Source organism: Vibrio fortis (genome assembly GCF_024347475.1).
GTDB classification, from domain to species: domain Bacteria; phylum Pseudomonadota; class Gammaproteobacteria; order Enterobacterales; family Vibrionaceae; genus Vibrio; species Vibrio fortis.
In genome coordinates, this window is sequence record NZ_AP025487.1 from 3,054,128 (window position 1) to 3,111,798 (window position 57,671).

General features: G+C 46.2%; 35 protein-coding genes, 10 tRNA genes, 9 rRNA genes and 1 riboswitch (2 of these 55 running past the window's edge). Of the genes, 10 read left to right on the plus strand and 44 right to left on the minus strand.

All coding sequences use genetic code 11. The features are described 5' to 3' along the window. Positions 1-211 carry the final stretch of a D-2-hydroxyacid dehydrogenase gene (locus tag OCV50_RS13585; protein WP_261903280.1) on the plus strand. 716 nt of this gene lie to the left of the window's left edge, so 211 of the gene's 927 nt are visible here — the last part of the coding sequence; its start codon lies off the left edge, out of view; the stop codon is at positions 209-211. Here the strand turns inward: OCV50_RS13585 and OCV50_RS13590 are convergent, their stop codons facing one another. From OCV50_RS13590 to nudC, 3 genes are all read right to left on the minus strand, one after another. Beyond that, positions 212-757, minus strand: a complete 546-nt coding sequence (locus OCV50_RS13590; RefSeq protein WP_261903281.1) for a DUF4136 domain-containing protein — start codon at positions 755-757, stop codon at positions 212-214. It abuts the gene before it with no gap. 134 nt (positions 758-891) lie between these two features. Continuing rightward, positions 892-1,959 (minus strand): uroporphyrinogen decarboxylase, encoded by a 1,068-nt coding sequence (hemE, locus tag OCV50_RS13595; RefSeq protein WP_032549917.1) that lies wholly within the window; start codon positions 1,957-1,959, stop codon positions 892-894. A 317-nt stretch (positions 1,960-2,276) separates the two neighbouring features. Then, positions 2,277-3,059, minus strand: a complete 783-nt coding sequence (gene nudC, locus OCV50_RS13600; RefSeq protein WP_261903282.1) for an NAD(+) diphosphatase — start codon at positions 3,057-3,059, stop codon at positions 2,277-2,279. 166 nt (positions 3,060-3,225) lie between these two features. On the opposite strand from nudC, the gene rsd reads away from it, so the two are divergent. Next, a complete protein-coding gene (gene rsd / locus OCV50_RS13605) occupies positions 3,226-3,720 on the plus strand; it encodes a sigma D regulator (protein WP_239841981.1) in 495 nt (164 codons plus the stop codon). A 235-nt stretch (positions 3,721-3,955) separates the two neighbouring features. On the opposite strand, the gene rpoC is transcribed toward rsd, so the two are convergent. The 13 genes from rpoC to OCV50_RS13670 form a co-directional block, all read right to left on the minus strand. Further along, positions 3,956-8,158, minus strand: coding sequence for a DNA-directed RNA polymerase subunit beta' (gene rpoC, locus OCV50_RS13610; protein ID WP_239841982.1), 4,203 nt, complete (start codon positions 8,156-8,158; stop codon positions 3,956-3,958). Positions 8,159-8,232: 74 nt separating this feature from the next. Then, the gene (gene rpoB / locus OCV50_RS13615) at positions 8,233-12,261 is read right to left on the minus strand and encodes a DNA-directed RNA polymerase subunit beta (RefSeq protein WP_239841983.1); all 4,029 of its coding nucleotides are present in this window, start codon (positions 12,259-12,261) and stop codon (positions 8,233-8,235) included. A gap of 235 nt (positions 12,262-12,496) precedes the next feature. Next, positions 12,497-12,865: a 50S ribosomal protein L7/L12 gene (rplL, locus tag OCV50_RS13620; RefSeq protein WP_063524626.1), complete on the minus strand. Its 369-nt coding sequence runs from the start codon at positions 12,863-12,865 to the stop codon at positions 12,497-12,499. A gap of 57 nt (positions 12,866-12,922) precedes the next feature. Then, entirely contained in the window at positions 12,923-13,417 is a 495-nt protein-coding gene (rplJ, locus tag OCV50_RS13625) for a 50S ribosomal protein L10 (RefSeq protein WP_004737075.1), read from the minus strand. Between the two features lie 240 nt (positions 13,418-13,657). Then, entirely contained in the window at positions 13,658-14,362 is a 705-nt protein-coding gene (gene rplA, locus OCV50_RS13630; RefSeq protein ID WP_032549910.1) for a 50S ribosomal protein L1, read from the minus strand. A gap of 4 nt (positions 14,363-14,366) precedes the next feature. Continuing rightward, a complete protein-coding gene (gene rplK / locus OCV50_RS13635; RefSeq protein WP_026084318.1) occupies positions 14,367-14,795 on the minus strand; it encodes a 50S ribosomal protein L11 in 429 nt (142 codons plus the stop codon). Positions 14,796-15,006: 211 nt separating this feature from the next. Continuing rightward, positions 15,007-15,555 (minus strand): transcription termination/antitermination protein NusG, encoded by a 549-nt coding sequence (gene nusG / locus OCV50_RS13640; RefSeq protein WP_032549909.1) that lies wholly within the window; start codon positions 15,553-15,555, stop codon positions 15,007-15,009. 13 nt (positions 15,556-15,568) lie between these two features. Beyond that, entirely contained in the window at positions 15,569-15,946 is a 378-nt protein-coding gene (secE, locus tag OCV50_RS13645) for a preprotein translocase subunit SecE (protein ID WP_032549907.1), read from the minus strand. A gap of 224 nt (positions 15,947-16,170) precedes the next feature. After that, positions 16,171-17,355 carry an elongation factor Tu gene (tuf, locus tag OCV50_RS13650; protein WP_261903221.1) on the minus strand — a complete coding sequence of 395 codons (1,185 nt, stop codon included), beginning with the start codon at positions 17,353-17,355 and terminating at the stop codon, positions 16,171-16,173. 95 nt (positions 17,356-17,450) lie between these two features. Continuing rightward, a tRNA-Thr gene (locus OCV50_RS13655) sits at positions 17,451-17,526 on the minus strand. 14 nt (positions 17,527-17,540) lie between these two features. After that, a tRNA-Gly gene (locus OCV50_RS13660) sits at positions 17,541-17,615 on the minus strand. 39 nt (positions 17,616-17,654) lie between these two features. Next, positions 17,655-17,739, minus strand: a tRNA-Tyr gene (locus OCV50_RS13665). A gap of 43 nt (positions 17,740-17,782) precedes the next feature. Beyond that, positions 17,783-17,858, minus strand: a tRNA-Thr gene (locus tag OCV50_RS13670). A gap of 209 nt (positions 17,859-18,067) precedes the next feature. Between OCV50_RS13670 and coaA the strand changes: the two genes are divergently transcribed. Next, positions 18,068-18,991, plus strand: a complete 924-nt coding sequence (gene coaA / locus OCV50_RS13675) for a type I pantothenate kinase (RefSeq protein WP_239843161.1) — start codon at positions 18,068-18,070, stop codon at positions 18,989-18,991. Between the two features lie 29 nt (positions 18,992-19,020). Here coaA and birA read toward each other — a convergent pair whose 3' ends face one another. Together birA and murB are read right to left on the minus strand one after the other, a co-directional pair. Beyond that, positions 19,021-19,986 carry a bifunctional biotin--[acetyl-CoA-carboxylase] ligase/biotin operon repressor BirA gene (gene birA, locus OCV50_RS13680; RefSeq protein WP_261903283.1) on the minus strand — a complete coding sequence of 322 codons (966 nt, stop codon included), beginning with the start codon at positions 19,984-19,986 and terminating at the stop codon, positions 19,021-19,023. Beyond that, positions 19,983-21,029 (minus strand): UDP-N-acetylmuramate dehydrogenase, encoded by a 1,047-nt coding sequence (gene murB, locus OCV50_RS13685; protein ID WP_261903284.1) that lies wholly within the window; start codon positions 21,027-21,029, stop codon positions 19,983-19,985. The genes birA and murB overlap by 4 nt, the downstream gene beginning before the upstream one ends. 66 nt (positions 21,030-21,095) lie before the next feature. Here murB and OCV50_RS13690 point away from each other — a divergent pair, with 66 nt between their 5' ends. Then, positions 21,096-21,527: a GNAT family N-acetyltransferase gene (locus OCV50_RS13690; RefSeq protein ID WP_261903285.1), complete on the plus strand. Its 432-nt coding sequence runs from the start codon at positions 21,096-21,098 to the stop codon at positions 21,525-21,527. Between the two features lie 91 nt (positions 21,528-21,618). Then, positions 21,619-22,959, plus strand: coding sequence for a CDP-diacylglycerol--serine O-phosphatidyltransferase (gene pssA / locus OCV50_RS13695; RefSeq protein ID WP_261903286.1), 1,341 nt, complete (start codon positions 21,619-21,621; stop codon positions 22,957-22,959). Between the two features lie 621 nt (positions 22,960-23,580). On the opposite strand, the gene OCV50_RS13700 is transcribed toward pssA, so the two are convergent. The 15 genes from OCV50_RS13700 to OCV50_RS13770 all read right to left on the minus strand — a co-directional run bounded on the left by OCV50_RS13700 (position 23,581) and on the right by OCV50_RS13770 (position 39,973). Then, positions 23,581-23,657 (minus strand) — tRNA-Asp (locus tag OCV50_RS13700). A 41-nt stretch (positions 23,658-23,698) separates the two neighbouring features. Next, a 5S ribosomal RNA gene (rrf, locus tag OCV50_RS13705) occupies positions 23,699-23,814 on the minus strand. 144 nt (positions 23,815-23,958) lie between these two features. Further along, positions 23,959-26,850 (minus strand): 23S ribosomal RNA (locus OCV50_RS13710). 331 nt (positions 26,851-27,181) lie between these two features. Then, positions 27,182-27,257 (minus strand) — tRNA-Val (locus tag OCV50_RS13715). A gap of 32 nt (positions 27,258-27,289) precedes the next feature. Further along, positions 27,290-27,365, minus strand: a tRNA-Lys gene (locus tag OCV50_RS13720). Positions 27,366-27,367: 2 nt separating this feature from the next. Beyond that, positions 27,368-27,443: transfer RNA gene (locus OCV50_RS13725), tRNA-Glu, on the minus strand. Positions 27,444-27,531: 88 nt separating this feature from the next. Then, positions 27,532-29,084: ribosomal RNA gene (locus OCV50_RS13730) — 16S ribosomal RNA — on the minus strand. 346 nt (positions 29,085-29,430) lie between these two features. Further along, positions 29,431-29,546: ribosomal RNA gene (gene rrf / locus OCV50_RS13735) — 5S ribosomal RNA — on the minus strand. A 119-nt stretch (positions 29,547-29,665) separates the two neighbouring features. Beyond that, positions 29,666-32,557, minus strand: a 23S ribosomal RNA gene (locus OCV50_RS13740). A gap of 293 nt (positions 32,558-32,850) precedes the next feature. Continuing rightward, a tRNA-Ala gene (locus tag OCV50_RS13745) sits at positions 32,851-32,926 on the minus strand. A 40-nt stretch (positions 32,927-32,966) separates the two neighbouring features. After that, positions 32,967-33,043, minus strand: a tRNA-Ile gene (locus tag OCV50_RS13750). Between the two features lie 66 nt (positions 33,044-33,109). Beyond that, positions 33,110-34,662: ribosomal RNA gene (locus tag OCV50_RS13755) — 16S ribosomal RNA — on the minus strand. 349 nt (positions 34,663-35,011) lie between these two features. Beyond that, positions 35,012-35,127: ribosomal RNA gene (gene rrf / locus OCV50_RS13760) — 5S ribosomal RNA — on the minus strand. Between the two features lie 90 nt (positions 35,128-35,217). Then, positions 35,218-38,109 (minus strand): 23S ribosomal RNA (locus OCV50_RS13765). Positions 38,110-38,420: 311 nt separating this feature from the next. Further along, a 16S ribosomal RNA gene (locus OCV50_RS13770) occupies positions 38,421-39,973 on the minus strand. Together the 16S, 23S and 5S rRNA genes with 6 tRNA genes alongside form the textbook arrangement of a ribosomal RNA operon. A gap of 591 nt (positions 39,974-40,564) precedes the next feature. Between OCV50_RS13770 and OCV50_RS13775 the strand changes: the two genes are divergently transcribed. Then, the gene (locus OCV50_RS13775) at positions 40,565-41,017 is read left to right on the plus strand and encodes an RNA recognition motif domain-containing protein (RefSeq protein WP_261903287.1); all 453 of its coding nucleotides are present in this window, start codon (positions 40,565-40,567) and stop codon (positions 41,015-41,017) included. Here the strand turns inward: OCV50_RS13775 and murI are convergent. Genes murI through OCV50_RS13790 form a run of 3 tightly spaced genes read right to left on the minus strand, consistent with a single transcriptional unit; the run spans position 40,980 to position 44,485 of the window. Then, positions 40,980-41,780 carry a glutamate racemase gene (gene murI, locus OCV50_RS13780; protein ID WP_261903288.1) on the minus strand — a complete coding sequence of 267 codons (801 nt, stop codon included), beginning with the start codon at positions 41,778-41,780 and terminating at the stop codon, positions 40,980-40,982. The genes OCV50_RS13775 and murI overlap by 38 nt on opposite strands. Positions 41,781-41,839: 59 nt before the next feature. Beyond that, positions 41,840-42,511, minus strand: coding sequence for an adenine nucleotide alpha hydrolase (locus OCV50_RS13785; RefSeq protein WP_261903289.1), 672 nt, complete (start codon positions 42,509-42,511; stop codon positions 41,840-41,842). 48 nt (positions 42,512-42,559) lie between these two features. Further along, positions 42,560-44,485 (minus strand): TonB-dependent receptor family protein, encoded by a 1,926-nt coding sequence (locus OCV50_RS13790; RefSeq protein WP_261903290.1) that lies wholly within the window; start codon positions 44,483-44,485, stop codon positions 42,560-42,562. A 40-nt stretch (positions 44,486-44,525) separates the two neighbouring features. After that, positions 44,526-44,730: riboswitch (cobalamin riboswitch) on the minus strand. Positions 44,731-44,884: 154 nt separating this feature from the next. Here OCV50_RS13790 and trmA point away from each other — a divergent pair. Beyond that, positions 44,885-45,997, plus strand: a complete 1,113-nt coding sequence (trmA, locus tag OCV50_RS13795; RefSeq protein ID WP_261903291.1) for a tRNA (uridine(54)-C5)-methyltransferase TrmA — start codon at positions 44,885-44,887, stop codon at positions 45,995-45,997. A 97-nt stretch (positions 45,998-46,094) separates the two neighbouring features. Here trmA and OCV50_RS13800 read toward each other — a convergent pair whose 3' ends face one another. Both OCV50_RS13800 and fabR read right to left on the minus strand, forming a co-directional pair. Then, positions 46,095-46,466: a YijD family membrane protein gene (locus tag OCV50_RS13800; RefSeq protein ID WP_032553398.1), complete on the minus strand. Its 372-nt coding sequence runs from the start codon at positions 46,464-46,466 to the stop codon at positions 46,095-46,097. Then, entirely contained in the window at positions 46,466-47,107 is a 642-nt protein-coding gene (gene fabR / locus OCV50_RS13805; RefSeq protein WP_032553397.1) for an HTH-type transcriptional repressor FabR, read from the minus strand. The genes OCV50_RS13800 and fabR overlap by 1 nt, the downstream gene beginning before the upstream one ends. Positions 47,108-47,434: 327 nt before the next feature. Between fabR and sthA the strand changes: the two genes are divergently transcribed. Then, positions 47,435-48,835, plus strand: coding sequence for a Si-specific NAD(P)(+) transhydrogenase (gene sthA / locus OCV50_RS13810; protein ID WP_239843073.1), 1,401 nt, complete (start codon positions 47,435-47,437; stop codon positions 48,833-48,835). A 152-nt stretch (positions 48,836-48,987) separates the two neighbouring features. Here the strand turns inward: sthA and dinF are convergent, their stop codons facing one another. The 3 genes from dinF to lexA form a co-directional block, all read right to left on the minus strand. Continuing rightward, positions 48,988-50,343 (minus strand): MATE family efflux transporter DinF, encoded by a 1,356-nt coding sequence (dinF, locus tag OCV50_RS13815; protein WP_261903292.1) that lies wholly within the window; start codon positions 50,341-50,343, stop codon positions 48,988-48,990. A 102-nt stretch (positions 50,344-50,445) separates the two neighbouring features. Then, the gene (locus OCV50_RS13820) at positions 50,446-51,321 is read right to left on the minus strand and encodes a class I SAM-dependent methyltransferase (protein WP_261903293.1); all 876 of its coding nucleotides are present in this window, start codon (positions 51,319-51,321) and stop codon (positions 50,446-50,448) included. A gap of 97 nt (positions 51,322-51,418) precedes the next feature. Then, positions 51,419-52,039 carry a transcriptional repressor LexA gene (lexA, locus tag OCV50_RS13825; RefSeq protein ID WP_032553391.1) on the minus strand — a complete coding sequence of 207 codons (621 nt, stop codon included), beginning with the start codon at positions 52,037-52,039 and terminating at the stop codon, positions 51,419-51,421. 383 nt (positions 52,040-52,422) lie between these two features. Here lexA and plsB point away from each other — a divergent pair, with 383 nt between their 5' ends. Further along, positions 52,423-54,846 carry a glycerol-3-phosphate 1-O-acyltransferase PlsB gene (plsB, locus tag OCV50_RS13830; RefSeq protein WP_261903294.1) on the plus strand — a complete coding sequence of 808 codons (2,424 nt, stop codon included), beginning with the start codon at positions 52,423-52,425 and terminating at the stop codon, positions 54,844-54,846. A 69-nt stretch (positions 54,847-54,915) separates the two neighbouring features. Here the strand turns inward: plsB and ubiA are convergent, their stop codons facing one another. Continuing rightward, entirely contained in the window at positions 54,916-55,770 is an 855-nt protein-coding gene (gene ubiA, locus OCV50_RS13835) for a 4-hydroxybenzoate octaprenyltransferase (protein ID WP_261903295.1), read from the minus strand. Further along, on the minus strand, positions 55,771-56,310 hold the full coding sequence (locus OCV50_RS13840) for a chorismate lyase (protein ID WP_261903296.1): 540 nt from the start codon (positions 56,308-56,310) through the stop codon (positions 55,771-55,773). Positions 56,311-56,471: 161 nt separating this feature from the next. Between OCV50_RS13840 and OCV50_RS13845 the strand changes: the two genes are divergently transcribed. Further along, positions 56,472-56,879: a flagellar basal body-associated protein FliL gene (locus OCV50_RS13845; protein ID WP_261882238.1), complete on the plus strand. Its 408-nt coding sequence runs from the start codon at positions 56,472-56,474 to the stop codon at positions 56,877-56,879. 82 nt (positions 56,880-56,961) lie between these two features. Here the strand turns inward: OCV50_RS13845 and glpG are convergent, their stop codons facing one another. Further along, positions 56,962-57,671 carry the 3' portion of a rhomboid family intramembrane serine protease GlpG gene (gene glpG, locus OCV50_RS13850; RefSeq protein ID WP_261903297.1) on the minus strand. The gene runs 127 nt beyond the window's last position, so the window shows 710 of its 837 coding nt (coding positions 128-837); its start codon lies beyond the right edge, outside the window — the gene reads right to left on this strand; it ends in the stop codon at positions 56,962-56,964.

Below are 57,671 nucleotides of genomic sequence, written 5' to 3' on the forward strand. Positions count from 1 at the left end.
TTGGATAGAGCACGCTTTCCTCGACGTGTTTGAAAGCGAACCATTAGCACAAGAACATCCTTTCTGGGGACTGCCTCAAATTACCATCACCCCTCATATTGCAGCCCTTAGCGAGCCGCGTCAGGTCGTCGAGATTTTTGCCAACAATTACCACTCTTGGCGCGATGGCTTCCAGCTCAAATACCAGATCGATTTCGACAAAGGCTACTAACTACTTCGCTTGTGGCGCTGCAATTGGGTACTCTTCGAACATCTGCTGAACCTGATCTTGAACGAACTCATTCCGTTCTTCAGAATCCATGGTTTCAGTCAGCTGTCTTTGAGAGACGGAGCGCCACACCACATCATTGGTTTGGGTATCGATCAAGTTTACGCTTAGCTTGCCGTATTTTTTCTCTTTGACTCGAGTTGGTGTACTAACCCCAGCGCCATATCGACTATTGATGCTGCCCGTACCAAAACCAAAACTAAAGGTGGGTCCATCCGCCAGCAATTCAGAGGCTTCTAAAATCTCATAGTAGACCGTCAATTGACCATCCGACTCCGACAAGCGCATCCCTCTCAGTGCCATCTCTTTGTCGACCGCTTTTTTAATTCTAGCGCCATCTAAGGTCACCGGAGTATTGGGGTCTTCATGATATTGATAGGTAGAAAAGCCACTAAAATCGACCGAGGAGTCGTAATCGGTCGCCACGTCCGAAGCGCAACCAGAAACCAGCATTGCACTTAATAACCAAGCAAAACCCACTCTCAACATACTCAACTCCTTCGAATTTCCACGTTATGTAGATCATAGTCGAAAATTATCGAGACACTCGTTGAAACGCCCAGAAACGAAAAAGCCCCTCACTGCAATAGCGAGGGGCTTTCGTATAAATCGAACTCTAAGTGTTACTTATGATAAGGCTTAGATAGTTCATGTACCGCTTCTACAAACACGCCTGCATTTTCTGGCGGCACGTCTAGGTGGATACCGTGACCAAGGTTAAATACGTGGCCAGTACCTGCGTCACCGAAGCCTTCAAGGATTGTAGAAACTTCTTCACGGATGCGCTCTGGAGAAGCGTAAAGCATAGAAGGATCCATGTTACCTTGCAGAGCAACCTTATCACCCACACGCTTCACAGCGTCTTGGATGTTGATTGTCCAATCTAGGCCAACTGCGTCACAGCCAGTCGCTGCGATCTGCTCTAGCCACATACCACCGTTCTTCGTGAATAGCGTTACTGGTACGCGACGACCGTCGTTTTCACGGATAAGACCGTCAACAATCTTGTGCATGTATTGCAGTGAGAATAGGTTGTAATCACGAGGAGTCAGTACACCGCCCCATGTATCAAATACCATTACTGACTGAGCGCCCGCTTTGATTTGTGCGTTCAGGTACTCGATTACGCTGTCTGCTAGCTTGTCTAGAAGTAGGTGCAGAGTTTGAGGTTCTGCATACATCATCTTCTTGATCTTAGTGAAGGCTTTAGAGCTACCACCCTCAACCATGTAAGTTGCTAGTGTCCATGGGCTACCAGAGAAACCGATCAGTGGCACGTCACCGTTTAGGTCTTTGCGGATCTGACGTACTGCATTCATTACGTACTGAAGTTCACCTTCTGGATCTGGCAGGCCAATTTTTTCTACGTCTGCTTTGCAAGTAATTGGCTTATCAAATACTGGACCTTCACCCGCGGCAAAGCGTAACTCAAGACCCATTGCATCAGGAATCGTCAAAATATCTGAGAACAAGATTGCTGCATCAAGAGGGAAGCGACGCAGAGGTTGAAGCGTTACTTCAGATGCTAGTTCAGCGTTCTTACAAAGCGACATAAAGTCACCCGCTTCAGCACGAGTTGCTTTGTACTCTGGAAGATAACGACCTGCTTGGCGCATCATCCATACTGGCGTGTAATCAACAGGCTGTTTTAAGAGTGCGCGTAGATAGCGATCATTTTTTAATTCGGTCATTCCGTAAATTCCAATTCAATCTTGTCTAGTTGTTTGCGGGTATTCTAACACTGATTGCAGGGTAAAAGCTGTGTGCTTTGCAACCTAGATCAAGTTATTAACTTTTAAATCAATGCTTAATTTGCACCCAATCGTAGGCACATGTTAAAAATTTGTTCGCTAGCGAAAATTACAATTATAACACTGAGTTCCTACAACTCAGCATCTCATAACGACATCTTACTTACCCCCTCCACTTGTGGAGGGTTTTTTTTAGGTATTTGACCACCCATAGGCCAAATACTCCTATAGGCCAATCCACCCCTTTTCAGACAAGCTTAATCCGCACCAATGTCTTCAAGCGTCTGCTCTATCAGTGCTCTTGCTATTGTCCCTTTCGGCGCGACTTCTGGCATAGAATCTTTCGTAAACCATTGAGCATCGGACAGTTCGCTGTAGTCTGGTTTCAACACGCCACCAGCATAATCAGCAAGAAAGCCCATCATCATACTGGAAGGGAAAGCCCAAGGTTGGCTGCCAAAGTAGCGAATGTTCGTGACATCAATACCCGTTTCTTCTTTCACTTCACGAGCAACACACTGTTCAAGTGTCTCTCCGACCTCTAGGAAGCCCGCTATCACCGTATACATCCCGGTTTTGTGCCTTGGGTGCTGAGCAAGCAAAATCTTATTGTCGTGTCTTACAGCAACAATGATGCATGGAAAGATTCTTGGATAATGCAACGTACGGCAATCACCGCATTGCATCGCAACTTGATTGTGATTGAGGTGGTTACGTCCGCCACATTGTGGGCAAAAACGCATGCTTTGGCTCATGTGGCCGTACTGAATCGCCTTACTCGCTAACAGGAATAGCGCTTCGGGCCAGTGCAGCAGTTCACGCAGGCTTTGCATTTCAAATTGAAGTTCGCTGTCAGAATCATTTAGCCAATAAACATTGTGATTTTGATACTGGCCAATACATATCGCGTGTTCAGTATTGAGTTCGAATTCCACAGCAGTACCAAGAGGTAGACGACCTTCTAAGGTCCAAATATCGCTTCCCGAGACCACACACCAGTAAGCTTTGTCAGTCATCTTACCGTCACTTTTTTTTAACATCCCTATGCCTCATTGCTTGCAGTTCGTTCATTTTACTGGCAATCTAATTTCATACTAGAGTTGTAGCCGATATTAATTCAGGCTATTACTTTTAGTAGCGTATAACAAATGGACCCCTACTTAAGCACTTATCATGATCACAAGGTTGTGATCAGATCATGAGGACATGGTCATGCTAAATAAATTTAAACAAGTACAAGAACAATGGGGTGGCTCGAATGAGGTCATCGATCATTGGCTCGAAACTCGACAGTCTCTAATCGTCGAATATTGCAAGCTTGGTACCCTTCAGCCAGCTAACGGGCAATCAAACGTTGTTGAACTCCCTTCTCCTAAAGAAATCAGCTCATTCTGCGATCACGTTGTTGATTATATCTCGGAAGGTCATTTTAAGATCTACGACATGGTCATGGAAAAATGGCAAGCGACTGGTTTTAAAACCAACGACGAAATCGACACAACTTACGCGAAGATCGTACTCACCACCGAGCCACTGCTAGAGTTCAATGATAAATACGTTAAAGTAAGTGCAGACGATGAGTTGCCAAATTTCGAAACAGACATGTCGAAAGTTGGTGAACTGCTCGAAGTGCGTTTTGAAGTGGAAGATCACCTTATCCAGCTTATTGCCGATAGTTTAGCGATTCCGCCTGGCGCTTAAGCAAGAAGTGATAAGAAGATGAAACAGTGAGGGTTGGCGTTTATTCGTCAGCCCTTTTGCGTTTTTAGAACGGCATTTCTCAATAGTAAAAACTCATAATTCGAGTTCTCTTTACGTAGTGAAAGTTAGAGGTGACTCCCTATTCGCTTCTTCTTACGATACGGAATGATACTTTCCCTTCACCCAAAAACAAAAAAGGCACCCGAGGGTGCCTTTTCTTTTAAGCTCTTAACGATTACTCGTCAGAAGAGAAGCCTGCATTTAGAAGTGCAGCTAGGTTGTCAGTAGCTTGTTCAGCTGAAGGACCTTCTTGCTCTTCTTCGCGCTTAGCTTGACGCTCTTGGTGGTATGCGAAACCAGTACCAGCTGGGATCAGACGACCAACAATAACGTTCTCTTTCAGACCACGTAGGTCATCACGCTTACCAGAAACCGCAGCTTCTGTTAGTACGCGAGTTGTCTCCTGGAACGATGCCGCAGAGATGAACGACTCAGTTGCTAGAGATGCTTTAGTAATACCTAGTAGTTCGCGCTCGAAGCGTACTAGTTCTTTACCTTCCGCTTCTAGAGCGCGGTTAGCAATCTTAACTTGTGAGTATTCAACTTGCTCGCCAGGTAGGAACTCAGAGTCACCTGCGTGCGTGATTGTACACTTACGTAGCATTTGACGAACGATAGTCTCGATGTGCTTATCGTTAATCTTTACGCCTTGTAGACGGTAAACTTCTTGAACTTCGTTCGCGATGTACTGAGTCACAGCGTGAATACCACGTAGACGTAGGATGTCATGTGGAGTTTCTGGACCGTCAGCGATTACATCACCACGTTCAATCTTCTCACCTTCAAACACGTTCAGTTGACGATGCTTAGGAATCATCTCTTCGTAAGTTTCGCCACCCTCGCGAGTGATAACTAGACGACGCTTACCTTTCGTTTCTTTACCGAAAGACACAGTACCTGTGTGCTCAGCAAGGATCGCAGGCTCTTTAGGCTTACGAGCTTCGAATAGGTCTGCTACGCGTGGTAGACCACCGGTGATATCTTTGTTACCGCCAGATTTCTGAGGGATACGTGCAAGAGTGTCACCAATGCCAACTTCTGCGCCATCTTCGATGTTTACAATCGCTTTACCAGGTAGGAAGTAGTGAGCTGGCATATCAGTACCAGGGATCATTACGTCGTTGCCTGCTGCATCAACAAGTTTGATAGCTGGACGCATATCTTTACCTGCTGCTGGACGCGCTGCTGCATCAGTTACCTCAGAAGAAGATAGACCTGTTAGGTCATCTGTCTGACGAGAAACTGTTACGCCATCGATCATGTCTACGAACTGGATGCGACCTGCCACTTCAGTGATGATTGGCATAGTGTGCGCTTCCCAGTTAGCTACTACTTCACCCGCATCAACTGAATCTTCGTGACCTTTAGTCAGCGTAGAACCGTAAGGAAGTTTGTGCTTCTCTTTCGTACGACCGAACTCATCAACGATGGTTAGTTCAGATGCACGAGAAGTGATTACAAGCTTATTGTCTTTGTTGATAACGAATTTAGCGTTGTGTAGCTTAACCGTACCTGTAGTCTTAGCTTGGATGCTGTTCTCTGCTGCTGCAGTAGATGCCGCACCACCGATGTGGAACGTACGCATCGTTAGCTGTGTACCCGGTTCACCGATAGATTGTGCAGCGATAACACCAACTGCTTCACCTTGGTTCACTAGGTGACCACGTGCTAGGTCACGACCGTAACACTGTGCACAACAACCGAAGTCAGCGTCACACGTTACAACTGAACGCACTTTGATGCTGTCTACAGAGTTGTCTTCCATGATCTGACACCACTTCTCATCAATCAGAGTATTACGTGGAATTAGAACATCTTCAGAACCAGGCTTAAGAACGTCTTCAGCTACTACACGACCTAGAGCAAGCTCAGAAAGTGCAACTTTAACGTCACCACCTTCGATGTGAGGCATCATGTCGATACCTTCGTGCGTGCCACAGTCATGTTCGTGTACTACAACGTCTTGAGCAACGTCTACTAGACGACGAGTTAGGTAACCCGAGTTCGCTGTTTTCAGTGCAGTATCCGCAAGACCCTTACGAGCACCGTGCGTTGAGATAAAGTACTGAAGTACGTTTAGACCTTCTTTAAAGTTCGCAGTGATCGGTGTCTCGATGATTGAGCCATCTGGACGTGCCATCAGACCACGCATACCTGCTAGCTGACGAATCTGAGCTGCAGAACCACGAGCGCCCGAGTCGGCCATCATGTAGATGCTGTTGAACGATTCTTGCTGCTCTTCTTCACCGTCACGGTTAATAACAGTTTCAGAAGATAGGTTATCCATCATCGCTTTCGCAACGCGGTCGTTCGTAGAAGCCCAGATATCGATAACTTTGTTGTAACGCTCACCCGCAGTAACAAGACCAGATTGGAATTGCTCTTGGATTTCGCGAACTTCTTCTTCAGCAGATTCGATCTCATCGTATTTCGCTTGAGGTACAACCATGTCGTTGATACCTACAGAAACACCAGAAAGTGCTGCGTATGCAAAACCTGCGTACATGATTTGGTCAGCAAAGACTACAGTGTCTTTCAGGCCAAGCTTACGATATGCCTCGTTAAGCAGGTTAGAAATCTGTTTCTTACCAAGCTTTTGGTTAACTAGGCTGAACGGTAGGCCCGCTGGAACGATTTGCCATAGCATTGCACGGCCGACAGTTGTATCAACCATCTTCGTTTCAGTTGTGCTGTTACCATCTTCGTCTTTAACAGTCTCAGTGATACGAACTTTAACGCGAGCGTGTAGCTCAGCAGTCTTAGTACGGTATGCCTTCTCAGCCTCTGCAGGGCCAGCAAGGTACATACCTTCGCCTTTCACGTTGATCTTGTCACGAGTCATGTAGTAAAGACCCAATACAACGTCCTGAGAAGGTACGATGATCGGATCACCTGACGCTGGCGACAGAATGTTGTTTGTCGACATCATCAGTGTACGTGCTTCAAGCTGTGCTTCTAGAGTTAGAGGCACGTGTACCGCCATTTGGTCACCATCGAAGTCGGCGTTGTATGCCGCACACACTAGTGGGTGAAGCTGGATCGCTTTACCTTCGATTAGTACTGGTTCAAACGCTTGGATACCTAGACGGTGAAGTGTAGGTGCACGGTTAAGCAGTACTGGGTGTTCGCGGATTACTTCGTCTAGGATATCCCAAACGATAGCTTCTTCGCGCTCTACCATCTTCTTAGCAGCTTTGATTGTCGTAGCCATGCCACGAGTCTCTAGCTTGCTGTAGATGAACGGCTTAAATAGCTCAAGTGCCATCTTCTTAGGAAGACCACACTGATGTAGACGAAGGTATGGACCTACTGTGATTACAGAACGGCCAGAGTAGTCTACACGTTTACCTAGAAGGTTCTGACGGAAACGACCTTGTTTACCCTTGATCATATCAGCAAGAGATTTCAGAGGACGCTTGTTAGAACCAGTGATCGCACGACCGCGACGACCGTTATCTAGAAGGGCATCAACAGACTCTTGCAGCATACGCTTTTCGTTACGTACGATGATGTCTGGAGCCGCTAGCTCTAGAAGACGCTTCAAACGGTTGTTACGGTTGATCACACGACGGTAAAGGTCGTTCAGATCTGAAGTCGCAAAACGACCGCCATCTAGAGGTACTAGAGGACGTAGATCTGGCGGAAGAACCGGAAGTACAGTCAGAATCATCCATTGCGGATCGTTACCCGATGCAATGAACGCTTCAACTAGCTTCAGGCGCTTAGTGATCTTCTTACGCTTAGTTTCAGAGTTAGTTGTTTCCAACTCTTCGCGCATTTCTTCCACTTCTTGATGAAGGTCCATTGTTGCAAGCAGATCTTTGATCGCTTCTGCACCCATCTTAGCAGTGAATTCATCACCCCACTCTTCTAGACGATCCAGATACTCTTCTTCAGTAAGCATCTGAGATTTTTCTAGATCAGTCATACCTGGTTCAGTTACTACGTACATTTCGAAGTAAAGAACACGTTCGATATCACGTAGAGGGATATCCATTAGTAGACCGATACGAGACGGTAGCGATTTTAGGAACCAGATGTGAGCAACTGGTGAAGCAAGCTCGATGTGGCCCATACGGTCACGACGAACTTTAGTTTGTGTAACTTCTACGCCACACTTCTCACAGATAACACCACGGTGTTTCAGACGCTTGTATTTGCCACAAAGACATTCGTAGTCTTTAACTGGACCAAAGATACGCGCACAGAACAGACCATCGCGCTCAGGTTTGAACGTACGATAGTTGATCGTCTCAGGTTTTTTAACTTCACCGAAAGACCATGAACGGATCATGTCTGGTGAAGATAGACCGATTTTGATTGCATCAAATTCTTCGGTCTTATGCTGCGCTTTTAGAAAGTTTAATAAGTCTTTCACAATCAGCTCCTGTAAGGAGTTAAAAGGAGCTCACCCGCAAAAGTGAGCACCTTCTACCAATAATCCCGTGGGGATTACTCTTCGTCTTCTAGCTCGATGTTAATACCTAGCGAGCGGATCTCTTTCAACAATACGTTGAACGATTCTGGCATGCCAGGTTCCATGCTATGGTTGCCATCTACGATGTTCTTATACATCTTAGTACGGCCGTTAACGTCATCCGACTTAACTGTTAGCATTTCTTGAAGCGTGTAAGCAGCACCGTATGCTTCTAGTGCCCATACTTCCATCTCACCGAAACGCTGACCACCGAACTGAGCTTTACCACCAAGTGGTTGCTGAGTTACTAGGCTGTAAGAACCAGTTGAACGAGCGTGCATCTTGTCATCAACAAGGTGGTTTAGTTTCAGCATGTACATGTAACCAACAGTTACAGGACGCTCAAACGCATCACCAGTACGACCATCAAACAGAGTTAGCTGACCAGATTCTGGTAGGTCACCCAGTTTAAGTAGTTCTTTGATTAACGCTTCAGAAGCACCGTCGAACACAGGAGTAGCAATCGGTAGACCGCCACGTAGGTTCTTGATCAGAGTACGAACTTGATCATCAGACAGTTCAGCAATGTCGACTTTCTGACGAGTATCACCAAGATCGTAAACCTTCTGTAGGAACTCACGGAACTTGTGCAGTTCTTGTTGTTCCTTAACCATTTGGTTGATCTTGTCACCGATACCTTTCGCAGCCAGACCTAAGTGTACTTCTAGGATCTGACCGATGTTCATACGCGATGGTACACCCAGTGGGTTTAGTACGATGTCGACAGGTTGACCTTTCTCATCGTATGGCATGTCTTCAACAGGGTTAATCTTAGAGATTACACCTTTGTTACCGTGACGACCCGCCATCTTATCACCAGGCTGGATGCGACGTTTAACTGCTAGGTAAACCTTAACAATCTTCAGTACGCCAGGCGCTAGATCATCACCTTGAGTGATCTTACGACGCTTAGTTTCAAACTTCTTATCGAAGTCAGCTTTTAGCTCATCCCACTGCTCAGCAAGTTGCTCAAGCTGTGATTGTAGCGCGTCGTCTTCTAGTGCTTGCTCTAGCCACTTCTTGCGGCCGATTGCATCAAGCTTAGCTTCAGAGTAACCACCAGACAGAAGAACAGCTTTAACACGGTTAAGAAGGCCACCCTCAAGAATTTGGAACTCTTCAGTTAGGTCTTTCTTAGCTTCTTTCAGCTGCATCTGTTCGATTTCAAGTGCACGCTTGTCTTTCTCTACGCCATCGCGAGTGAAGACTTGTACATCGATGATCGTACCTGAAACAGAGTTTGGTACACGTAGAGAAGTATCTTTAACATCAGATGCTTTCTCACCGAAGATCGCACGTAGTAGCTTCTCTTCAGGAGTCAGTTGAGTTTCACCTTTAGGTGTTACTTTACCAACTAGGATGTCGCCACCCTTAACTTCAGCACCAATGTAAACGATACCTGACTCGTCTAGTTTAGACAGAGCAGACTCACCTACGTTTGGAATATCAGCTGTGATCTCTTCAGAGCCCAGCTTAGTATCACGAGCCACACAAGATAGTTCTTGGATGTGGATAGTCGTGAAACGGTCTTCTTGAACTACGCGCTCAGATACTAAGATCGAGTCTTCGAAGTTGTAGCCGTTCCAAGGCATGAATGCGATACGCATGTTTTGACCAAGAGCTAGCTCACCAAGGTCTGTTGAAGGACCGTCAGCTAGTACGTCGCCACGTGATACAGGTTCACCTGGAAGCACAGTAGGACGTTGGTTAATACATGTGTTTTGGTTAGAACGCGTGTACTTAGTTAGGTTGTAGATGTCGATACCAGCTTCGCCAGGTACTAGCTCATCTTCGTTAACCTTAACTACGATACGAGAAGCGTCTACAGACTGAATCATACCACCACGTTTAGCTACGGCTGTTACACCAGAGTCTACTGCGATGTTACGTTCGATACCTGTACCAACTAGAGGCTTATCAGCTTTTAGAGTTGGAACTGCTTGACGTTGCATGTTCGCACCCATCAATGCACGGTTCGCATCATCGTGTTCTAGGAACGGGATAAGCGATGCAGCGATAGATACTACTTGGTTTGTCGCAACGTCCATGTAGTCAACGTGGTCGCGTGGGTGAAGACCAGATTCACCTTTTTGACGAGCAGTGATTAGCTCATCAGCGAACGTACCTTCTTCAGTAAGAACGGTGTTCGCCTGCGCGATTACAAATTGACCTTCCTGGATTGCAGATAGGTAATCTACTTCGTCTGTTACAACACCATCTACTACGCGACGGTACGGAGTCTCTAGGAAACCGTAGTCGTTACAACGCGCGAATGCAGATAGCGAGTTAATTAGACCGATGTTTGGACCTTCAGGCGTTTCGATCGGACATAGACGACCGTAGTGAGTTACGTGTACGTCACGTACTTCGAAGCCTGCGCGTTCACGAGTTAGACCACCTGGACCTAAAGCAGAAATACGACGCTTGTGCGTTACTTCTGACAATGGGTTGTTTTGGTCCATGAACTGCGAAAGCTGTGAAGAGCCAAAGAATTCTTTAACAGCAGCAGAAATAGGCTTAGCGTTGATTAGGTCTTGAGGCATGATTGCATCAAGATCACCAAGGCTTAGGCGCTCTTTAACAGCACGTTCTACACGAACTAGACCAACACGGAATTGGTTCTCTGCCATTTCACCTACTGAACGGATACGACGGTTACCTAGGTGGTCGATATCATCAACTTCACCTTTACCGTTACGGATAGCGATCAGTTTCTTCATCACTTCGATGATGTCTGATTCGTCTAGCGTACCGCGCTCTTCTTCTTCTTCACGCTCGATAGAGCTGTTGAACTTCATACGGCCTACAGTTGATAGGTCGTAGCGTTCTTCAGAGAAGAATAGGCTTTCGAATAGAGCTTCTGCAGCTTCTTTTGTTGGTGGCTCGCCAGGGCGCATCATGCGGTAGATTTCTACAAGCGCAGAGATGCGATCTACAGTGCTGTCTGCACGTAGAGTGTCTGACATGAATGGACCATGGTCTAGGTCATTCGTGAACAGTACTTCTAGAGCTTTGTGACCTGCTTGAGATAGGTTAGCAAGTGCCTCTAGGCTGATCTCTTGGTTAGCACCAACAATGATCTCGCCAGTTGCTTCGTTGATGTAATCTTTCGATGCAACTTTACCAACGATGTACTCTACTGGTACTTCGATGTGTTCAACGCCATCTTTCTCAAGTTGACGGATGTGACGAGCAGTAACACGACGACCAGTTTCAACGTAAACTTTACCGTCTGCTTCGATATCGAATGACGCAGTTTCACCACGTAGACGATCTGGAACCAACTCCATTAGTAGAGTTTGGTCTTTCACTTCGAAGTTCACTTTCTCGAAGAATAGATCTAGGATCTCTTCTGTCGATTTACCTAGTGCACGAAGGATGATCGAAGCTGGTAGCTTACGACGACGGTCGATACGTACGAATAAGTTGTCCTTAGGATCGAACTCAAAGTCTAACCATGAGCCACGGTAAGGAATTACACGTGCGTTATAAAGAACTTTACCTGATGAGTGGGTTTTACCCTTATCACTGTCGAAGAACACGCCTGGGCTTCGGTGCAGCTGGGATACGATAACCCTCTCGGTACCATTGATTACGAAAGTACCATTGTCTGTCATAAGCGGAATTTCGCCCATGTAGACTTCTTGTTCTTTAATGTCTTTTACAGTACCTGCTGGCGCATCTTTATCAAAGATAACTAGACGTAGTTTAACGCGTAGTGGCTTTGAGTAAGTTACACCGCGGATTTGACATTCTTTAACGTCAAAAACTGGCTCACCAAGACGGTAGCTAACGTATTGCAGCTCAGAATTGCCGTTGTAGCTCTGAATTGGGAATACAGAACGAAAAGCAGCCTCAAGACCGTATTGACCTTCAGGATCCTGTTCGATGAATTTGTCGAAAGAATCAAGCTGGATCGATAACAGGTATGGAATGTCCAAAACTTGTGGACGAGTACCAAAGTCCTTACGGATGCGCTTTTTCTCGGTATAAGAGTAAACCATGGGGTTCCTCAGCTCGCTGATAAGTGACCCAAACTACCCGAAACACTCCTCGGAGGGGGTAGTGACTAACAGCTGTTTACTGTAGTGAACGACTATCTTGGAAAGGTAATCGTTTTTTTGCTCAGGTTATGACGTTTAAACAGCGGGAAAATTCGTCATAGCCCTACAGCGCAAAAAGGCCGGTGGTTATTTAACCACCAGCCAATAGCCGTTAGGCTAAGAAATTAAGTAATAATTACTTAACTTCAACAGAAGCGCCTGCTTCTTCTAGCTGTGCTTTAAGAGCTTCAGCTTCAGCTTTGTCAACGCCTTCTTTTAGAGGTGCTGGAGCTGAGTCTACAAGACCTTTAGCTTCTTTAAGACCTAGGCCAGTTGCGCCACGTACAGCTTTGATAACTTGTACTTTGTTAGAACCAGCAGAAGTTAGGATAACGTCGAATTCAGTTTGCTCAGCAGCAGCTTCGCCACCAGCAGCGCCGCCAGCTACAACAGCAGCTGCAGCAGATACGCCGAATTTCTCTTCCATAGCTTCGATAAGCTCAACAACTTGCATTACAGACATTTCTGCAACTGCATCTAGGATTTGCTCGTTAGTAATAGACATAACAATTCTCTTTTAAGTCAACAATAAGTTTAATTAGCAACCAGTGAAAAGCAAGGCTTATGCCGCAGCTTCTTCTTTTTGGTCACGTAGTGCAGCGATAGTACGAACCAGCTTGCCAGCAGAAGCTTCTTTCATGCACATCATTAGGCGTGCGATTGCTTCGTCGTAAGTTGGTAGTGTCGCTAGTACTTCAGCATCAGTAACTGCGCCTTCAAATGCAGCAGCTTTGATCTCGAAATCTTTGTTCTCTTTAGCGAAGTCTTTGAAAAGACGCGCTGCAGCACCTGGGTGCTCGTTAGAGAACGCGATCAGAGTTGGACCAGTGAAAGTGTCAGTTAGACACTCGTAGTCTGTACCCTGAACCGCACGGCGTGCTAGTGTGTTACGAACAACTTTCATGTAAACACCCGCTTCGCGAGCTTGTTTACGTAGAGAAGTCATTGCGCCAACTTCAACGCCACGAGAATCAGCTACAACTGCAGAAAGTGCACCATTAGCTGCTTCGTTGACTTCAGCAACAATTGCTTTTTTGTCTTGAAGATTTAAAGCCATTTGGATTAACCTCTGGTTGTGATTACAGCACTCATCACAGTGTGTCATGAGCGTTTACGATGCTAATAAACATGAATCACTTCATTTAAATTAGGCACCGCCTACGTAGGTTTTATTAAGCTATAACTCCGAAGAGTACAGCGCCTACGGTCTTGGGATAGATGATTTGAATTGCTTCAGAAATCACCCAACCACAAATATTAGGCGCAGAAGTATACACTAAATCTGCGCCTAAGCAAATTAGTTTGCTTGAGTGTTCAGGCTAGCCTGATCAACAGCAACACCAGCACCCATAGTAGTAGAGATGCTTACTTTCTTCAGGAAAGTACCTTTCGCTGAAGAAGGCTTAGCTTTCTTAAGAGCAACTAGCAGAGCTTCAAGGTTTTCTTGAATCTGGTTAGCTTCGAAAGATGCTTTACCGATAGTAGTGTGGATGATGCCGTTCTTGTCGTTACGGTAACGAACCTGACCAGCTTTAGCGTTCTTAACAGCTTCAGCAACGTTAGGAGTTACAGTACCAACTTTAGGGTTTGGCATAAGGCCGCGTGGACCTAGGATAGTACCTAGTTGACCAACAACGCGCATTGCATCTGGAGAAGCAACAACTACGTCGAAGTTCATTTCGCCTTTCTTCACTTGCTCAGCAAGATCTTCCATACCAACAACATCTGCGCCAGCTTCTTTAGCTGCTTCTGCGTTTGCACCTTGAGTGAACACAGCAACGCGGATTTCACGGCCAGTACCGTGAGGTAGCACAGTAGCGCCACGTACGTTTTGGTCAGATTTACGAGCATCGATGCCTAGGTTAACAGCAACATCAACAGACTCAACGAATTTAGCAGTAGCTAGTTCTTTAAGAAGAGCAACAGCTTCGTTGATTTCGTACTCTTTAGTTACGTCAACTTTTTCGCGGATTACGCGCATACGCTTAGTAAGTTTTGCCATCTTATTAACCCTCTACCACTAGGCCCATTGAACGAGCAGTACCAGCGATTGAACGCTTCATTGCTTCGATGTCAGCACCAGTCATATCAGCAGCTTTAGTTTCTGCGATTTCTTGGATTTGAGCGTCAGTTACAGTACCCACTTTTTCAGTGTTTGGACGACCTGAACCAGACTTAACGCCAGCAGCTTTCTTAAGAAGAACAGCAGCAGGTGGAGTCTTAGTTACGAACGTGAAAGAACGGTCGTTGTATACAGTAATAACTACTGGAGTCGGTAGACCTTTCTCAACAGATTCTGTTTTTGCGTTGAACGCTTTACAGAATTCCATGATGTTAACACCGTGTTGACCTAGAGCAGGACCAACCGGTGGCGACGGGTTTGCCATACCAGCTGCAACTTGCAGTTTGATATAAGCTTCAACTTTCTTAGCCATGATATTTCCTAATATTTGGGTACATGCGCTAGCCGTAAGGCAAGCTCCCCATAATTTCAATTAAGCTTTTTACTTCCTCAGAAGTAAAAAGGCGCGAAATTATAATCATAATTCGCGCCTTAAACAACCCTAAAAAGGTGATTTTTTATACTCTTTTAATTTGAACAAGTTGCCAATAAGTTATCCACAACTTTGTTCAACTATTCGAGTCTTAGTCCAGTTTCTCAACCTGACCAAATTCAAGCTCAACAGGTGTTGCACGACCGAAGATCGATACAGATACCTTAATGCGGCTCTTCTCGTAATCCACTTCTTCAACAGTACCGTTGAAGTCAGCAAATGGACCATCGTTCACACGAACCACTTCACCAGCTTCGAACATAGTCTTAGGACGTGGAGCTTCGCTCGCTTTCTCTAGACGGTTCAGAATCGCATCAGCTTCTTTGTCAGTGATTGGTGCAGGACGATCAGAGGTACCACCAATGAAGCCCATAACACGCGGAATGCTGCGTACTAAGTGCCATGATTCGTCATTCATGATCATCTGAACTAATACGTAGCCAGGGAAGAATTTACGTTCACTCTTACGACGTTGACCCGCGCGCATTTCCACTACTTCTTCAGTAGGTACTAGCACATCGCCAAACAGTTCTTCCATGTTGTGCATTTTAATATGTTCGCGTAGCGATTGAGCCACACGACCTTCAAAGCCAGAGAAGGCTTGAACTACATACCAACGTTTTTTTGGAGCTTCACTCATGAATCAGAACCCTCTATACCCCAGTCACAAAGGCAACAAGACGAACCATAATGCCGTCAATGCCCCATAGTGCTAGAGCCATAACAATACTTACAGCTAGAACGATCAATGTTGTTTGCATAGTTTCTTGGCGAGTAGGCCAAACCACTTTACGAATCTCCATACGAGATTCTTTTGCAAATTCGATCGCAGCTTTACCTTTAGTTGTCGTTGCTGCAACGCCTAGTGCGGCAGCAATCAGCACAACTACACCTGCAGCGCGAATTACAACTGATAATTCACCATACAGGTAATTACCCACAACAGCGGCGGCTAGCAGAACAAAAGCGACAATCCACTTCATTGTATCTGCTGCACTTGAGCTATCAGGAGTCTCAGCGTTTGCTTTCATAAAACCAACCTGTGATAAGTCTTAAATATAGACGACAATAACCCCGCTGTTGCAGGGCACATTCCTTTGCGTTGCAGAACAACACATCTAACAGTCATTTTAGTCAAAAATGATCGTTTTATTCTTTGCTAAGAGACAAAGTTGCTGTGATTTCACGCAACTCTTTTTTTAGCGCAGAAAAAGGGCATCAAATGATGCCCTTTTTACTAGTGGTTCGTCAAATCTTATGCAAAGATTTTAGCTACAACACCAGCACCTACAGTACGGCCACCTTCACGGATAGCGAAACGTAGGCCTTCGTCCATTGCGATTGGAGCGATTAGCTCAACAGTCATTTGAACGTTATCACCTGGCATTACCATCTCTACGCCTTCTGGTAGAGTGATGTCGCCTGTTACGTCAGTTGTACGGAAGTAGAACTGTGGACGGTAACCTTTGAAGAAAGGAGTGTGACGGCCGCCTTCATCTTTAGAAAGTACGTACACTTCTGACTCAAATTTAGTGTGTGGGTTGATAGAACCTTTAGCAGATAGTACTTGACCACGTTCAACTTCGTCACGCTTAGTACCACGTAGAAGTGCACCAACGTTCTCACCTGCACGACCTTCGTCAAGAAGCTTACGGAACATCTCAACACCAGTACAAGTAGTCATTGTTGTTTCTTTGATACCAACGATTTCTACTTCGTCACCTACGCGTAGGATACCACGCTCGATACGACCAGTTACAACAGTACCACGACCTTGGATCGAGAATACGTCTTCGATTGGTAGTAGGAACGGTTGGTCTACTGCACGCTCTGGCTCTGGGATGTAAGAATCTAGTGCTTCTGCAAGCTCAACGATCTTGTCTTCCCATTGCTTCTCGCCGTTTAGTGCGCCAAGAGCTGAACCTTGGATTACTGGTAGGTCATCACCTGGGAATTCGTACTCAGAAAGAAGTTCACGAACTTCCATTTCTACTAGTTCTAGTAGCTCTTCGTCATCAACCATGTCACATTTGTTCATGAATACGATGATGTAAGGGATACCAACTTGACGACCAAGTAGGATGTGCTCACGAGTTTGAGGCATTGGGCCGTCAGTCGCAGCAACAACTAGGATACCGCCGTCCATTTGTGCAGCACCAGTGATCATGTTTTTAACATAATCCGCGTGTCCTGGACAGTCTACGTGTGCGTAGTGACGTGATGGAGTGTCGTACTCAACGTGAGAAGTTGCGATTGTGATACCGCGCTCACGCTCTTCTGGAGCGTTATCGATAGATGCGAAGTCTTTCGCTTCACCACCGTACACTTTTGCAAGTGTAGTACAGATAGCAGCAGTTAGAGTTGTTTTACCGTGGTCAACGTGGCCGATAGTACCAACGTTTACGTGCGGTTTCGTACGTTCAAATTTTTCTTTAGACATGGGGTGTCCCTCTAGGTACGGATTAAGTGGCTTTGATGACCACGCAACCAAAAAAAATGGTTTTTTTTAATTTAAAGGAGAAAGAAGCTTTAGACTGGTGCTGATACCCAGATTTGAACTGGGGACCTCACCCTTACCAAGGGTGCGCTCTACCGACTGAGCTATATCAGCACACAAATTTGAGTTGGAGCGTGCAGCGGGAATCGAACCCGCATCATCAGCTTGGAAGGCTGAGGTAATAGCCATTATACGATGCACGCAACACGTAACTCTGTTTGAGCTATTTAACCTTTAGAATATGGTGGAGGGGGACGGATTCGAACCATCGAAGGCAGTGCCGGCAGATTTACAGTCTGCTCCCTTTGGCCACTCGGGAACCCCTCCAAATTTTTAAGCTTTCTTCTCGCTCCCTTAGGAGGTAAGAAAGTGGTGCCGACTACCGGAATCGAACTGGTGACCTACTGATTACAAGTCAGTTGCTCTACCTACTGAGCTAAGTCGGCACAAGTGGGGCGCATTTTATTGAATGATTTTCCACCTTGCAATAGTAAATTGAAAAAAAATGGAAAAATCTAATAAGTAATGAAATTTAGCGGGTATTTCTTATTAAGTTTGTACCTTTAATCCACATCTCTCTCACGAATATATTTTATTTATTCATCGCATGATGTATTTTCCATGCACTTGTTTTGTAACCCACTATAGAGTTTTTATGAGCCCATTTATGTCATTTGACCGCGAACGCTGGTCTGAACTAAGAAATTTAGTTCCCATGACACTGTCTGAGAATGACTTAAAAGAGCTTCAAGGGATCAATGAAAAATTGACGATGGAAGAAGCGGTAGAGATCTACCTTCCCCTTTCTCGTCTATTAAACCTCTATGTGGCTGCAAGACAGAACCGCAACTCTGTACTTCAACAATTTCTGGACAAAGACGAGAAAGCGCCCCCTTTTGTGATTGGAATTGCAGGCAGTGTTGCTGTGGGGAAAAGCACAACGGCTCGACTACTGAAAGCACTACTCTCTCGCTGGGATAATCACCCAAAGGTCGAATTAGTTACGACTGATGGCTTTTTGTACCCAAATGAAGTCCTTGAAGAGAAGGGCCTGATGAGTAAAAAAGGCTTTCCTGAGTCCTATGATATTAAGCGCTTGGTGAAGTTTGTTTCCGACGTCAAAGCATGCAAACGTAACGTGCAAGCTCCTGTCTATTCACACCTAACCTATAACATCACAGATGAAGTAAAAGAAGTCGACCTTCCGGATGTTTTGATCATTGAAGGGTTGAACGTGTTACAGAGTGGTATGAACTACCCACATGAGCCGCATCGTGTCTTTATCTCAGACTTCCTCGATTTCTCACTCTATGTCGACGCAGACAGTTCGCAAATCCAAGAGTGGTATGTAAATCGATTTATGAAGTTCCGTGAGGGTGCATTTGCCAAACCAGGTTCTTACTTTAGTCACTACACTCTGCTCAATGACCAAGAAGCTGTCGATAAAGCCCAGAATATCTGGAAGTCGATTAATGGTCTCAACTTAGAGCAGAATATTTTGCCGACTAGAGAAAGAGCGCACCTTATTCTACGTAAGGGCGCTGATCATATGGTTGAAGAGGTCTTATTACGCAAGTAGTAGCCGAGCTGTAATAGATAGGGTATCGATTAATCCGCTTTGCGCAGTGAGATTTCACCACCAATATAGGCTTCAACACCATTTTCCGTTTCCAGTAAAACGGCACCCTGCTCATTAATGCCTTTAACTGTACCCTCTATCTCGCGCGGCCCAATAATCAGGCGTACTGAGCGCCCTAAAAAGTTATCTAATCGGTTCCAGCGTCCAACGAAGTCGGTCATTCCCTTGAGCTCATACTCATCGAGCGCTTTATACCAAGCATTAATCAACGCCTGTGCAAGCTCATTTCGCTCTGGAACTTGGCCTCCGCATACTTCCTTAAGCGACGTCCATGGTTGGCCAATACCCGACGTATTTGGATCCATCGATAGGTTTAGTCCCATACCAATCACAATATTGGCCGCACCACCAGATTGACCCGAAAGCTCTACCAATATTCCAGCAAGCTTCTTATCATTGTGATAAAGGTCGTTAGGCCATTTGAGCTTAACGCCTTCAACACCCATTTCCTCGAGCGCTTCTACAATAGCAACACCAACGACTAAGCTAAGTCCCATTGCTGCCGCCATACCAGCATCCAATCGCCAGTACATAGACAAATACAAGTTTGCACCAAACGGAGATACCCATTCGCGCCCACGACGACCGCGCCCAGCAGCTTGATACTCTGCAATACACACCGAACCTGACTCTAGAGAATCTCCCTTATCAAGCAGGTGTTGGTTTGTAGAGCCAATAATTGGTATTAGTTCTAGGGAAGAGTCTGCACCTGGAGCCTGAAGCCTAGACTCATCAAGCATGTTCAGTGGCTGAGCTAGCTTATATCCTTTGCCTTGCACTCGATAAATATCCAGCCCCCACTCTTGTATACCCTTGATATGCTTACTGATAGCTGCGCGAGAAACACCGATCAGATCACCGAGCGCTTCTCCGGAATGGAAATCACCATCAGCCAGAGCTTTAAGAAGGGTTAACTTGGTTGTATGGTCTCTCATGCTAGAGCCTCCAATGCGATATCGAGATTGATCTCACCATCTTTACCCATGAATCTCACTTCATGCTCAAGCGCGATGCCAAACTTCTCTTTAACTGCCGTGCGAACTTGATTTGCGAGTCGAACAACATCAGAGGAAGAAGCATCATTATAGTTAATAAGAACTAAGGCTTGATTTGGGTGAACTTGCGCCCCACCTTCGACATGCCCTTTGAACTGACATTGATCAATCAACCAACCCGCAGCCACTTTGATCTTATCGCCGCTCTCATAACCCACAATATCTGGGTAACTTTGAGTTAATAGATCATAGTGATCCTTTTCGATCACAGGGTTCTTAAAGAAACTGCCCGCATTACCCTTTATCGCCGGATCTGGAAGCTTGCTTGAGCGAATTGCACATACTTCATCGAAGATAACACGAGGGGAAATTGTCTCCATATCTAACGCTTTGAGTGGCCCATAGTGATTACATGGCTGCCAGTCTTTACTCAGGGTTAAACCAATCGCGACTACAATGGCTTTACCATAAAGGGCATGCTTGAATATCGAATCACGATAGCCAAACTGACACTCTTCACGACTTAATCGCTTCACCGTATAGGTGTCTAAACATAAGATATCAACGTATTCACATACATCTTGTAATTCAACGCCATAAGCGCCGATGTTCTGAATAGGAGCAGAACCACAACAACCGGGAATCATGGCTAGGTTTTCTAATCCACCAATTCCTTGCTCTACAGACCACGCAACCAAGCTAGGCCAATCTTCGCCACCACTAATATGCAGTTTATAGTGTGTCTCAGTTTCGGTTCGCTCAATCCCCTCAAGCTTATTCACTATCACCAGACCTGCAAAATGTTCGGTAAATAGCATGTTGCTACCCTTACCTAACATCAATTTCGGAAGGTGACTCCATTTTGAGGATTGGTAAACAGAGATCAGATCGTCTACAGAGCGGACTTCAATAAGCACATCACATGTCTGCTCGATGGAGAAGGTATGTGCCTTTTTCAAACTGGCATTGAGATAAAATTGCATGGCGATATTCAATTAAACTAAACTGCCCCCATTCTACAGCAGTTACCCAACCGACGCAGTGATTGAATGAACAATGTAATAATAGCCGAGCTTGATCCAATCAAAGTTCCATTAGTTAAGCGCTTCTATAAAGAGCACTACCCTTCCGGTAAGGCCAACAAGAGTGAGTTAATCTATTCATTGACCATTGATAACCAACTGTTGGGTGTAGTTCGCCTTCGTACAATAGAGCAGTTTCGCTTACTAACAGGTATGGCCATTTCTAAAGAGTATCGAGGTCAACAACTCGGGAAGCAGTTAATGGATTTCTGTGAGAAAAATACGTTAAACGATCAAGACTATTGCTTTGCTTACGCACATTTAGAGCACTTTTATAACCGCCATCATTTTGTAAAAGTAGCACCTCAAGAGCTGCCTAATAGCCTGAAAAACCTCTTCGAACGATATACAAACAGTGGAAAAGATCTCATTCCTATGCATTATCAGCAAAATTGTTAGAGAATGCCTCGATTATCTAGTAATTCGCCGTTTGCCTTTGGTAAAATTCGCTGTTCGCAATTTTGCATATTTTTAAGGTCAAACAGTCAATATGATTGCTAGTAGGAATCCATTCATACAGTTACCCACTGTAGCTCAGAACCCCGATAAGTTTGAAGTACTGTTATCAGCACAAGAGTTCAGAACTCGTTTACTTAAAGAGATCTCTGAAGCAACTCAGCGTATCTGTCTGGTTGCTCTCTATCTAGAAGATGACGAAGCAGGTCGTGAGATCCTTACAGCATTATATGAAGCTAAGCAAAACAATCCTCAGCTTGATATCAGTGTTTGTGTTGACTGGCATCGAGCTCAACGTGGCCTTATTGGTGCGGAATCATCGGAAGGCAATGCTGCAATGTATAAAGCATTTGCAGATAAATATGAGCACGAAGTGCCTGTCTATGGCATCCCTGTTCGCGGTAAAGAGGTCTTTGGTGTACTTCACCTAAAAGGCTTTATCATCGACGACAAGGTCATATACAGTGGTGCTAGCCTTAATAACATCTACCTGAACTATAACGACCGCTATCGTTTCGATCGCTACCATGTTTTAAACAACAAGAGGTTGGCTGACACTATGTTTAGCTACGTACAAGAGCAAATGGTGGCAGATACTGCAGTTAATAACCTAGCCGATCATAGCAAGCCAACCACCAAACAAATTAAGTCTGCAATTCGCCAGTTCCGCTCGACTTTAGCTCGCTCTCAATATCAGTTTAAGAGCGAAGAAGTATCAAGTGAGCAAGTTGCTGTAACACCACTCGTTGGTATCGGTAAGCGTCGTAACCGTCTAAATCAGGGCATCAACCAACTGATCGCTCAAGCTAAAGATGAAATCTTCATCTGCACGCCTTACTTCAACTTCCCACCTAGCCTAGCTAAGGAAGTAAAGAAAGCTCTGAAACGTGGTGTGAAGGTCAGCATAGTTGTGGGTGACAAAACAGCGAATGACTTTTTCATCTCTCCAGAAGAAGAATTTAAGACCATTGGCGGCCTACCTTATCTATACGAACTCAACTTGCGACGTTTTGCTAAAGCAAATGAAGCAAACATTGCAAGTCGTAAACTATCTATCCACCTTTGGAAACACGATTCAAATAGCTTCCACCTAAAAGGTATTTGGGTAGATAAACGCTACATGCTTCTAACGGGTAACAACCTAAACCCAAGAGCTTGGAAGCTCGATCTTGAGAACGGCATCTTTATCCAAGATAACTACAATCACCTTGCGGACAAGTTCCAAACTGAGGTCGATAACATCCTTCAACACACACAGCTGATCTGTACTTATAAGCAGCTAGATAAAGTCGATAGTTATCCAACCGAAGTACAGAAGCTAATACGCAAGATCACGCGCGTAAAGGCTGATAGAGTGCTTAAACAAATTCTATAAGTACAAGATAGAAAATATCATCTATTCCAACGCCTAGCGATTTGCTGGGCGTTTTTGTATTCATTGTATGCACCCTCAACAAGCTATATAGAACACACTGTTAGGACTCTGCCAACCACAGATAACTATATGCAATTCAAATGGTGTACCTAAAGAGTAGGTTAACCCAACCAATTAGTTTTTCAGATTGGCATGAACTCATTGGTCAAAGAGCTAAGAAACGAAGAAGGCCTATTCGTAAGACTAGGCTTTTTAATACATCACAAGATTACTGGGTTGTTGTACTTTCGTGCTTGCTCCGAAAAGGAGCGAAGCTTGCTACCTATCAGCACATCCATTTCTGATAAATGTACAAAGCCTTTCTATTCTCTAGCAGGGCTTCTCTATAAGGACAAAGTGGCTAGGGTTGCGCTCACCTGTGACTCGTTGGTCGAAGAGCAAAACACCTACTCCCATAAACGACGAAAGCCTAGTCGTAAGACTAGGCTTTCTGATAAGTGGCGGATGGCGGGGACGCCTAGTTCGGGGTTGCGGGCAACCAGGACTCTTCTGATCGAAGGGCGAACACAATCGTTCAAATGTAAAAAAGCCCTGCTATTTCTAGCAGGGCTTCTCTATAAGTGGCGGAGTGGACGGGACTCGAACCCGCGACCCCCGGCGTGACAGGCCGGTATTCTAACCAACTGAACTACCACTCCGCAGTGGTAAACACGTCTGTAGACGTGGTTCCAAAATTAAAGCCTGGCGATGTCCTACTCTCACATGGGGAAGCCCCACACTACCATCGGCGCTATTGCGTTTCACTTCTGAGTTCGGCATGGAATCAGGTGGGTCCACAACGCTATGGTCGCCAAGCAAATTCTTTCTTCTCTGATTTTCTTTCAGAAAAGTAATCTGGAAAGCTGTTTATTCTCTAAACTCATTCAAGTGCTCTTGTTTGCCTCTGCTTTTTAAAGCGGAAACAATGTTTTGAGTCCATCAAAACCCCTTGGGTGTTGTATGGTTAAGCCTCACGGGCAATTAGTACAGGTTAGCTCAACGCCTCACAGCGCTTACACACCCTGCCTATCAACGTTCTAGTCTTGAACAACCCTTTAGGACGCTTAAAGCGCCAGGGAAGACTCATCTCAGGGCTCGCTTCCCGCTTAGATGCTTTCAGCGGTTATCGATTCCGAACTTAGCTACCGGGCAATGCCATTGGCATGACAACCCGAACACCAGAGGTTCGTCCACTCCGGTCCTCTCGTACTAGGAGCAGCCCCCTTCAATCTTCCAACGCCCACGGCAGATAGGGACCGAACTGTCTCACGACGTTCTAAACCCAGCTCGCGTACCACTTTAAATGGCGAACAGCCATACCCTTGGGACCGACTTCAGCCCCAGGATGTGATGAGCCGACATCGAGGTGCCAAACACCGCCGTCGATATGAACTCTTGGGCGGTATCAGCCTGTTATCCCCGGAGTACCTTTTATCCGTTGAGCGATGGCCCTTCCATTCAGAACCACCGGATCACTATGACCTGCTTTCGCACCTGCTCGAATTGTCATTCTCGCAGTCAAGCGGGCTTATGCCATTGCACTAACCTCACGATGTCCAACCGTGATTAGCCCACCTTCGTGCTCCTCCGTTACTCTTTGGGAGGAGACCGCCCCAGTCAAACTACCCACCAGGCACTGTCCGTAATCCCGATTCAGGGACCAACGTTAGAACATCAACACTACAAGGGTGGTATTTCAAGGACGACTCCACCACATCTAGCGACGCGGTTTCAAAGTCTCCCACCTATCCTACACATGTAGGGTCAATGTTCAGTGCCAAGCTGTAGTAAAGGTTCACGGGGTCTTTCCGTCTAGCCGCGGGTACACTGCATCTTCACAGCGATTTCAATTTCACTGAGTCTCGGGTGGAGACAGCGTGGCCATCATTACGCCATTCGTGCAGGTCGGAACTTACCCGACAAGGAATTTCGCTACCTTAGGACCGTTATAGTTACGGCCGCCGTTTACCGGGGCTTCGATCAAGAGCTTCGACCGAAGTCTAACCCCATCAATTAACCTTCCGGCACCGGGCAGGCGTCACACCGTATACGTCATCTTACGATTTTGCACAGTGCTGTGTTTTTAATAAACAGTTGCAGCCACCTGGTATCTGCGACTCTCGTCAGCTCCATCCGCGAGGGACTTCACCGATAAGAGCGTACCTTCTCCCGAAGTTACGGTACCATTTTGCCTAGTTCCTTCACCCGAGTTCTCTCAAGCGCCTTGGTATTCTCTACCCGACCACCTGTGTCGGTTTGGGGTACGATTCCTTACAATCTGAAGCTTAGAGGCTTTTCCTGGAAGCATGGCATCAATGACTTCACCACCGTAGTGGCTCGACATCGTATCTCAGCGTTAAGAAAGTCCGGATTTACCTAAACTTTCCGCCTACGTACTTGAACCTGGACAACCGTCGCCAGGCCCACCTAGCCTTCTCCGTCCCCCCATCGCAATTGTAAGAAGTACGGGAATATTAACCCGTTTCCCATCGACTACGCCTTTCGGCCTCGCCTTAGGGGTCGACTTACCCTGCCCCGATTAACGTTGGACAGGAACCCTTGGTCTTCCGGCGAGGGAGTTTTTCACTCCCTTTATCGTTACTCATGTCAGCATTCGCACTTCTGATACCTCCAGCAGCCCTTACAGACCACCTTCAACGGCTTACAGAACGCTCCCCTACCCCGCACACTAAAGTGTGCAGCCGCAGCTTCGGTGTATAGCTTAGCCCCGTTACATCTTCCGCGCAGGCCGACTCGACCAGTGAGCTATTACGCTTTCTTTAAATGATGGCTGCTTCTAAGCCAACATCCTGGCTGTCTGAGCCTTCCCACATCGTTTCCCACTTAGCTATACTTTGGGACCTTAGCTGGCGGTCTGGGTTGTTTCCCTCTCCACGACGGACGTTAGCACCCGCCGTGTGTCTCCCGGATAGTACTTACTGGTATTCGGAGTTTGCAAAGGGTTGGTAAGTCGGGATGACCCCCTAGCCTTAACAGTGCTCTACCCCCAGTAGTATTCGTCCGAGGCGCTACCTAAATAGCTTTCGGGGAGAACCAGCTATCTCCAGGTTTGATTGGCCTTTCACCCCTAGCCACAAGTCATCCGCTAATTTTTCAACATTAGTCGGTTCGGTCCTCCAGTTGATGTTACTCAACCTTCAACCTGCCCATGGCTAGATCACCTGGTTTCGGGTCTATATCCAGAGACTGAACGCCCAGTTAAGACTCGGTTTCCCTACGGCTCCCCTAAACGGTTAACCTTGCCACTGAATATAAGTCGCTGACCCATTATACAAAAGGTACGCAGTCACGGGACAATGCCCGCTCCTACTGCTTGTACGTACACGGTTTCAGGTTCTATTTCACTCCCCTCACAGGGGTTCTTTTCGCCTTTCCCTCACGGTACTGGTTCACTATCGGTCAGTCAGTAGTATTTAGCCTTGGAGGATGGTCCCCCCATATTCAGACAGGATATCACGTGTCCCGCCCTACTCGATTTCACTGATTATGATGTGTCGGTTACGGGGCTATCACCCTTTATTGCGGCACTTTCCAGAGCCTTCACCTGCATCATTAAAAGCTTAAGGGCTAATCCAATTTCGCTCGCCGCTACTTTCGGAATCTCGGTTGATTTCTCTTCCTCGGGGTACTTAGATGTTTCAGTTCCCCCGGTTTGCCTCTTGTTGCTATGTATTCACAACAAGATACTTACTTATGTAAGTGGGTTTCCCCATTCGGAAATCCCAGACTCAAAAGGTTTTTACTACCTAATCTGGGCTTATCGCAAGTTAATACGTCCTTCATCGCCTCTGACTGCCAAGGCATCCACCGTGTACGCTTAGTCACTTAACCATACAACCCGAAAGGGTCTTAGTGTATGGCAACTAACCAAGGTTTTTGGTTGTAACAAGAAGGGTTAGTTCTTATTACGTGTTTGCCGGACTCAATTTTGAATACAAGACACTTGAATGTGTTTGTGTTGTGTTTATCCAAAGGATAAACATTGAGAACTTTTAATTTGATTTAAATAACTTTGTTATTTAAATCAGTCAGCTTTCCAAATTGTTAAAGAGCATGAGACTTCGTTAGAAGTTCATTTTCTAAAGACTCTCACAGTCGAAAAATCCAACCAGCAACCTAAATTGTGGTTTGGAGTTTTTAACTTCCAAGAATATTTAGAGAATGGTGGGCGATACCGGGCTCGAACCAGTGACCCCCTGCTTGTAAGGCAGGTGCTCTCCCAACTGAGCTAATCGCCCACGATAGTTTTAATTCCTTCGCGGAGAAAGAATGGTGGGTCGTGCAGGATTCGAACCTGCGACCAATTGATTAAAAGTCAACTGCTCTACCAACTGAGCTAACGACCCAATGGTATCCCGTAGGGGAGTCGAACCCCTGTTACCGCCGTGAAAGGGCGGTGTCCTAGGCCTCTAGACGAACGGGACACTGCATGAAGATATTGGGATATCTTCGTCTCTTTTACTTTCTAAACCGTATCAATCTGTGTGGACACTTATCGTGAATATCTTCGTATAAGGAGGTGATCCAGCCCCAGGTTCCCCTAGGGCTACCTTGTTACGACTTCACCCCAGTCATGAACCACAAAGTGGTGAGCGTCCTCCCGAAGGTTAAACTACCCACTTCTTTTGCAGCCCACTCCCATGGTGTGACGGGCGGTGTGTACAAGGCCCGGGAACGTATTCACCGTAGCATTCTGATCTACGATTACTAGCGATTCCGACTTCATGGAGTCGAGTTGCAGACTCCAATCCGGACTACGACGCACTTTTTGGGATTCGCTCACTCTCGCGAGTTGGCCGCCCTCTGTATGCGCCATTGTAGCACGTGTGTAGCCCTACTCGTAAGGGCCATGATGACTTGACGTCGTCCCCACCTTCCTCCGGTTTATCACCGGCAGTCTCCCTGGAGTTCCCGACATTACTCGCTGGCAAACAAGGATAAGGGTTGCGCTCGTTGCGGGACTTAACCCAACATTTCACAACACGAGCTGACGACAGCCATGCAGCACCTGTCTCAGAGTTCCCGAAGGCACCAAAGCATCTCTGCTAAGTTCTCTGGATGTCAAGAGTAGGTAAGGTTCTTCGCGTTGCATCGAATTAAACCACATGCTCCACCGCTTGTGCGGGCCCCCGTCAATTCATTTGAGTTTTAATCTTGCGACCGTACTCCCCAGGCGGTCTACTTAACGCGTTAGCTCCGAAAGCCACGGCTCAAGGCCACAACCTCCAAGTAGACATCGTTTACGGCGTGGACTACCAGGGTATCTAATCCTGTTTGCTCCCCACGCTTTCGCATCTGAGTGTCAGTATCTGTCCAGGGGGCCGCCTTCGCCACTGGTATTCCTTCAGATCTCTACGCATTTCACCGCTACACCTGAAATTCTACCCCCCTCTACAGTACTCTAGTTTGCCAGTTTCAAATGCAGTTCCGAGGTTGAGCCCCGGGCTTTCACATCTGACTTAACAAACCACCTGCATGCGCTTTACGCCCAGTAATTCCGATTAACGCTCGCACCCTCCGTATTACCGCGGCTGCTGGCACGGAGTTAGCCGGTGCTTCTTCTGCAGCTAACGTCAAGAGATGCCGCTATTAACGACACCCCCTTCCTCACTGCTGAAAGTACTTTACAACCCGAAGGCCTTCTTCATACACGCGGCATGGCTGCATCAGGCTTGCGCCCATTGTGCAATATTCCCCACTGCTGCCTCCCGTAGGAGTCTGGACCGTGTCTCAGTTCCAGTGTGGCTGATCATCCTCTCAGACCAGCTAGGGATCGTCGCCTTGGTGAGCCATTACCTCACCAACTAGCTAATCCCACCTAGGCATATCTTGACGCGAGAGGCCCGAAGGTCCCCCTCTTTGGCCCGTAGGCGTTATGCGGTATTAGCCATCGTTTCCAATGGTTATCCCCCACATCAAGGCAATTTCCTAGGCATTACTCACCCGTCCGCCGCTCGACGCCGTTATCGTTCCCCGAAGGTTCAGATAACTCGTTTCCGCTCGACTTGCATGTGTTAGGCCTGCCGCCAGCGTTCAATCTGAGCCATGATCAAACTCTTCAATTTAAGATTTTGTCGACTCAATGAATACTGATTCTATCTAACGATAGTGAATTGACTGTGCCGATAATAAATTATCGAATTGGTCACTCAGTTCATTGAAATCAAGTTGAAACCGAAGTTTCATTTTTGATATTCATCAACGAGTGCCCACACAGATTGATAGGTTTAAATTGTTAAAGAGCTTTGCTATCAACACTTTAGCGTTGAAGCGGATGCGTATAATACGCGATTGACTCTGTAAGTCAACATAAAACTCTAAATTTATTTAGAACTTTATGGTGACTTGCTTAGATACTAAGCAAGGTCGCTATTTTGTTTTCATTTTTCTAAAAAATGAAAGTAAATAGAAGCCTGGCGATGTCCTACTCTCACATGGGGAAGCCCCACACTACCATCGGCGCTATTGCGTTTCACTTCTGAGTTCGGCATGGAATCAGGTGGGTCCACAACGCTATGGTCGCCAAGCAAATTCTTAAAATTCGGAAAGCTGTTTATTCTCTAAACTCATTCAAGTGCTCTTGTTTGCCTCTGCTTTTTAAAGCGGAAACAATGTTTTGAGTCCATCAAAACCCCTTGGGTGTTGTATGGTTAAGCCTCACGGGCAATTAGTACAGGTTAGCTCAACGCCTCACAGCGCTTACACACCCTGCCTATCAACGTTCTAGTCTTGAACAACCCTTTAGGACGCTTAAAGCGCCAGGGAAGACTCATCTCAGGGCTCGCTTCCCGCTTAGATGCTTTCAGCGGTTATCGATTCCGAACTTAGCTACCGGGCAATGCCATTGGCATGACAACCCGAACACCAGAGGTTCGTCCACTCCGGTCCTCTCGTACTAGGAGCAGCCCCCTTCAATCTTCCAACGCCCACGGCAGATAGGGACCGAACTGTCTCACGACGTTCTAAACCCAGCTCGCGTACCACTTTAAATGGCGAACAGCCATACCCTTGGGACCGACTTCAGCCCCAGGATGTGATGAGCCGACATCGAGGTGCCAAACACCGCCGTCGATATGAACTCTTGGGCGGTATCAGCCTGTTATCCCCGGAGTACCTTTTATCCGTTGAGCGATGGCCCTTCCATTCAGAACCACCGGATCACTATGACCTGCTTTCGCACCTGCTCGAATTGTCATTCTCGCAGTCAAGCGGGCTTATGCCATTGCACTAACCTCACGATGTCCAACCGTGATTAGCCCACCTTCGTGCTCCTCCGTTACTCTTTGGGAGGAGACCGCCCCAGTCAAACTACCCACCAGGCACTGTCCGTAATCCCGATTCAGGGACCAACGTTAGAACATCAACACTACAAGGGTGGTATTTCAAGGACGACTCCACCACATCTAGCGACGCGGTTTCAAAGTCTCCCACCTATCCTACACATGTAGGGTCAATGTTCAGTGCCAAGCTGTAGTAAAGGTTCACGGGGTCTTTCCGTCTAGCCGCGGGTACACTGCATCTTCACAGCGATTTCAATTTCACTGAGTCTCGGGTGGAGACAGCGTGGCCATCATTACGCCATTCGTGCAGGTCGGAACTTACCCGACAAGGAATTTCGCTACCTTAGGACCGTTATAGTTACGGCCGCCGTTTACCGGGGCTTCGATCAAGAGCTTCGACCGAAGTCTAACCCCATCAATTAACCTTCCGGCACCGGGCAGGCGTCACACCGTATACGTCATCTTACGATTTTGCACAGTGCTGTGTTTTTAATAAACAGTTGCAGCCACCTGGTATCTGCGACTCTCGTCAGCTCCATCCGCGAGGGACTTCACCGATAAGAGCGTACCTTCTCCCGAAGTTACGGTACCATTTTGCCTAGTTCCTTCACCCGAGTTCTCTCAAGCGCCTTGGTATTCTCTACCCGACCACCTGTGTCGGTTTGGGGTACGATTCCTTACAATCTGAAGCTTAGAGGCTTTTCCTGGAAGCATGGCATCAATGACTTCACCACCGTAGTGGCTCGACATCGTATCTCAGCGTTAAGAAAGTCCGGATTTACCTAAACTTTCCGCCTACGTACTTGAACCTGGACAACCGTCGCCAGGCCCACCTAGCCTTCTCCGTCCCCCCATCGCAATTGTAAGAAGTACGGGAATATTAACCCGTTTCCCATCGACTACGCCTTTCGGCCTCGCCTTAGGGGTCGACTTACCCTGCCCCGATTAACGTTGGACAGGAACCCTTGGTCTTCCGGCGAGGGAGTTTTTCACTCCCTTTATCGTTACTCATGTCAGCATTCGCACTTCTGATACCTCCAGCAGCCCTTACAGACCACCTTCAACGGCTTACAGAACGCTCCCCTACCCCGCACACTAAAGTGTGCAGCCGCAGCTTCGGTGTATAGCTTAGCCCCGTTACATCTTCCGCGCAGGCCGACTCGACCAGTGAGCTATTACGCTTTCTTTAAATGATGGCTGCTTCTAAGCCAACATCCTGGCTGTCTGAGCCTTCCCACATCGTTTCCCACTTAGCTATACTTTGGGACCTTAGCTGGCGGTCTGGGTTGTTTCCCTCTCCACGACGGACGTTAGCACCCGCCGTGTGTCTCCCGGATAGTACTTACTGGTATTCGGAGTTTGCAAAGGGTTGGTAAGTCGGGATGACCCCCTAGCCTTAACAGTGCTCTACCCCCAGTAGTATTCGTCCGAGGCGCTACCTAAATAGCTTTCGGGGAGAACCAGCTATCTCCAGGTTTGATTGGCCTTTCACCCCTAGCCACAAGTCATCCGCTAATTTTTCAACATTAGTCGGTTCGGTCCTCCAGTTGATGTTACTCAACCTTCAACCTGCCCATGGCTAGATCACCTGGTTTCGGGTCTATATCCAGAGACTGAACGCCCAGTTAAGACTCGGTTTCCCTACGGCTCCCCTAAACGGTTAACCTTGCCACTGAATATAAGTCGCTGACCCATTATACAAAAGGTACGCAGTCACGGGACAATGCCCGCTCCTACTGCTTGTACGTACACGGTTTCAGGTTCTATTTCACTCCCCTCACAGGGGTTCTTTTCGCCTTTCCCTCACGGTACTGGTTCACTATCGGTCAGTCAGTAGTATTTAGCCTTGGAGGATGGTCCCCCCATATTCAGACAGGATATCACGTGTCCCGCCCTACTCGATTTCACTGATTATGATGTGTCGGTTACGGGGCTATCACCCTTTATTGCGGCACTTTCCAGAGCCTTCACCTGCATCATTAAAAGCTTAAGGGCTAATCCAATTTCGCTCGCCGCTACTTTCGGAATCTCGGTTGATTTCTCTTCCTCGGGGTACTTAGATGTTTCAGTTCCCCCGGTTTGCCTCTTGCTGCTATGTATTCACAACAAGATACTTACTTGTGTAAGTGGGTTTCCCCATTCGGAAATCCCAGACTCAAAAGGTTTTTACTACCTAATCTGGGCTTATCGCAAGTTAATACGTCCTTCATCGCCTCTGACTGCCAAGGCATCCACCGTGTACGCTTAGTCACTTAACCATACAACCCAAAAGGGTCTTAGTGTATGGCAACTAACCAAGGTTTTTGGTTGTAATAAGAAGGGTTAGTTCTTATTACGTGTTTGCCGGACTCAATGGTGAATCAAACTAAGTTTGATTCGAATACAAGACACTTGAATGTGTTTGTGTTGTGTTTATCCAAAGGATAAACATTGAGAACTTTTAATTTGATTTAAATAACTCTGTTATTTAAATCAGTCAGCTTTCCAAATTGTTAAAGAGCAGATTCATTTCTGAACCATTTTTAAACACACTCGTAAGAATGCTTAAAGATGGTGGAGCTAAGCAGGATCGAACTGCTGACCTCCTGCGTGCAAGGCAGGCGCTCTCCCAGCTGAGCTATAGCCCCAACGAAATCGATATTGACCGCTATCTCTGGGAAAAGATAGTGGTGGGTCTGAGTGGACTTGAACCACCGACCTCCCGCTTATCAGGCGAGCGCTCTAACCAGCTGAGCTACAGACCCAATATCGTCTCTTAACTTTCTAAACCGTATCAATCTGTGTGGACACTTATCGTGAATATCTTCGTATAAGGAGGTGATCCAGCCCCAGGTTCCCCTAGGGCTACCTTGTTACGACTTCACCCCAGTCATGAACCACAAAGTGGTGAGCGTCCTCCCGAAGGTTAAACTACCCACTTCTTTTGCAGCCCACTCCCATGGTGTGACGGGCGGTGTGTACAAGGCCCGGGAACGTATTCACCGTAGCATTCTGATCTACGATTACTAGCGATTCCGACTTCATGGAGTCGAGTTGCAGACTCCAATCCGGACTACGACGCACTTTTTGGGATTCGCTCACTCTCGCGAGTTGGCCGCCCTCTGTATGCGCCATTGTAGCACGTGTGTAGCCCTACTCGTAAGGGCCATGATGACTTGACGTCGTCCCCACCTTCCTCCGGTTTATCACCGGCAGTCTCCCTGGAGTTCCCGACATTACTCGCTGGCAAACAAGGATAAGGGTTGCGCTCGTTGCGGGACTTAACCCAACATTTCACAACACGAGCTGACGACAGCCATGCAGCACCTGTCTCAGAGTTCCCGAAGGCACCAAAGCATCTCTGCTAAGTTCTCTGGATGTCAAGAGTAGGTAAGGTTCTTCGCGTTGCATCGAATTAAACCACATGCTCCACCGCTTGTGCGGGCCCCCGTCAATTCATTTGAGTTTTAATCTTGCGACCGTACTCCCCAGGCGGTCTACTTAACGCGTTAGCTCCGAAAGCCACGGCTCAAGGCCACAACCTCCAAGTAGACATCGTTTACGGCGTGGACTACCAGGGTATCTAATCCTGTTTGCTCCCCACGCTTTCGCATCTGAGTGTCAGTATCTGTCCAGGGGGCCGCCTTCGCCACTGGTATTCCTTCAGATCTCTACGCATTTCACCGCTACACCTGAAATTCTACCCCCCTCTACAGTACTCTAGTTTGCCAGTTTCAAATGCAGTTCCGAGGTTGAGCCCCGGGCTTTCACATCTGACTTAACAAACCACCTGCATGCGCTTTACGCCCAGTAATTCCGATTAACGCTCGCACCCTCCGTATTACCGCGGCTGCTGGCACGGAGTTAGCCGGTGCTTCTTCTGCAGCTAACGTCAAGAGATGCCGCTATTAACGACACCCCCTTCCTCACTGCTGAAAGTACTTTACAACCCGAAGGCCTTCTTCATACACGCGGCATGGCTGCATCAGGCTTGCGCCCATTGTGCAATATTCCCCACTGCTGCCTCCCGTAGGAGTCTGGACCGTGTCTCAGTTCCAGTGTGGCTGATCATCCTCTCAGACCAGCTAGGGATCGTCGCCTTGGTGAGCCATTACCTCACCAACTAGCTAATCCCACCTAGGCATATCTTGACGCGAGAGGCCCGAAGGTCCCCCTCTTTGGCCCGTAGGCATCATGCGGTATTAGCCATCGTTTCCAATGGTTATCCCCCACATCAAGGCAATTTCCTAGGCATTACTCACCCGTCCGCCGCTCGACGCCGTTATCGTTCCCCGAAGGTTCAGATAACTCGTTTCCGCTCGACTTGCATGTGTTAGGCCTGCCGCCAGCGTTCAATCTGAGCCATGATCAAACTCTTCAATTTAAGATTTTGTCGACTCAATGAATACTGATTACATTACATAGTAATGTTGAATTGACTGTGCCGAATCTTACGATTCGAATTGGTCACTCAGTTCATTGAAATCAAGTTGAAACCGAAGTTTCATTTTTGATATTCATCAACGAGTGCCCACACAGATTGATAGGTTTAAATTGTTAAAGAGCTTTGCTATCAACGCTTTAGCGTTGAAGCGGATGCGTATAATACGCGATTGACTCTGTAAGTCAACATAAAACTCTAAATTTATTTAGAACTTTATGGTGACTTGCTTAGATACTAAGCAAAGTCGCTATTTTGTTTTCATTTTTCTAAAAAATGAAAGTAAATAGAAGCCTGGCGATGTCCTACTCTCACATGGGGAAGCCCCACACTACCATCGGCGCTATTGCGTTTCACTTCTGAGTTCGGCATGGAATCAGGTGGGTCCACAACGCTATGGTCGCCAAGCAAATTCTTAAAATTCGGAAAGCTGTTTATTCTCTAAACTCATTCAAGTGCTTATATCTTATGAGTCCATCAAAACCCCTTGGGTGTTGTATGGTTAAGCCTCACGGGCAATTAGTACAGGTTAGCTCAACGCCTCACAGCGCTTACACACCCTGCCTATCAACGTTCTAGTCTTGAACAACCCTTTAGGACGCTTAAAGCGCCAGGGAAGACTCATCTCAGGGCTCGCTTCCCGCTTAGATGCTTTCAGCGGTTATCGATTCCGAACTTAGCTACCGGGCAATGCCATTGGCATGACAACCCGAACACCAGAGGTTCGTCCACTCCGGTCCTCTCGTACTAGGAGCAGCCCCCTTCAATCTTCCAACGCCCACGGCAGATAGGGACCGAACTGTCTCACGACGTTCTAAACCCAGCTCGCGTACCACTTTAAATGGCGAACAGCCATACCCTTGGGACCGACTTCAGCCCCAGGATGTGATGAGCCGACATCGAGGTGCCAAACACCGCCGTCGATATGAACTCTTGGGCGGTATCAGCCTGTTATCCCCGGAGTACCTTTTATCCGTTGAGCGATGGCCCTTCCATTCAGAACCACCGGATCACTATGACCTGCTTTCGCACCTGCTCGAATTGTCATTCTCGCAGTCAAGCGGGCTTATGCCATTGCACTAACCTCACGATGTCCAACCGTGATTAGCCCACCTTCGTGCTCCTCCGTTACTCTTTGGGAGGAGACCGCCCCAGTCAAACTACCCACCAGGCACTGTCCGTAATCCCGATTCAGGGACCAACGTTAGAACATCAACACTACAAGGGTGGTATTTCAAGGACGACTCCACCACATCTAGCGACGCGGTTTCAAAGTCTCCCACCTATCCTACACATGTAGGGTCAATGTTCAGTGCCAAGCTGTAGTAAAGGTTCACGGGGTCTTTCCGTCTAGCCGCGGGTACACTGCATCTTCACAGCGATTTCAATTTCACTGAGTCTCGGGTGGAGACAGCGTGGCCATCATTACGCCATTCGTGCAGGTCGGAACTTACCCGACAAGGAATTTCGCTACCTTAGGACCGTTATAGTTACGGCCGCCGTTTACCGGGGCTTCGATCAAGAGCTTCGACCGAAGTCTAACCCCATCAATTAACCTTCCGGCACCGGGCAGGCGTCACACCGTATACGTCATCTTACGATTTTGCACAGTGCTGTGTTTTTAATAAACAGTTGCAGCCACCTGGTATCTGCGACTCTCGTCAGCTCCATCCGCGAGGGACTTCACCGATAAGAGCGTACCTTCTCCCGAAGTTACGGTACCATTTTGCCTAGTTCCTTCACCCGAGTTCTCTCAAGCGCCTTGGTATTCTCTACCCGACCACCTGTGTCGGTTTGGGGTACGATTCCTTACAATCTGAAGCTTAGAGGCTTTTCCTGGAAGCATGGCATCAATGACTTCACCACCGTAGTGGCTCGACATCGTATCTCAGCGTTAAGAAAGTCCGGATTTACCTAAACTTTCCGCCTACGTACTTGAACCTGGACAACCGTCGCCAGGCCCACCTAGCCTTCTCCGTCCCCCCATCGCAATTGTAAGAAGTACGGGAATATTAACCCGTTTCCCATCGACTACGCCTTTCGGCCTCGCCTTAGGGGTCGACTTACCCTGCCCCGATTAACGTTGGACAGGAACCCTTGGTCTTCCGGCGAGGGAGTTTTTCACTCCCTTTATCGTTACTCATGTCAGCATTCGCACTTCTGATACCTCCAGCAGCCCTTACAGACCACCTTCAACGGCTTACAGAACGCTCCCCTACCCCGCACACTAAAGTGTGCAGCCGCAGCTTCGGTGTATAGCTTAGCCCCGTTACATCTTCCGCGCAGGCCGACTCGACCAGTGAGCTATTACGCTTTCTTTAAATGATGGCTGCTTCTAAGCCAACATCCTGGCTGTCTGAGCCTTCCCACATCGTTTCCCACTTAGCTATACTTTGGGACCTTAGCTGGCGGTCTGGGTTGTTTCCCTCTCCACGACGGACGTTAGCACCCGCCGTGTGTCTCCCGGATAGTACTTACTGGTATTCGGAGTTTGCAAAGGGTTGGTAAGTCGGGATGACCCCCTAGCCTTAACAGTGCTCTACCCCCAGTAGTATTCGTCCGAGGCGCTACCTAAATAGCTTTCGGGGAGAACCAGCTATCTCCAGGTTTGATTGGCCTTTCACCCCTAGCCACAAGTCATCCGCTAATTTTTCAACATTAGTCGGTTCGGTCCTCCAGTTGATGTTACTCAACCTTCAACCTGCCCATGGCTAGATCACCTGGTTTCGGGTCTATATCCAGAGACTGAACGCCCAGTTAAGACTCGGTTTCCCTACGGCTCCCCTAAACGGTTAACCTTGCCACTGAATATAAGTCGCTGACCCATTATACAAAAGGTACGCAGTCACGGGACAATGCCCGCTCCTACTGCTTGTACGTACACGGTTTCAGGTTCTATTTCACTCCCCTCACAGGGGTTCTTTTCGCCTTTCCCTCACGGTACTGGTTCACTATCGGTCAGTCAGTAGTATTTAGCCTTGGAGGATGGTCCCCCCATATTCAGACAGGATATCACGTGTCCCGCCCTACTCGATTTCACTGATTATGATGTGTCGGTTACGGGGCTATCACCCTTTATTGCGGCACTTTCCAGAGCCTTCACCTGCATCATTAAAAGCTTAAGGGCTAATCCAATTTCGCTCGCCGCTACTTTCGGAATCTCGGTTGATTTCTCTTCCTCGGGGTACTTAGATGTTTCAGTTCCCCCGGTTTGCCTCTTGCTGCTATGTATTCACAACAAGATACTTACTTGTGTAAGTGGGTTTCCCCATTCGGAAATCCCAGACTCAAAAGGTTTTTACTACCTAATCTGGGCTTATCGCAAGTTAATACGTCCTTCATCGCCTCTGACTGCCAAGGCATCCACCGTGTACGCTTAGTCACTTAACCATACAACCCGAAAGGGTCTTAGTGTATGGCAACTAACCAAGGTTTTGGTTGTAATAAGAAGGGTTAGTTCTTATTACGTGTTTGCCGGACTCAATGGTGATTCAAATTAAATTTGAATCGAATACAAGACACTTGAATGTGTTTGTGTTGTGTTTATCCAAAGGATAAACATTGAGAACTTTTAATTTGATTTAAATAACTGTGTTATTTAAATCAGTCAGCTTTCCAAATTGTTAAAGAGCAATAATAGCTCGAAGCTTTCGCTTCAAAACCATCAATCTGTGTGGACACTTATCGTGAATATCTTCGTATAAGGAGGTGATCCAGCCCCAGGTTCCCCTAGGGCTACCTTGTTACGACTTCACCCCAGTCATGAACCACAAAGTGGTGAGCGTCCTCCCGAAGGTTAAACTACCCACTTCTTTTGCAGCCCACTCCCATGGTGTGACGGGCGGTGTGTACAAGGCCCGGGAACGTATTCACCGTAGCATTCTGATCTACGATTACTAGCGATTCCGACTTCATGGAGTCGAGTTGCAGACTCCAATCCGGACTACGACGCACTTTTTGGGATTCGCTCACTCTCGCGAGTTGGCCGCCCTCTGTATGCGCCATTGTAGCACGTGTGTAGCCCTACTCGTAAGGGCCATGATGACTTGACGTCGTCCCCACCTTCCTCCGGTTTATCACCGGCAGTCTCCCTGGAGTTCCCGACATTACTCGCTGGCAAACAAGGATAAGGGTTGCGCTCGTTGCGGGACTTAACCCAACATTTCACAACACGAGCTGACGACAGCCATGCAGCACCTGTCTCAGAGTTCCCGAAGGCACCAAAGCATCTCTGCTAAGTTCTCTGGATGTCAAGAGTAGGTAAGGTTCTTCGCGTTGCATCGAATTAAACCACATGCTCCACCGCTTGTGCGGGCCCCCGTCAATTCATTTGAGTTTTAATCTTGCGACCGTACTCCCCAGGCGGTCTACTTAACGCGTTAGCTCCGAAAGCCACGGCTCAAGGCCACAACCTCCAAGTAGACATCGTTTACGGCGTGGACTACCAGGGTATCTAATCCTGTTTGCTCCCCACGCTTTCGCATCTGAGTGTCAGTATCTGTCCAGGGGGCCGCCTTCGCCACTGGTATTCCTTCAGATCTCTACGCATTTCACCGCTACACCTGAAATTCTACCCCCCTCTACAGTACTCTAGTTTGCCAGTTTCAAATGCAGTTCCGAGGTTGAGCCCCGGGCTTTCACATCTGACTTAACAAACCACCTGCATGCGCTTTACGCCCAGTAATTCCGATTAACGCTCGCACCCTCCGTATTACCGCGGCTGCTGGCACGGAGTTAGCCGGTGCTTCTTCTGCAGCTAACGTCAAGAGATGCCGCTATTAACGACACCCCCTTCCTCACTGCTGAAAGTACTTTACAACCCGAAGGCCTTCTTCATACACGCGGCATGGCTGCATCAGGCTTGCGCCCATTGTGCAATATTCCCCACTGCTGCCTCCCGTAGGAGTCTGGACCGTGTCTCAGTTCCAGTGTGGCTGATCATCCTCTCAGACCAGCTAGGGATCGTCGCCTTGGTGAGCCATTACCTCACCAACTAGCTAATCCCACCTAGGCATATCTTGACGCGAGAGGCCCGAAGGTCCCCCTCTTTGGCCCGTAGGCATCATGCGGTATTAGCCATCGTTTCCAATGGTTATCCCCCACATCAAGGCAATTTCCTAGGCATTACTCACCCGTCCGCCGCTCGACGCCGTTATCGTTCCCCGAAGGTTCAGATAACTCGTTTCCGCTCGACTTGCATGTGTTAGGCCTGCCGCCAGCGTTCAATCTGAGCCATGATCAAACTCTTCAATTTAAGATTTTGTCGACTCAATGAATACTGATTACATTCCCTATTCTTACGAATAGTGACTGTGAATTGACTGTGCTAAGACCGAGGTCTTAATTGGTCACTCAGTTCATTGAAATCATTTTGATACCGAAGTATCTGTTTGCCTTTGCTTATAAAAGCGAAAACAAACTTAGTGATATTCATCAACGAGTGCCCACACAGATTGATAGGTTCTAATTTTTAAAGAGCTTCTAGCGTTTTGTGATTCATATCTCACTCGCTAGGGGTGCGTACTATACTCGCACCGTTTTGAGAGTCAAGCGTTATTTTCAAACTCTTTTTTCTCTACCGATTTCAGTGTGTGACTTCCGTCTCACTCCGTGTCGGTGAGGCGGCATTATAGAGAGATTCGAATGGAGCGCAAGGGCTTTTTAAAATAAAAATTTCGTTCGACTAAAAAGCCATCAAAAGCGCTTATTTTGAATAAAAACTAAACATTTGAGACGCATCACAGCAATACATTGGAAAAATACAAACCATGAACGTAAGATTCATGTGTCTATTTTGTTAATAGTAGATGCGTCTATTTCGTTTATTAATATGTAGTAATCCGATATGAATTCAAAAAAATCGATGTTGTTAATTGTCGCACTGGCTGTATTAGGCGGCATTGTGTTTTCACAGGTTGATATATCGCCTGCAATTACTTTCGTTCTCGGTGTCTTGGCTTCTGCTTTTATTCTTAACCTTTCAAGCTCAGACACAAAATCAGATTCAGAACCTAAAGCTTCAACTCAAACCCTATATGTAGGTAACCTTCCATATAAAGCCAATGAATCACACGTTCGCGAACTTTTCTCTGAACACGGTGAAGTTTTTGCCGTCAGACTAATGAAAGATAAGCGCACAGGTAAAAGAAGAGGATTTGGTTTTGTCGTGATGGCCAGCAACGATGTCAATAACGCCATTGCTAGCTTAAATGATAAAGATTATATGCAGCGTACATTGAAAGTACGTATAGCGAATGACCCTAAGCACCCTGAAGCGGACGGATCTGAACAGACGTAAAACCCATTCCTTTTAATGTTCTATTAAGTGCACCTTCTTTTCTTAGGGGTGCACTACAATATACTTCTCTTTTTCCAGCCACTTTATCTTCACTTTCCACTTCTAATAAGCTTTGTACACGATTGGCGATCGCATTGCCTGAGTCCACCAGCATGACTTCTTTTCCCATGACGCTTTGGATCTCTTCTTTTATCAACGGGAAATGTGTACACCCTAATACAGCGACATCCACAAGATTAATCATTGGACTGAGGATTTGAGCCAATTCCTCGAGATTAATCTGCTCTCCACGCAATTTCTCTTCAGCCATATCCACAAGCTTTGTCGACCCCAAGAGTTCAACGTGTTTATCACTAGAAAAGCTTTTAATTAGGTCATGTGTATATTGACGGGTAATGGTTGCAGGCGTTGCAATCAGACCAACGGCTTTGTTTGCCAGAAGAGAGGCTGGTTTAATTGCCGGAACTACACCAACTATAGGAATGGTATGACTAGCACGTAAGGTGGGAAGAACAATGGTACTTGCGGTATTGCATGCAATCACAACGATATCGATAGCATGGCTTTCAACAAAACTAGTCACTATTCGCTGAACTCGCTCAATCAGAACCTGCTGATCTAGTTCGCCATAAGGGTACGCTTCGTTATCGAAGACATAGATATAGTTATGATTAGGCAGTAGCTTGTTTATCTCTTTGTAGACAGATAAGCCCCCCACTCCCGAATCAAACACCAGTATGTTTTTTAGTTGCTCGCCTAACACTGCATCTACCTATAAGAAAGTTCGCAGCAATCATACCCCTTCACTTATTAATCGCCAACTTAGTCACGACTTATGTTAGCCAAGTAGCGTTGATGAACAAAGCGCTCTCCTTTGTCTATATCGAGTAACGAGATCTTTATTTCTCCATTAAACGATGGCGCTTTAGTAACTAGAGTGTGGAACTCTCCATCCTCTCCGCAAGGATCGATATTATTTGGAAGGTTCTCCACCAATGATTTTGTATAGGCGCGGCCACAATACTCATCTGACAAAGCGTTGGTATCAATGGTCACTAAAAAGGTTTCGATACCTCGATCTATTATCTCATTGGCTAGTTTGTCACTATCTTCTCCAAGCAGTGGGAATACACACTCCCAGCCAGCAGGTTCAATATAGCTTCGACGATAGTCAGCAATGCCATTACAGAACATGTCGCCAAATGCCACGGCATCAATGGCTAGATTCGATTGCTTCAGTGTATTAACAATAGTGTTCTGATAAATCTTGTTTGATGGGAACACTTCCGGCAGCTCAATCATGATGATAGGCAAACCGAGCAGTTCCGCCTGCATGGCGACCACTTCTTTTGGGGTTGCTTGAAAAGGGACTTCGTCGCCGACATAAGTTGTGTATAGACCAACCACTTCATAGTCATGACTTTCTACGAGTCGCTCGAGGGTTAACGTAGAGTCTTTACCAGAAGACCAACTGATGATGACTTTCTTTTTCATATTGGATATCTATCGATAAGAAAAAACCGCCCGAAGGCGGTTAATATTCTAGAAATCATATGTCGCATTTAAGTAGTAAGCTCTCTCATTCCCCGAGTACCAACCACTGTAGAATACATAACTTGCATATTTTTCATTAAACAGGTTTTCCGTGCGAAAGCTCAATGTTAAATCATCATAATTGTAGTTAACCGCTACGTTTACCAACCAATAAGCATCAAGCTTATCTAAGCTATTAGAGTTGTCACCATCTCGATACTTCTCGCCAGTATAAACAGCATCAGTATAAAGACCTAAGCTCTCTGTCAATGAATAATCAAGTGCGACTCTACCTGTATGGTTGGCTACCCATGCGACGTCTTTTCCATCATTTACGCCTTCGGTAAACTCAGCATCAACATAACTGTATTCAGCACTTAATAGAAGATCGTCAAAAACATAATAATCACCGGCAAGCGTTGCTCCATTGCGTGTTGAAGCATCAGCATTAGCATTGCGCCCAGAGCCAGAGCTAGGATCCGTTACGTAGACGATTTCATCTTCTAGTTGGAGGTTGAATAAGTCTACTCTGAAGGAGAATAGATCGTCATTCCAATTCCAACCGAACTCATTAGATATACCAGTTTGCGGTTTTAATCCAACAACACCAGGGAAGGTGTAAGATTGCTCCGAAACTTTTGCAAATCTAAAATTGCTTTCGGTACGGACATAAACTCTAGATTTATCGTTGATACGATAATTGGCAGATAACTCATAAGCTGTTGCATCATTATCTAAGTCCTGTCCATCAGGGTACTGCACCATATCTGTGACGCGTTCTTCTACTTTCGCATAACGACCACCGAGGTTAACAATTAGATCTTGCGTCAGTGGGTGACTATAGCGAGTATAAATATTTACAGACTCTTGCTCATTATCTCTATCAGTCCAAGGGCTTGCATAATCGTAATGACTCTTTAACAAGTCTAAGCCGACAATCAGATTTCGGGAGCCATTTTCCGAATCGAACGTTCCTTCAAACTGACCGGCATAAAACAACTGACCGCTTTCCGTTTTCTTGTCCGTACCATACGCTAAACCATGTCCTGTCATATCATCGAACATAATTTCATTCTTCAACGTCCAAGTTTTATTAAGCTTCTGATCGTAACCTAATCGCACACTTCGAGTTATCTCATGATTGAAATCATCTGGGTACGTTGTATTCGCTTGCGTTGGATCTTCTTTAAATTGCTCTTCAGTTAAGCTACCAGCATATTGTCTTTCTGTATCGTAATATCCAACTTCTACAAACAACTTCCGAGTTTCATCTCTATACTCGACAAAACCTAAGATTGACCCATTTTCGCTATCATTGTGATCTCGATAGTTATCTGAGTTATTTTGAGTAGCAGAAAAGCGGTAACTTACTTCATCTGTAACACTACCAGACGTGCTCGCACTCAATATAGTGGTATTGAAGCTGCCGTAAGTCGCACTCACAGAAGTAGAACTTTCCGAAGGCGTTCTAGTAACAATGTTGATTACGCCACCAACAGCCTGATCACCGTACAAAACACCAGCACTCCCAGACAAAACCTCAATTGTTTCAATATCTTTAAGTTGAATAAAATTTAGGTTTGGTGCGACTAGATCTTGAGAATTTAAACGACGACCATCTAACAATATGAGCGTGTTACTTGAAGCTTGCTCACCGCTAAACCCGCGTAAAGAAAAAGCAGCACCACTATTTGAGTCAGATATTTGAATACCAGCTCTACCACGCAGTAAAGACTCTAACGAGTTTGCACCACTTTGTTCGATTTCAGTGCGGTCTATAATCACAATGTTTGATGGAACATCTGAAATAGTATTAACATTATTGCTGCGTGCTAAAACCACCATGGTTTCATCGGCAGAGGTTTCTTGGGCGTGTAAATTGGAGATAGGTGAAAACAGCGACGCTACAGCTATCGCTAAAAGGGATTTGTTCATATTGTGATCCTAAATCGCGTAAATTCCTACCAAGCCAACAGCTGTGACTTAGCTGCTGGCAGGTATTCGGACTCAAGAGCTCAACCCAATGGTTACCTAATATTCGACTTCCCACACAATCCTATATGCAGTGTCTTAGTGAATACTCGTTCTCTTTTACCGCTGCGCGTCAGTTCTGGATTTACACCAGATTCCCTTTTCAGCCATCTATACATCTAAATGGCACCAGCTTGCGAAGGATAGTATTGCCCTATGGATAATTTGTCTAGTCTAAGATAGTTATAAGCTATAGTTTTCATGGCCAATTTACAGGTAATGGCTCTCAACACTGGACAAGAGGCTGTGATTGAATAAAATCTGCGCTCTTGATTTGAACGCACCACAGCAAAAGGCATAACAATGGCGACTTTAGATGTAAACCCGCAACGCTACCAAGAACAACTGGCAGAAAAGACCGAGCGTCTGACTGAGATGTTCTCACAATACAATGTGCCTGAATTAGAAGTCTATGAATCACCAGAACAGCATTATCGTATGCGTGCAGAGTTCCGCGTATGGCATGAAGGTGATGACATGTACTACGTGATGTTCAATCAAGAAACCAAAGAAAAATACCGCGTTGATCAGTTCCCAGCAGCAAGCCGTCTTATTAACGATTTGATGCCACTACTAATGGAAGCAATGAAGGGTAACCCATCACTGCGCCATAAACTTTTCCAAGTGGACTTCCTTTCAACGTTAAGCGGGGAAGTACTTGTATCGCTTCTGTACCACCGTCAGCTTGATGAAGAGTGGATCGAAAATGCGAAAGCACTTAAACAACAGCTCAATGACGAAGGTTTCAATCTAAACCTGATTGGCCGCGCACGTAAGATGAAGATTGTGCTAGACCAAGACTACGTAATTGAAAAGCTGAACGTGAATGGCGACAGCTACATTTACCAACAAGTAGAGAACAGCTTCACGCAGCCGAACGGCAAGATTGCAGAAAAAATGTTGGAATGGGCGGTAGACTGTACTCAGGAAAGCAAAGGTGATCTGCTTGAACTGTACTGTGGTAACGGTAACTTCTCATTGGCACTGGCTCAAAACTTTGAACGAGTTCTAGCAACAGAACTGGCTAAGCCATCAGTAGATTCTGCGCAATACAATATTGCGGCAAACAACATCGACAACGTACAGATCATTCGTATGTCGGCGGAAGATTTTACTGAAGCAATGGAAGGTAAGCGCGAGTTCCGTCGTCTAAAACAAGCGAATGTCGACCTAAAGAGCTACAACTGCAACACGATCTTTGTTGATCCACCGCGATCAGGTATGGATGTTGATACGTGTAAAATGGTACAAGGCTATGAACGCATCATGTACATCTCTTGTAACCCAGACACGCTTAAAGAGAACTTAGACATTCTAAGCGAAACTCACAACATCACGCGTTTTGCTCTGTTCGATCAGTTCCCATATACTCACCACATGGAAGCCGGTGTATTCTTAGAGCGTAAAGCTAAATAGAAACAACGAATACAAAAGAATCGATTTTGACGATCGATTCTTTGAATCAAAAAAAACGAGCCACGCGGCTCGTTTTTTATTATCTATTCAGCTTAACTTACGCTGATTTAGACATGAATCCTAGTTTCTTGCCTACCCATGCGAGTAGCAGCATTGCCACGATAATAGCAAAGAAGTTAGAGCCCGCTTCTGGGTGCTGTGCTTTCACAAACGCTGAGTGGCCAAATGCACCAACGAAGAAACACGCTAAGCCTACTAGTGGAATATCTTCAGATACTGGGTTTGCTAGGTACTCTTGGTATAGAGCTTGAACAGCCAGTACTAGTGCAATAAGAGGGAAAATAGAGAAACCAACTTCGCTCATCGTTACCCAAGATAACAATGCGTCACCACAAACACCCGCAACAAGAGCCAGTACTAGTGTTTTTCTTTCTGAACCGCGGTTCACAGTATTCTTTTCATTCGACATTATTCAATCCCGCCTTTTAGTCGGTTACGTTCACGTTCTTTGCGATACCAATAAGCCCCTTTGGCTATCATTCGCAATTGCATAATCAACCGCTCAGCAAGTTCATCTCGCTCACGGCTATTTAAATCCAAAGCTTCTGCGCCGGAACTAAATACCAAGGTGACTGATGCTTCTGCTTGGGTAAAAGCCTCTTCACGAGTCATCCCCGTACCTATTAGATATTCCGTCATTTCCGCAACAAAGTGCTGCATTTCTCTTGCGACGGCTGTTCGAAACTCAAATGAGGTACCCGAACGTTCGCGCAATAACAGTCTGAATACGTTTGGGCTGCTTTCGATGAATTCCATAAAGGTTTCAACCGAGGTGCGGATAACACTGCCTTCTTTTACGATTCGTTGCCTTGCCTGACGCATCAATTGACGCAACAACAAGCCGCCCTCATCGACCATGGTCAAACCGAGTTCATCCATATCTTTGAAGTGACGATAAAAAGAAGTTGGAGCAATGCCGGCTTCGCGAGCGACCTCTCTTAAGCTCAGGTTTGAAAAACTACGATCAGCGCTCAGCTGACTAAACGCAGCATCAATTAAGCTTCGACGAGTTTTTTCTTTTTGCTGTGCGCGAATTCCCATTGGTTTCATACTTTATTAAATTCTTCTTTTACAGCCTAAACAGGCATGCCTAATACTCAGATAAATATAACGCGAATCGCTCTATTTTATAAGGCATTCTCGCTATATATGACATCAGACACACCTCTTTGTTCACGTACCGAAGTAAATACGTTCGAGAACAAAATTTCAATCTCGGAGCTGTAATTTGGAGACATACAACATACCAAATATGACTTTTTCTGTAACACTGCGTGATCAGCTCGACTCTCTGATGTCCTTTTGATGTACCAAATAACGGAATCAGTTAAAATCTCGCTAAAGCAATGTTAAACAAATATAACAAGGAAGATTTCTATGTCGCATTCGAACCACTTTGATGTGATCGTGATTGGTAGTGGCCCTGGCGGTGAAGGGGCAGCGATGGGATTAACCAAAGCCGGGTTGAATGTTGCCATCATTGAGAAAGAGAGCAGTGTTGGTGGCGGGTGTACACACTGGGGTACCATCCCATCAAAGGCATTACGACATGCAGTAAGCCGTATTATCGAATTCAATAACAACCCACTCTTTTGCCAAAACAATAAAAGCCTCCACGCCACCTTCTCAGACATTCTTGGTCACGCAAAATCCGTTATCGACAAACAGACACGACTTCGCCAAGGTTTCTATGACCGCAACCAATGCACGTTAGTCTTTGGTACTGCACGCTTTATCGATAGCAACACGGTTTCTGTTATGCAAAGCGACGGTACGGAAGAGCTCTACTCTGCCGATAAATTTGTTATTGCGACCGGCTCAAGACCTTATCAACCGGACAATGTCGACTTCCTACATGAACGTATCTACGACAGCGACTCAATCTTGTCCCTGAAACACGACCCGCAACACATCATCATATACGGTGCTGGGGTTATTGGGTGTGAGTACGCTTCTATCTTCCGTGGATTGGGTGTGAAGACAGATCTTATCAACACACGAGACCGCCTACTCTCTTTCCTTGATAACGAGACATCTGATGCTCTGTCATATCATTTCTGGAATAGCGGTGTGGTGATTCGCAATGATGAAACATTTGATCGAATTGAAGGCACAGACGATGGCGTCATTATTCATCTGGAATCAGGCAAAAAAATGCGTGCCGACTGTTTGCTTTACGCCAATGGACGAACGGGTAACACCGACAAACTCAACCTCGGTGCCGTTGGTTTAGAAGCCGATTCACGTGGTCAAGTTTCTGTAAACGCAAACTATCAAACCAATGTGAGTCACGTATACGCGGTGGGTGATGTGATTGGTTACCCTAGCTTAGCAAGTGCAGCGTATGACCAAGGTCGATTTGTGGCACAAGCGATTGTAAAAGGTGAAGCAGAAAGCCATCTGATCGAAGATATTCCAACAGGTATCTACACCATTCCAGAGATCAGTTCGGTTGGTAAAACAGAACAAGAGCTAACCGCAGCAAAAGTACCTTACGAGGTCGGACGCTCTTCATTCAAACACCTAGCTCGTGCACAAATTGCAGGTAAAGACATCGGTAGCTTGAAGATTCTATTCCATCGTGAAACCAAAGAGATCTTAGGCATCCACGTCTTTGGTGAGCGTGCCGCAGAAATCATTCACATCGGCCAAGCAATTATGGAACAGAAAGGCGAAGCGAATACCATCGAGTATTTCGTGAATACGACGTTCAACTATCCGACTATGGCGGAAGCTTATCGTGTTGCCGCCCTTAATGGTTTAAACCGTTTATTCTAAGTTAGTGTACAGCTTAGTAAGCATTTGACCACCCATAGGCCAAATACTAAAGCAGCAAGCCTTCACGCTTGCTGCTTTATTAAAATTCAATCAGTTAGCTACAAAATACAGTAATTAGATCATGATGTTCCAAATACTCATCGAACTGTACACTAAGCCAAGAACTCATTACGTTTCCACTGTCTAACAAATAATACCGCTAGCCCAACTCCGCGCATTCCCATGAAGCAGATCATCGCAAACCATAGTGCATGGTTCTCTAACGATGAGGCTATGAAGAAGATAAGGAAGAAAGTGCAGGTCGCAACAAACATGCTATTACGCATCTCTTTTCCCTTGGTCGCGCCAATAAAAATACCGTCTAGTAAGAAGCACCACATCGACACCAAAGGCATTGCCACTAACCAAGGCAAGTAAATCACCGCCTGCGCTTTTACCTCAGGTATGGTTGTGATCATATTTATCATGTTGCTGCCTAGCGTCATGAACACTAAGGTCAAACCAAGACAAATGATTAAGCTCCAGAAAAAAGTACCAATCAACGACTGATTCAACTCTTGCTTATCTTTAGCACCGATGGCTTTACCTACCATTGCCTCCATCGCATAAGCGAAACCATCCATGCCGTAAGAGATGATCATCAAGAAGCTCATTAACACCGCATTAGCAGCAACCACGTCATCACCAAAGCTGGCGCCTTGGAAAGTCATAAAGGTAAACGTAGCCTGTAGGCACAGAGAGCGTAAAAAGATATCGCGATTGAGTTTTACGAAACGAGAAAGCCCATGAGTGGTTTGTTTTACCAAAGACAAAATGCTAGGCAACTGTCTCTTTGACCAAACGCGAGCCACGCATACCAAGCCAAACAATAAACCCATATAGTCTGCAAGCACCGAAGCATAAGCTGCTCCTTCAACTTGCCAACCTAATCCAATTACGAACACCACATCAAAAACAATATTCGTGACATTGGTGATGATCACCATCCACATCGGCGCTTTGGCATTTTGTGTTCCCAGCAGCCATCCAAGAATCACAAAGTTACTCAGTGCTGCCGGAGCGCTCCAAGCACGAATCGAAAAATACTGTTCACCATAAAGCTTCACCTGATCACTGGCACTACTCAAAGAGAACACCACATCGGCGATCATGCCATGCAGCAGCAAGAACAGTGCAGCAAAGCCTAAGCTCATCGTAATACCCTGCACGAACACTAAACCCAGTTGCTGGTTATCACTGGCACCGTATGATTGCGCCGCCAAGCCTGTGGTCGACATTCGAAGAAAACCAAGGAGCCAGAAGGTCACGCTGATCATGGTGCCACCCAGCGCAACGCCTCCCAGATACCAAGCATGCTCTAGGTGACCAATAACAGCTGCATCAACCAAGCCAAGCAGAGGAACGGTAATGTTGGAGAGAACCATAGGTATCGCGAGCATTAATACTCGCTGGTGAACCGATAAGTTCGTTAAAGTTTGAACAATTGATTGGGGAAGAAATAGCTTCACGATCACCTCTTTGATTTGAGGTGATAGTTTAACCTAGGGGATAGAGATTCACTACGTGATGACGAGAACCGAATAAAGAACGAGAAGTGGCAGGAAATAGACCTACCACTTCATCACGATAAGCTGTGGGGTCAGTCGTTTCTTAAATTGCGTTAACTTACTCACCATTCTTTGCCAAAGCTTCCAGCGGTTACATTGCTGATCCAATGGAGAGAAAGCTTTGATCCATTGAGTCCACGGGAGCCAATTTAATACGCTATCCATTGGGGAAGCCAAACCATGAGCGTATTCGCCTGAACCCAGTTTTTGTCCAAGCTTGCTTGAACTCTTGTCGCCAGCCAATACTAAACAAGCGTGAGCATGAGTAAATTGACGACTCAATGCTTGAATAAAATGCGCCGTGGTTTGTTCATCACAATCAAGCAATGCATGCTCACAAACAATCATCACTGGAGCTTGTTCTGGGATGTTCAGCTCATCAAGCCACGTCAGATCATTGACCGAGCCACACTCTAAGCGATAGCGTTCATTCTTATGGAATAGACGCTGGCGCCATACCAAATTCTCGGTCACATCTAACTCAACCCAATGACAGCGACCGTTATCTAAACGGTAGAAGCGTGTATCAAGTCCTGCCCCGACGTTAATTATCCACGCATCAGGGTTATGGGATAGGTATTGTTGGATTTGGTTGTCACAAAGCTGGGTGAGCGTCGCGTATAGAAGCTGTTGCTGATCGAGTTCACCGGTTAAACATTCAGGAGCAAGACGACAACGGGTACACGCTTGTGCAGCGATTGGATCATAAACAAGGCCGTCATCAGCTAGACTTTCTCGACTACGAAACCAAAGCGGTTGAATAAGATTACTGGGAACATGAAATTCAGAATGAGACATGTCTTGCTGCGCCATTGGTCTACGAGCAGCGCTGCGCTTTGAGGAAAGCGGTGATAACTGAGGTTTGTTTTGATTAGACATGTTCATCTTCCTTGTAACTCAACAAGGAAGATGATAATGAATATCAATTACAATGACAAGTTATTGAGAATAAATATCAATAACTCATTGTGTGATATTACATCCAATCTGTGTTGCGAATGATACCAACCGCCAAGCCTTCAATGGCTAAGTGTTGGGTTTCTAGATCCACTTGGATTGGAGAAAACTCTTCATTTTCAGCATGTAGCAGCACCGTTGAGCCTTTGCGCTCTAGACGCTTAACTGTTACATCATCATCGACACGAGCTACAACAACCTGACCATCGCGTACATCTTGCGTCTTGTGCACAGCCAGTAGATCGCCATCCATAATACCGATGTCTTTCATACTTTCGCCATTAACGCGCAGTAGGAAGTCTGCTTGTGGCTTGAACATACCAGGGTCAACTTGGTAATGGGTTTCTACGTGCTCTTGTGCAAGGATAGGCTCACCCGCTGCCACTTGACCGATCAAAGGCAAACCTTCTTCGTCATTGGCTGCGTCATCAAGCAAGATGCGAATACCACGAGACGCACCCGGAATGATCTCAATAGCTTCTTTTCGAGCTAGAGCTTTTAAATGTTCCTCTGCCGCATTAGCAGAGCGAAAGCCTAGTTCACGCGCGATTTCAGCACGTGTCGGTGGCATACCGGACTCTTCAATCTTGTTTTTAATCAAGTCGAAGACTTGTTGTTGGCGGGGCGTTAACGGCTTCATGAGTCACCTGTCTTTTTATACAGTTGACTGTGAGTATATCCAGTAACTGAACAAAAGCAAAGCAATTGGTTGTTTTTAGTTCATTTTTAAACAACCAGCTACTTTTTATGGCTTTGTAAACAGTCAGCTAAGTCATTGTTTTAATCAAAGCCTTTAAAAACTGGTGACAATTAAACCTATACTCAATCAGTCGATGAATGATTTTCCGCAAACTTAACGCCATTATGACTAATTCCATTAAAAGGTTAGACCAGTTTCTGGTATTCTTGCATCGATTAAATTTACGCCTAGGCCTATCCCTATTTTAAACCGAGTGAGCTTCACTAACTGAAAATAGAGATACGCTTGAGCATGACAAAAAACTACTGAGGCAGTGAACCTATATGTCTTCTGGACAATCTTTTTCACGTTCAATAATGAAGCTTCCTTTATCCGTATTGGTAAAAGGCACATCGATTCCTTCAAACCCAATTGAAGATTTGAACATTGATTTAGGCAAACCAATTGTATATGCGTTACCTTTCCGCTCGAGTGTCGACCTCCTAACGCTACAAAAACATGCGCTAGAGCTTGGTCTTCCTGATCCACTGAGCCCACTTGAGATTAATGGTAAATCACTGCAACGCTACGTGTTTATCGCGTCACGCAAAACCCTAGTTCAAGATGACGACCACGTACCAAGCTCATCGATCGCAGTATTCACGGAGCTGCTTCAGCTTCATGAGTCTGACTCAGAGCTAGACGTTCAGGTTATCCCAGCCACAGTATTGTGGGGGCGCAAACCGGGTAAAGAAAATACCCAGAAACCTTATCTACAAGCGATGAACGGCCTAGAGAAATCGAAAGCGGTTCTATTAGCAGGTCGCGATTGTTTAGTCCGTTTCAGCCCAGTAGTATCACTACGCTACATGGCAAACTCACACGGTACTGATAGCACGATTGCACACAAGCTCGCACGTGTAGCACGTATCCACTTCTCTCGCCAAAAACTGGCAGCGTCGGGCCCGAACCTTCCAAGTCGCCAAGCGCTGTTCGATCGCTTACTAAAATCAGAAGCGATCAAGAAAGCGATTGAAGATGAAGCGAAATCAAAGAACATCTCAATTGAAAAAGCGAGTAAAGAAGCGCAGGACATCATGGATGAGATTGCGGCTAACTTCTCTTACTCACTAATTAAGCGTGGTGAGAAAATACTAGGCTGGCTATGGAACAAACTGTACCAAGGCCTGCACATCAACAATGCATCTACGGTCCGTAAACTGGCACAAGATGGTCACGAGATCGTCTATGTACCATGTCACCGTAGCCACATGGACTACCTACTGCTCTCTTATGTGCTTTATCATGAGGGCATGGTTCCTCCGCATATTGCAGCGGGTATTAACCTCAACTTCTTCCCTGCTGGCCCGATCTTCCGTCACGGCGGTGCTTTCTTCATTCGTCGTAGCTTTAAAGGCAACAAGCTGTACTCAACAATTTTCCGTGAGTATCTAGCCGAGCTATTCGCGAAAGGTTATTCCGTTGAGTACTTCAGTGAAGGTGGTCGCTCTCGGACTGGTCGTCTACTGCAGGCTAAAACTGGCATGCTGGCGATGACTATTCAGGCAATGTTGCGTGGTATGAATCGTCCCGTAACGTTAGTGCCTGTTTACATTGGCTACGAGCACGTAATGGAAGTGGCAACTTACGCCAAAGAGCTACGTGGTAAGCGCAAAGAGAAAGAGAATGCTGGCTTGGTGCTTCGTACGATTCGCAAGCTACGCAACTTTGGTAAAGGCTATGTTAACTTCGGTGAACCAATTCAGCTAAACCAATACCTGAATGAGCATTCTCCAGAATGGACTAAAGACATCGATCCGATTGGCACTAGCAAGCCACAATGGATGACTCCAGTTGTGAACGACCTGGCGACTAAGATGATGACTCACATTAATGATGCAGCGGCAACCAACGCGCTGACTCTGTGTGCGACAGCTCTACTAGCTTCACGTCAACGCGCACTATCTCGTGACTCACTGGTATCACAGATCGATTGTTACTTATCGATACTGAAGAATGTGCCTTACTCTGAGACATTCACGGTACCAAAAGACAGCGCAGAAGATTTAGTGAAACACGCTGAGTCTTTGAATAAGTTCCTCATTGAATCAGACACGATGGGCGACATTATTTCGCTCGACCGTCACCAGTCGATCCTGATGACTTACTACCGTAACAACATCATTCACCTATTCGCACTGCCATCACTGGTTGCGCAGATGCTGATTCGTCAACGCGAGCTGTCGATTACAGATATTCAAAAGAACGTGGCGATTATCTATCCGTTCCTTAAGAAAGAGCTATTCCTTAGCTACCCAGAGGATGCGTTAGAGGAAGTGGTCGCTAACATCATCTCTGAACTGGAACGCCAGGGTATGATCATGGTGAAAGACAGCGAAGTCACGATCAACCAATCGAATAGCCAACCTCTGATGCTATTAGGTCGCACAATCTCTGAAACGCTACAGCGCTACTCTATCGCATTGAACCTTCTGGTAGAGAACCCAGATCTAGACAAATCCGAGCTTGAGCAGAAGAGCCAAGATATCGCTCAGCGTCTAGGTCGCCTGCACGGTATTAACGCTCCAGAGTTTTTCGATAAGGGTGTATTCGCATCTATGTTCGCGACGTTAAAACAGCAAGCGTACCTAGATAGCGATGGTAACTGCGACTTAGAGAAGACCACGGTTTTCGCTAAGCTGCTTTACTCAATGCTTTACCCAGAGGTGCGCTTGACGATTCAAGAGAGCATCCATCAAGCGGAATAACAACGCGAGATACAGAAAAGGCACCCAATGGGTGCCTTTTTTATATTTATCTGTTTTTTTTCTAGGTTTTTACCAGAATGCGATAAGCAAGCCTGCGGTTACTGCCATTCCAACATAGTTGTTATTTAAGAAGGCTTGGAAGCAGAGGTCTCGGTCACGATGACGAATGAGATGCTGCTGATAGACAAACAACCCGCCAACAACAAGTAGGCTCCAGTAAAAGCTCCCGCCCAACTGATAGTGCATACCCAGTGCAATCAACATCGCCAAGGTAATTAACTGCAGAACACCGATCACTAGCTTATCTTGGCGCCCGAACAGAATCGCAGTCGACTTAATACCAATTTTAAGGTCATCATCTCGATCAACCATCGCATACTGAGTGTCATAAGCGATGGTCCACAGAGCGTTAATCGCAAATACAAACCATACTACGCCCGGTAGCTCATTGGTTTGCGCTGCCCACGCCATTGGGATTGCCCAACTAAAGGCTAAGCCTAGGAATAATTGAGGCAAGTGAGTAAAGCGCTTCATAAAAGGATAAATAAACGCTAACCCAACACCAATAAACGACAACTGGATCGTCAGTGTGTTCATGGTTAAGACCAGTAGAAACGAGACTATAGCCAGAACCAAGAACAGAGCGATCGCCTCTTTACTGGTGACGATGCCCGAAGGTAAAGGTCGCTGCTTAGTCCGCTTAACATGGCCATCAACCTTACGATCGGCGAAATCATTAATCACACACCCTGCAGAGCGCATCAACACGACACCCAACACAAACACCACCAATACCGACATATCTGGCAAGCCATTCGCGGCAATCACTAAAGCCCACAAGGTTGGCCAAAGCAACAATAAGGTTCCAATGGGGCGATCCATTCGCGTTAACTGCCAATAGGCTTTCGCTTTCGTGGCCAGCATTTACACACTCTCCTTAGAGTAAATGGGTGAGGTTGGTAAAAAGAGTTCCGCAACCAACATAGGTTTATGATTCATCCATAAGCGTGAGCGGCGAGCAAGCAGACGCTCTTCGCCTACCATGACCCAGCCAACTTGTAGCGCATCACGCTTAACATTCTCTGCACTAAATACCGTCAATCCAAGCGGGACATTGCCCTGTTGGGACAGGTCAGAGTGTTGGTCATCCAGTGTCAGCCGAGGAATTAACGTGCGCCCCAATACCCAAGGTTCATCATCCCCTTTTAGAATTACCTTGCGTAGCAAGCAATCTGATGATGAAAGCAAGGTCTCTTCGTCGTGTTGTAATGTTGAGCGTTCCACGACTTGATTGTGCAATAACTCGACGGAAAGATGCTCACAGCACTCCCCTAAACGACGAGATAATGAGCCTTGCTCCATTAACCACCCTTTGATGGTTTGATTCGGAAAATCAAATTTTTCTGTATTTTGCCAATCTACATTCATTAACGAATTAAGATACAACGGTATTGACTGATTCATACTGGTATTCAATAGGTGACTTTACACGTACAATAAAGCATCAACTTACGACTAACCTTAACCGTAAGTTGTGTTATAAACGTATTTAGATTTAGACCGTTCATTGTAACAAGACAAACGCGTTTCGAATATCGCGATTAAACTAAAGAAAAGTCACAAATATGCACAAACGTTATGTAGCCCAAATATTTCTAGCAATCAGTCTACTCTTTTCGTTGCCTTCACTGGCAGAAGAGGAATCAGCACCCAAGCTGGCGTACTTCACGCTAGAGCCGGATCTCACCACGAATTTCTATACCAAAGGTAAGAAGCTGGGGTACATTCAAGTGCGCATCGACATCATGGTTGCGAACTCAACCGACCTTCCAGCGATTGAACTGCATCAGCCTCTTATTCGCGATGCAGTGATCGAGCTACTTGGTAAGCAGAATGAAGAGACGATTAAATCACTGTCTGGCCGAGAAGACTTACGCAAAACATTAGTAGATCGACTCAATGAAATCCTATTGCCTGAAACAGGCAAGACCATTATTGCTGACCTTTTGTTTACCAAGTACCTGTACCAATAGAGCAACGACAAAATCGAGATCAAAAAAGCGGCTCCATCGAGCCGCTTTTTCGTATTTAGAAGGAAACCGATTGAAGGTATCGCTAAGCGATATGTTTTGCTTTCATCGCGTCTACCAAGCCGATTCCCACACCCGCAATCAAACCTGCAAGGTGAGCTGTATTGGCAATAGCCATAAATGGCTGCATATACCCCAGAACTAACCAAACCAGCATAAAGCCGACGATCTGGCGAGGTATCGTTAACCCCATTTGCGGAGCTTTAGTGCTCACAACCCACAGGTAACCAACTAACGCGTAAACCACCCCTGATAGACCGCCAAAGTTTGCCCCCTCAACCCAATACTGCCCAGCGCCAGATAGCGCGGATGAAATAGCGAAGATCTGCAACAGCTTAAGGCCACCGAGCTTCTTTTCGATATCGCCACCTAACTGCCACCACCACAGAATATTGAACGCAATATGCATAACGGAAAAGTGAAGCACGGCATGGCTTAGCCAACGCCACAACTGCCACTGCTGTCCATCCAAAGCAGGAAAATGCAGCATTTGAAAAATCTGCTGATTAAAACCAAGCTGCTGAAGAATGAAGATCACCACACACAGCAGCATAATGCTGAGCGTTACTGGGCCAGCTTTAGACTTAAGCATGCTTAAAAAACTCGGAGTATGGTAATGAAACTGGTTTTTACGCGTTTCTGCCACATCCCAAGAGGCCGCTTGATAACGTTTATGGTTAGGTTCAGACAAAAAACGGTTGAGCTCCGCTTCTGTCTCAACTTGATGTTGGGCAT

What these genes read in the sequence shown, in the direction of transcription:
- nudC (WP_261903282.1), bottom strand. Translation starts at nt 3,059, where the DNA reads ATGTTAAAAAAAAGTGACGGTAAGATGACTGACAAAGCTTACTGGTGT.
- pssA (WP_261903286.1), top strand. Translation starts at nt 21,619, where the DNA reads ATGATTGCTAGTAGGAATCCATTCATACAGTTACCCACTGTAGCTCAG.
- rplL (WP_063524626.1), bottom strand. Translation starts at nt 12,865, where the DNA reads ATGTCTATTACTAACGAGCAAATCCTAGATGCAGTTGCAGAAATGTCT.
- plsB (WP_261903294.1), top strand. Translation starts at nt 52,423, where the DNA reads ATGTCTTCTGGACAATCTTTTTCACGTTCAATAATGAAGCTTCCTTTA.
- murB (WP_261903284.1), bottom strand. Translation starts at nt 21,029, where the DNA reads ATGCAATTTTATCTCAATGCCAGTTTGAAAAAGGCACATACCTTCTCC.
- OCV50_RS13790 (WP_261903290.1), bottom strand. Translation starts at nt 44,485, where the DNA reads ATGAACAAATCCCTTTTAGCGATAGCTGTAGCGTCGCTGTTTTCACCT.
- coaA (WP_239843161.1), top strand. Translation starts at nt 18,068, where the DNA reads ATGAGCCCATTTATGTCATTTGACCGCGAACGCTGGTCTGAACTAAGA.
- nusG (WP_032549909.1), bottom strand. Translation starts at nt 15,555, where the DNA reads ATGAGTGAAGCTCCAAAAAAACGTTGGTATGTAGTTCAAGCCTTCTCT.
- OCV50_RS13590 (WP_261903281.1), bottom strand. Translation starts at nt 757, where the DNA reads ATGTTGAGAGTGGGTTTTGCTTGGTTATTAAGTGCAATGCTGGTTTCT.
- tuf (WP_261903221.1), bottom strand. Translation starts at nt 17,355, where the DNA reads ATGTCTAAAGAAAAATTTGAACGTACGAAACCGCACGTAAACGTTGGT.
- hemE (WP_032549917.1), bottom strand. Translation starts at nt 1,959, where the DNA reads ATGACCGAATTAAAAAATGATCGCTATCTACGCGCACTCTTAAAACAG.
- OCV50_RS13840 (WP_261903296.1), bottom strand. Translation starts at nt 56,310, where the DNA reads ATGAATCAGTCAATACCGTTGTATCTTAATTCGTTAATGAATGTAGAT.
- rsd (WP_239841981.1), top strand. Translation starts at nt 3,226, where the DNA reads ATGGTCATGCTAAATAAATTTAAACAAGTACAAGAACAATGGGGTGGC.
- birA (WP_261903283.1), bottom strand. Translation starts at nt 19,986, where the DNA reads ATGAGAGACCATACAACCAAGTTAACCCTTCTTAAAGCTCTGGCTGAT.
- trmA (WP_261903291.1), top strand. Translation starts at nt 44,885, where the DNA reads ATGGCGACTTTAGATGTAAACCCGCAACGCTACCAAGAACAACTGGCA.
- fabR (WP_032553397.1), bottom strand. Translation starts at nt 47,107, where the DNA reads ATGAAACCAATGGGAATTCGCGCACAGCAAAAAGAAAAAACTCGTCGA.
- secE (WP_032549907.1), bottom strand. Translation starts at nt 15,946, where the DNA reads ATGAAAGCAAACGCTGAGACTCCTGATAGCTCAAGTGCAGCAGATACA.
- OCV50_RS13785 (WP_261903289.1), bottom strand. Translation starts at nt 42,511, where the DNA reads ATGAAAAAGAAAGTCATCATCAGTTGGTCTTCTGGTAAAGACTCTACG.
- OCV50_RS13775 (WP_261903287.1), top strand. Translation starts at nt 40,565, where the DNA reads ATGAATTCAAAAAAATCGATGTTGTTAATTGTCGCACTGGCTGTATTA.
- ubiA (WP_261903295.1), bottom strand. Translation starts at nt 55,770, where the DNA reads ATGCTGGCCACGAAAGCGAAAGCCTATTGGCAGTTAACGCGAATGGAT.
- OCV50_RS13820 (WP_261903293.1), bottom strand. Translation starts at nt 51,321, where the DNA reads ATGTCTAATCAAAACAAACCTCAGTTATCACCGCTTTCCTCAAAGCGC.
- OCV50_RS13800 (WP_032553398.1), bottom strand. Translation starts at nt 46,466, where the DNA reads ATGTCGAATGAAAAGAATACTGTGAACCGCGGTTCAGAAAGAAAAACA.
- rplK (WP_026084318.1), bottom strand. Translation starts at nt 14,795, where the DNA reads ATGGCTAAGAAAGTTGAAGCTTATATCAAACTGCAAGTTGCAGCTGGT.
- rpoB (WP_239841983.1), bottom strand. Translation starts at nt 12,261, where the DNA reads ATGGTTTACTCTTATACCGAGAAAAAGCGCATCCGTAAGGACTTTGGT.
- rplJ (WP_004737075.1), bottom strand. Translation starts at nt 13,417, where the DNA reads ATGGCTTTAAATCTTCAAGACAAAAAAGCAATTGTTGCTGAAGTCAAC.
- OCV50_RS13845 (WP_261882238.1), top strand. Translation starts at nt 56,472, where the DNA reads ATGCACAAACGTTATGTAGCCCAAATATTTCTAGCAATCAGTCTACTC.
- lexA (WP_032553391.1), bottom strand. Translation starts at nt 52,039, where the DNA reads ATGAAGCCGTTAACGCCCCGCCAACAACAAGTCTTCGACTTGATTAAA.
- rplA (WP_032549910.1), bottom strand. Translation starts at nt 14,362, where the DNA reads ATGGCAAAACTTACTAAGCGTATGCGCGTAATCCGCGAAAAAGTTGAC.
- OCV50_RS13690 (WP_261903285.1), top strand. Translation starts at nt 21,096, where the DNA reads ATGAACAATGTAATAATAGCCGAGCTTGATCCAATCAAAGTTCCATTA.
- sthA (WP_239843073.1), top strand. Translation starts at nt 47,435, where the DNA reads ATGTCGCATTCGAACCACTTTGATGTGATCGTGATTGGTAGTGGCCCT.